The following is a 57671-nucleotide window of genomic DNA, read 5'->3' as shown; positions in this document are numbered from 1 at the left end:
TGCTGGGGGCGGCGAGGCGAACCGCCGCCCCCAGCACCATGGTTGGGGTCCTCAGCGGGCCTTGCGGCGGGATCCCGGACGGCGCTCGCTGGGCCGGTAGACCGGCTCGCCCGCGGCCGTCGCGGCGTCGCGGCGCTTGGCTCCGAAGTCTGCCAGCGCCTGGGCCAGCGCGGCCGCCGACGGCGCCGGGGCCATCACGTCGACCCGCAGGCCGTGCTCCTCGGCGGTCTTGGCGGTGGCCGGGCCGATGCAGGCGATGACCGTGACGTTGTGCGGCTTGCCGGCGATGCCGACCAGGTTCCGGACGGTCGAGGACGAGGTGAACAGCACCGCGTCGAAGCCGCCGCCCTTGATCGCCTCGCGGGTCTCGGCCGGCGGCGGCGAGGCGCGCACCGTCCGGTACGCCGTCACGTCGTCGACCTCCCAGCCGAGCTCGACCAGGCCGGCCACCAGGGTCTCGGTGGCGATGTCGGCGCGCGGCAGCAGGACCCGGTCGATCGGGTCGAAGACCGGGTCGTACGGCGGCCAGTCCTCCAGCAGCCCGGCCGCGGACTGCTCGCCGGAGGGCACCAGGTCCGGCTTCACACCGAAGTCCACCAGCGCCTGCGCGGTGGTCTCACCGACCGCCGCGACCTTGATCCCGGCGAACGCCCGGGCGTCCAGGCCGTACTCCTCGAACTTCTCCCGGACGGCACGCACCGCGTTCACCGAGGTGAAGGCGATCCACTCGTACCGGCCGGTGACCAGGCCCTTGATGGCCCGCTCCATCTGCTGCGGGGTGCGCGGCGGCTCGACCGCGATGGTCGGCACCTCCTGCGGCACCGCGCCGTACGAGCGCAGCTGCTCGGACAGGCCGTGGGCCTGCTCCTTGGTGCGCGGCACGAGGACGTTCCAGCCGAACAGCGGCTTGGTCTCGAACCACGAGTGCGAGGCCCGGTGGGCGACCTGCTCGCCCACCACGGCTATCACCGAGGTCGCCGGGTCCACCGGGGCGGACACCGGCGAGGGCAGCACCCGGGCGGCCTTGAGGTCGGCCGCGATGGTGGACAGCGTGGAGGTGAAGGTGCGCTGACGGGTGGTGGTGCCGGACAGGGTGGCGCTCAGCGCCGAGTCCGGCTTGCGGCCGTTGGAGACCAGCGCGTTCGCGGTGGCCGGCAGCTGGCCCAGGGTGGTGCGCACCACCAGGGTGGTCTCCGGCGCGCCCAGGTCGACCGGGGCACCGGACAGCAGCTGGGCGCCGTCCACGAAGCGCACGTCGGTGCCGGCCGCGCCGCGCAGCGGGACGCCCGCGTACGCCGGGACGCCGACCGACTGGGCGACGCCCGGGATCACCTCGAAGGGGATCCCGTCGCCCGCGCAGCTGAGCATCTCCTCGGCGGCGCAGCCGTCCAGGCCCGGATCGCCGTCGACGGTGCGGACCACGTGCTTGCCGGCCCGGACGGCCTCGGCGACCAGCTTGGCCAGGTCGAAGTCGCTGCCCTCGGCGACCGGGGAGTGCACCTGCACGCCGGCCGGGCAGTGGGTGCGTACGGCCGCGGCGGTCAGCGGGTCGGCGACCAGGACGTCGGCCGAGGACAGCACCTCGACCGCGCGCAGGGTCAGCAGGCCCGGGTCCCCCGGGCCCGCCCCCAGGAAGGTGCACCGTCCGGTGGGCTGGCCGGCCGGGAACAGGGCGTCGGTGGCGGCGGTGGGGCTCATCGGGCTCGCTCCCCCATCAGGGTGGCCGCGCCCGCGTCGAGCAGCCGGGCCGCGAGCGCGTGGCCGAGGGCCCGCGCCTGCTGCTCGGCGGTCTCGTCGAGGACGATCGGACCGTTGGCGGACATCTTCAGCAGGGCGGCGCCGTCGGGGTCTCCGACCACACCGTCCAGCTGCAGTTCGTTCTCCGGGCTCCAGGTGGCCAGTGCGGCCACCGGAGCCGAGCAGCCGGCCTCCAGGGTGGCCAGCAGGGCGCGTTCGGCGGCCACGGCGACCCGGGTGGGGGCGTGGTCCAGCGCGGCGAGCGCGGCGGTCAGATCGGCGTCGGCGGTGGCGCACTCGATCGCGAGCGCGCCCTGGCCGGGGGCCGGGATCATCAGCTCGGGGTCGAGGTGCTGCGAGATCTCGGCGCCGCGGCCCAGCCGGTTGAGGCCGGCCGTGGCCAGCACCACGGCGTCCAGCTCGCCACCGGTCACGTAGCCGATCCGGGTGTCCACGTTGCCGCGGATCGCGACGGTCTCCAGCTGGGCCCCGCGGGCCCGGGCCCAGGCGTTCAGCTGGGCCATCCGGCGCGGCGAGCCGGTGCCGATCCGGGCCGCGCGGCCGGCGCCGGCCAGCTTCTCGACGAGCTCGTCCAGGGTCAGGCCCTCGGCCGCGACCAGGGCGTCCCGGGCGTCCTCGCGCTCGGGGACGGCCGCCAGCGCCAGGCCCTCGGGCGCGGCGGTCGGCAGGTCCTTGAGCGAGTGCACGGCGAAGTCGATCCGGCCCTCCAGCAGGGCGTCCCGCAGCGCGGAGACGAACACGCCGGTGCCGCCGATCTGTGCGAGGGCCTCCCGGGAGGTGTCTCCGTAGGTGGTGATCTCGACCAGCTCGACGGGGCGGCCGGTGAGCCTGGTCACCTCGCGGGCGACCATGCCCGACTGGGCCATGGCGAGCGCGCTGCGCCGGGTGCCGAGCCGCAGGGCGGCGGCCGGAGCCTGCTCGGTGAGCGGTTGACCATTCATGAGGTGATCGTCCCGGTGGTACTCGTGGGATGGCTGACGGTTCATCTGACGCCCCCGCCCGGGGGCTGGGGCCGGCCGCCGACGGGCGTGCCCGACACGGCGTGCACGGCCGCCGGGTCGAGGTCGAACAGCTCACGCAGGGCGTCCGCGTAGGAGGCTCCGCCGGGCTCGGCGGCCAGCTGCTTCACCCGGACGGTCGGGGCGTGCAGCAGTTTGTCGACGACGCGCCGGACGGTCTGGGCGATCTCCGCGCGGGAGCGCTCGTCGAGGTCGGGCAGCCGGGAGTCCAGCCGGCCCAGTTCGGCGGCGACCACGTCGGAGGCCATCGCCCGCAGCGCGACCACGGTCGGCGCGATCCGGGCGGCCCGCTGGGCGGCGCCGAAGGCGGTGACCTCGTCGGCGACGATCCGGGTGACCTCGTCGACGTCGCCGGCGCCGGGGCTGGCGGCGTGCGCGTGGGAGAGGCTCTCCAGGTCGACCAGCAGGGCGCCGTCGAGCTCGTGCACGGCGTGGTCGACGTCGCGCGGCATGGCGAGGTCGAGCAGGGCGAGCGGGGTGTCGGCCGTACGTGTGGCGACCGCGGCGGCCACGTCCTCGGCCCGGACCACCACGCCGGCCGCGCCGGTGCAGGAGATCACCAGGTCGACGTCGGCCAGCGCCTCCGGCACCTTGGCGAGGTCCAGGGTGCGGGCCGCGCCCGGGCCGAGGATCTCCACCAGGCGCTCGGCGCGGGCCGGCGTCCGGTTGGCGATCAGCAGGTCGGTGACGCCGGAGCGGACCAGGGTGGCGGCGGCCAGCGAGCTCATCGAGCCTGCTCCGACCACCAGTGCGCGCTTGCCGGCGATCTCGCCCGCGCCCGCCGCGACCTGCTCCAGGCCGAAGGTGACCAGCGACTGGCCGGCCTTGTCGATGCCGGTCTCGCTGTGCGCCCGCTTGCCGACCCGCAGGGCCTGCTGGAACAGCTCGTTCAGGCCGCGCCCGGCGGTGTGCTCGTCCTGCGCCTTGGCCAGCGCGTCGCGCAGCTGGCCGAGGATCTGGCCCTCGCCGACGACCATCGAGTCCAGGCCGCAGGCCACCGAGAACAGGTGGTGGACGGCGCGGTCCTCGTAGTGGACGTACAGGTGGGAGGTCAGCTCCTCCAGGTCCACACCGCTGTGGTGGGCCAGCAGCAGCGACAGTTCGGCGACGCCGGCGTGGAACTTGTCCACGTCCGCGTACAGCTCGATCCGGTTGCAGGTGTTGAGCAGGGCGGCTTCGGCGACGGTCGAGGAGGCGGCCGCGTCGTGCAGCAGCCGGGTCGGGACCTCACCGGTCAGCGCGGCGCGCTCCAGAACGCCGACCGGTGCCGTCCGGTGGCTCAGTCCGACGACGAGAAGACTCATGCCCGCCCCCCACAGCTCTCGGTGTTCATGCGGGCATCACCGCGGACAGCTCGCCCTCGCCGCCCTTGGCGGTCTTGCCCTTGCCGGCCTGCTCGGCCTGGTCCTTGGCCACCGGCTCGGCGACGACGCGGCCCTTGCCGTTGCCGCCGGCCGCCCGGCGCAGCTTGGCCGCGGCCGCCCGGACCGGGCCGGGGGCGCGGTCCAGCACGGACTCGGTGCGGTCGGGCTCCTCCCCGGCCTTGCGCTGCTCGTGGAAGGCGAGGATCTGCAGCTCGATGGAGAGGTCCACCTTGCGCACGTCCACGCCGTCCGGAACGGTCAGCACGGTCGGGGCGAAGTTCAGGATGCTCGTGACGCCGGCCTCGACCAGCCGGTCGCAGACCTGCTGGGCGGCGCCGGGCGGGGTGGTGATCACACCGATCGAGACGTGCTGGCTCTCGACGATCGACTCCAGCTCGTCCATGTGGCGCACCGGCAGCCCGGCCGCGGTGGAACCGACCACGTTCGGGTCGGCGTCCAACAGGGCGGCGACCCGGAAGCCGCGGGAGGCGAAACCGCCGTAGTTGGCGAGGGCGTGGCCGAGGTTCCCGATGCCGACGATGACGACCGGCCAGTCCTGGGTCAGGCCGAGCTCGCGGGAGATCTGGTAGACGAGGTACTCGACGTCGTAGCCGACGCCGCGGGTGCCGTAGGAGCCGAGGTAGGAGAAGTCCTTGCGGAGCTTGGCCGAGTTCACGCCGGCCGCGGCGGCCAGCTCCTCGGAGGAGACGGTCGGCACCGAGCGCTCGGAGAGTGCGGTGAGGGCCCGCAGGTAGAGGGGGAGCCGGGCGACGGTCGCCTCCGGGATGCCCCGGGCACGCGAGGGTCGGCGCGCGGCGCCCTGGTCAGGCGTCTGCGAACTGCTCTGTGGTGATCGGCCGATTGCCACGGTGCTCCTGTGGGTGAAGCTGGGCTTTGGCAGCCAGGCTAAGCGTTTGTGAACGTGTGCACAAAGATGGTGTCCGATTTGTCCCCACACAGTGATGCGCATCACGCCGTCGAACACATAGCACCGGCCTGCGTCAGGACGAGCTCCGGGGCCGCGGAACCCGGCAGCCAGGGGCCGTACGGCGCCTCCCGGCGCAGCAGCGGGACGGGGCCCCCGGACGGGCGGGAACGGGCCCGGCCCAGCCTCGGCCAGGGAACCCGGGCGGCCTCGCGCAGCGGGCCGGCCCAGTCGTCCGGCGGACAGGACGGCTCGCCCACGCAGTGCCGCAGCAGCTCGGCGGTCACCCGGGCATCGCCGAGCGCGGTGTGCGCCGGGTACCAGCCCAGGCCGGCCGCCTCCGCGCAGGCCGCCAGCCCGTAGCCGCGGACCTCCGGCAGGTGGGCACGGGCCAGCCGCATCGTGCACAGCACCGGGACAGGGGGCAGCGGCACCCCGATCCGGGCGAACTCGCGGTCCAGGAAGGCGTGGTCGCAGCTGACGTGATGGCCGACCAGCACCCGGCCCGCCAGCAGCTCCAGCAGTCGCGGGGCGATCTCCCGGAACCGCGGGGCGCCCTCGACGTCCGCCTGGCGGATCCGGTGCACATGGGTCGGACCGACCGGGCCCAGCGGATCCAGCAGGGTGGCGAACTCCCCCTCGGGGCGGAGCCGCTCGTTCAGCAGCACCACCGCCACCTCGACCACCCGGTGCCGCCACGGGCTGCGGCCGGTCGCCTCGACGTCCACCACGGCGAAGCCCCGGCCACCGGGCAGGGCTTCGGACGTCGCGGGGGTCGGGCGGGGAAGCATGGCGGCACTCCTCGTGTGCTCAGCCCCCCACGGGCGCAAACGCGTTCGATCGTAAGCCGACCCAGGCGCCCCGCCCCAAGCCGGAACGGAGTGTCTTTGGCAACGATTCGGCGAACCGCCCCCGCCGGTCGGCGGGGGCGGTGACACTCGGACGAACGGTTCCTCAGGCGCCCAGGGCCTTGCGCAGCCGGCTCTCGTCGACCCGCCAGAAGTCGTGCTGGCGGCCGTCGACCAGGGTGACCGGGATCTGCTCCCAGTAGCGGCGGTACAGCTCCTCGTCCTGGGTGATGTCCTTCTCCTCGAAGGCCGCGCCCAGCTCCGCCGTCACCCGGACGATCACCTCCCGCGCCTCGTCGCACAGGTGGCAGCCGGGCTTGGCGACCAGGGTCACGGTACGGTCCGCCGGCTCGGGGCTCTTACGTCGCAGCAGAGGGCTCACCCCGGCATTGTGCGCCACTGTGACTCGCCCGCTCGCCTCCGGGGCGCTCCCGACCCGGCGCCGACACTCGTCGCTCCGGCGCTCGTCCCTCACTTGTCACTCCTCCCTCTCGGCACCGGCGCACCCCTTCGACTCGGGGCGGGGACTCGCCCCCTCGCCTCCGGGGCAACTTTCGGGGCGGCGCCGACACTCGTCGCTCCGGCGCTCGTCCCTCACTTGTCACTCCTCCCTCTCGGCACCGGCGCACCCCTTCGGCCCGGGGCGGGGACTCGCCCCCTCGCCTCCGGGGCAACTTCCGGGGCAGGCCGGGACGCGGCGCCCAGGGCCGGGCGGGGGACTGTTCACCGCACGGGCACTGCTCCGTCACGGCCGCTCCCCGCCCGGCTGGATATGCTCGATGACATGGCCGTGCTCCGAAGGCTCACCCAGGCGAGGCGCTCCACCACCGAGCGGAGCGCCCTGGCGGGCGAGGCCGCCGCCGCGGCCGCCGAGGCCGCGCTGCGCGCCGAACCGCTGGCCCCCCTCACGACGGACGCCCCCGGGGCGGGCGCCACCGGGCCCGGGACGGCGACCGCGGCGGGCACCGCGACCGAGGCCCCCGCCACCGGCAAGCCCGGGAAGGCTCCCAAGGCGCCGACCGAGAACCACACCCCCGACCGGGACGACCCGCGCGCCGCCGCCTTCTTCGACTGCGACAACACCATCCTGCGCGGCGCGGCGATCTTCTACCTCGGCGTCGGCCTCTACCGCCACGGCTTCCTCACCCGCCGCGACATCGCCCGCTTCGCCTGGCAGCAGGCCATGTTCCGGCTGCACGGCACCGAGGACCCGGACCACATCTCGGACGCCCGCAACACCGCCCTCGGCATCGTCGCCGGAAAGCGCACCGCAGACCTGGAGGCGATCTGCGAGGAGGTCTTCGAGCAGGTCGTCGCCGACAAGATCTGGCCCGGCACCCGCGCGCTGGTCCAGATGCACCTGGACGCGGGCCAGCGGGTCTGGCTGGTGACCGCCGCCCCACTGGAGGTCGCCCGGATCATCGCCCGGCGGCTCGGCATGACCGGCGCGCTCGGCACCGTCGCCGAGGCCCGGGACGGCCACTACACCGGACGGCTGGTCGGCGACCTGCTGCACGGCCCGGCCAAGGCCGCCGCGGTGCGCGCGCTGGCCCGGCGGGAGCGGCTGGACCTCGACCGCTGCGCCGCGTACAGCGACTCGGCCAACGACATCCCGATGCTCTCGCTGGTCGGCCACCCGTACGTGGTGAACCCGGACGGCGCGCTGCGGCGGCACGCCCGGGCGCAGGGCTGGCGGGTGCGCGACTTCCGGACCGGGCGCAAGGCGGCCCGGGTGGGGCTGCCGGCGGCGGCCGCGCTCGGAGTGGCGGCCGGCGCGACGGCCGCCGCGGTGGCGTTGCGGCGCCGTCGCGTCCGCGGCTGAGCCACGCCCGAACCGGGGCCGGAGCCGGTTCCACTCCCGCGCGGGGAACCGTTTCTGCCCCTCCCCCGCGCGGGTGATGAGGTGTCAATCGGTGGCCTGACCTGGCCCCTCGTACGAGCGAACTCCCTGTTCGCAGAAGGCCGTCCGAGCCGGTTGCACGAACTTGTTCCCCGGCGACCGGTTCTGATCGTTCGCCAAGCCGGGAAAGTCGGGGGTTGCCGGGCTTCAAGGCTGGGAAACCGCCCCCAGCACCGCCGAATTGGTCACCCTGGGCGCCCGAACGGTCACGTTGAGCCGGATGAACGATGACATCTCCGGTCAGTGTCAGCCGAATATGCACAACCAATGGATCCCAAACGACCACTTCGACCACACGGTGTAGCTGTCATTGCACAAAGCGTTATTCTCTCCTGGATGCACGTCACCCATGCATCCCCGCTCGAACGGGTGCCATGGGGAGTGCTCTCCGCGCAGGCGGAGGTGATCCGTCCACAGTTCTGCCTCTGGGAGTCCCGTGTACCCACCCGTCCGGAACGACGCGCCTGCACCCTCCCGCCCGTCGTCCGCGCCCCTGCGCCCCCGCACCGGCCTCGGCGGCCGGCCGACCGCCGAGCGGCAGATCTCCACCGGCCTGGACCTGCTGCGCACCCTGCTCCGCAGCCAGCTCGCCGCCTCGCCCCAACTCGTGCCCGCCGGTGTGCCGTTCGGCCACCAGCACGGCCCCGGCCTGGCGCTGCGCACCACCGCCGCCGGCTCCACCGGCACCGGCTCGCGCGGCCGCACCGGAACCACCGGCATCGGCCGCAGCCGCGCCCGCACCGCGCCGAGCCCCGGCTTCGAGACCGAGCACAACCCGATCATGGAGCTGGTCGAGCGGGCCCAGGCGGGCGAGAGCGAGGCCTTCGGCCGGCTCTACGACCACTACGCGGACACCGTCTACCGCTACATCTACTACCGGGTCGGCAGCCGGGCCACCGCCGAGGACCTCACCAGCGAGACCTTCCTGCGCGCGCTGCGCCGGATCGGCACCTTCACCTGGCAGGGACGGGACTTCGGCGCCTGGCTGGTCACCATCGCCCGCAACCTGGTCGCCGACCACTTCAAGTCCAGCCGGTTCCGGCTGGAGGTCACCACCGGCGAGATGCTCGACTCCAACGAGTGCGAGCGCAGCCCGGAGGAGTCGGTGCTGGAGTCGCTCTCCAACGCCGCCCTGCTGGACGCGGTGCGCCGGCTCAACCCGCAGCAGCAGGAGTGCGTGACGCTGCGCTTCCTGCAGGGGCTCTCGGTGGCCGAGACGGCCCGGATCATGGGAAAGAACGAGGGCGCCATCAAGACACTCCAGTACCGCGCCGTCCGCACCCTGGCCCGGCTCCTCCCGCCCGACGCCCGGTGAGGCGGCGGTGACCGAGGGGGTGGCAGGGCCCGGACGGGCCCTGGTCCGGCGACGGCCCGGAGGTCCGTCACCGCTCGTACCCGACCGACACGTCCGGGTGAACGGTCGGTCCGGTGATCAGCCGTGCGTAACCGACCGCCCGCACCGCTCGTTGGCCAGCGTGCAAGCCCCCACCAGGCGTACGGTCAAGCCGAATTGCGACCTGTCACCCGATGGAGTGGCTTTGGCCCGCCGGGGCAACCGTCCGGCAGGCCGGGGTGTCGACAACGACGAAGGGAGGTGTGGCCCGTGACGGCAAACGTGCTGGAGCACCGGCGGGCGAAGGCCTTCGCCGAGGCGCTGGAGGCCCACCAGGCGGAGCAACGCCGCGCGGCCAACGCCGAATCGGCCAACGCCGCTTCCACCGAAGCGGGTTCGGTCGCGATGGCCGAACTGGTCGGCCTGGCCGACGCACTGGGGGCACTGCCCGGACCGGCCCTGGACCGGGAGGTCCGGACGGTCCAACGGGCCCAGCTGATGGCGGCGTTCGAGCAGGCCTTCGCGGGCGGGCCGGGCGCCGCGGTGCCCCGCCAGCGCCGCCACCGGACCATCCGGACGGCGCCGCGCGGCCGGTGGAGCCGCCGCTTCGCGATCGGCGGGCTGGTCGCCGGGCTCGCCGTCGGCAGCCTGGCCGGGGCCGCCGCCGCGAGTTCCAGTGCCCTCCCCGGGGACACGCTCTACGGCATGAAGCGTGGCCTCGAAGGGCTCCGGCTGGATCTCGCGGACTCCGACTCGGAACGCGGCCGGCTACTGCTCGACAACGCCGCCACGCGGCTCGGCGAGGCCAACGCCCTGGTCGGCCAGCCCGGTTCGGCCACCGCGCTCAGCCCGGCCACCGTCGACCGGGTGCGCCGGGCGCTGGACGACATGCACGCCGACGCCCTCAGGGGCCGCGACCTGCTGCGCTCGGTCTACCGCAGCAACGGCTCGCTGGAGCCGATGCGTGCGCTGGCCGGCTTCGCCCACGACGAGGACGGCCGCTGGAGCGAGCTGCAGGGTCGCCTGCCGGTCCAACTGACCCAGCAGGCGCACCTGGTGGACCAGCTCTTCGACGCCATAAGCGAGGACGTCGCGCCCCTGCGCCTGGCCCAGCCCCCCGCCAAGAGCGGTGACCCGGCCGGCACCGGAGCGGGCGACGACTCGTCCTCCTCGCCCGGCGGCTCCCCGGACGGCTCCGGCACGAACGGCACCGGCGCCGCGCCCGGCTCCGGGCAGTCCCAGGGCAGCGCGGGCAACCGCCCCGGCACCGACCACGCCCCGGCCGCCACCGGCACCGGCAGCACGGCCGGCAACGGGAAGGGCGCCGGCCTGCCGAGCACCCTGCCCAGCAACGCCCCGGACGCGGTCAACGGGCTGGTCGGCGGCCTCACCAGCGGGCTCTCCGGCGCGGGCAAGCCCTCGCCGAGCACCGACGCGGCCCCGCCGCAGGTGCCGCAGCCGCCGTCCGGCCCGGCCAGCGCGCCGACGGGCGCCCAGCAGGGGGTGGACGTGCCCCCGCTGATCCCCGGTCTGCTGCCCGGGCTGCGGATCCTCGGCGGCAGCTGAGCGAGGCGGTGTGACGGTGCCCCCGGCGGAGTCCGCTCCGCCGGGGGCACCGTCACGTCGGATCAGAAGAACACCGAACGCCGCTGCACCAGCAGCTGGTACAAGGTGTGCTGGATGGTCTCGCGCACCTCGTCGGCCAGGTCGAAGACCAGCATCGGGTCGTCCGCCGCCTCCGCCGGGTAGCCGTCGGTGGCGATCGGCTCGCCGAAGCGGATCGTCCACTTGGTCGGCAGCGGCAGCATGCCGAGCGGCCCCAGCCACGGGAAGGTCGGCGTGATCGGCACGTACGGCAGGCCGAGCAGCCGGGCCAGCGTCTTGACGTTGCCGATCATCGGGTAGGTCTCCTCCGCCCCGACGATCGAGCACGGCACGATCGGCACCTTCGCCCGCAGCGCCGAGGAGACGAAGCCGCCGCGGCCGAAGCGCTGGAGCTTGTAGCGCTCGGAGAACGGCTTGCCGATGCCCTTGAAGCCCTCCGGCCAGACCCCGACCACCTCGCCGCGCTCCAGCAGCGCCTGGGCGTCCTCGTTGCAGGCCAGGGTGTGACCCGCCTTGCGGGCCACCTCGTTGACGCCCGGCAGCACGAAGACCAGGTCGGCGGCGAGCATCCGCAGATGCCGGTGGTGCGGGTGGTGGTCGTGGATGACCACCTGGGTCATCAGGGCGTCCAGCGGGAGGGTGCCGGAGTGGTTGGCGACGACCAGCGCGCCACCCTCGGCCGGGATGTTCTCGATCCCCTGGACCTCGATCCGGAAGTACTTCTCGGCCAGCGGTCGCAGCAGCGAGAGCAGCACCTCCTCGGTGAGCTCCCGGTCGAAGCCGAACTCGTCCACCTCGTAGTCGCCGGTGATCCGGCGGCGCAGGAAGGCCAGCCCCTCGGTGGCCCGGGCCTCCCAGCCCTTGCCGAACAGCCGGGTGGCCGCCGGGCCGAGCTGCCCGGACAGCGCCCCGCCGACGGCTCCGGCGAGCCGGTCGGCCAGGCCGGGGCCCTCCGGAGAACTCCAGCTGGGGGCGGACTCGATCGGGATGACCTTGGCCTCACCCGGCGCGTTCTCGGCGGCGGCACTCATCGCGGGTCAGCTCCTCGGGCGGTGGGGGCGGTTCGGTACGGCGGCGGTCACGGCGGCCGGGGCTTCCGGGCCGAGCAGGGCGGCCAGCCGGTCGGTGACGGCGGACAGCCGCTCGGGCGGCAGCAGGCCGGGGCCCTGGGCGGCGGCGAGGTCGGCGAAGGCCTCCGGCGTGGTGAACGCCGGGCGGTAGCCGAACACCTCCCGCAACCGGGCGGTGTCCACCACCCGGCCGTGGGTGAGCAGCCGCAGCTGCTCCGGTGAGACGTCCACCAGCCGGGTCTGCCGCGCCAGCGAGGCCATCCAGCTGATCGCGGGCAGCAGCAGCGGCACGGTGGGGCGGCCGAGCCGGCGGGCGCACTGGGAGAGCAGCAGCACGCCCTCCCCCGCCACGTTGAAGGTGCCGATGTTGACGGTGCCCGGCTCGGGCTCGTCGACGGCCCGGCAGAGCACCGCGACGGCGTCGTCCTCGTGGACGAACTGCAGCCTGGGGTCGTAGCCGAGCACCGTCGGCAGCACCGGCAACGCGAAGTACTCGCTGAGCGGGGTGTCCGCGCCCGGGCCGACGATGTTGGCGAAGCGCAGCACCGTGACCGCGACGTCCGGACGGCGCCGGGCGAAGCCGCGCACGTAGCCCTCGACCTCGGCCGCGTCCTTGGCGAAGCCGCCGCCGGGCGGGTCCTTCGGCTGCATCCGCTCGCTGAACACCGCCGGGTCGCGGGGCGCGGAGCCGTAGACGCCGGTGGTGGACTTCACCACCAGCCGGCGCACCCCGGAGGCCTTCTGGCAGGCGCCGAGCAGCTGCATGGTGCCGATGACGTTGGACTCCTTCACCGCGGAGCGGTTGGTGGAGCCCAGCCCGGTGGCACTGACACTGAGGTGCACCACGGTGTCCACCCGGTGCTCGGCGATCACCCGGGACACCGCCGGGCGGCGCAGGTCGAGCTGGTGGAAGGTGTACGGCGCGGCCGGGCCGTCCGGCTCCTCGACCGGCAGCCGCGGCGGCTGCACGTCCACGCCGACGACCCGGTCCACCCCCGGCCGACGACGGACCTCGGCGGCGAAGCGGGCACCGAGATGGCGTGCCACGCCGGTGACGAGCACGACCACGCCCACGGTGCTGCACCCCATTCCCTCGACCCGAGCGGCCTGCGTGCACCGTACCGCGACGCCCCGCCAGGCGGTGAAACGACACCGCCCGCCCCGGCCACTGGGGCCGGGACGGGCGGTGGAAGCGCTGGGCGCGCTGGGCGCGGCCGGGGGCGCTTACTTCTTGTTGCGACGCTGAACGCGGGTCCGCTTCAGAAGCTTGCGGTGCTTCTTCTTGGCCATACGCTTGCGACGCTTCTTGATGACAGAGCCCACGGAACAACCCTCGCTCACTGAGACTCTCGTCCGTGAGAGACGGAGTCCATACGACTGACGTGAGGGCCTAGCCTACCGTCCGCGTGGCCGGGGCTGTAAATCGCACTCCCGGCAGCCGGGAAACTCCCGGGGAATCCGGGGCGAACGGGGGCGCGTCCACGGCTGCGGACGCGCCCCCGCCCGGCCCGTCGGCTACGCGCTCTCGAGCCGCACGTACGACTCCTTGAGGTACTCGTGCACCGCCTGCTGGGGCACCCGGAAGGACCGTCCGACCCGGATGGCCGGCAGCTCTCCGCTGTGCACCAACCGGTACACCGTCATCTTGGACACCCGCATGACCGCGGCGACCTCGGCCACGGTCAGGAAGACGACTTCCTGCAGGGGGCGCTCGACGGAACTCATGACCATCACCCGACCCTTAACCCGTGTGCAAGGCACCGGCTTCCCCTCCGGTGACTCCACCGGCACACGTGTATCCCCAGAGTAGTTATGGGTGGTACCAGTGGGAAGAGGGGAGATGCAGTCCTCGTACTGTGGGAGATAGCACCGTTGCAGTACGTAGTCACTCGGCGGTTCGCACCAGTGGGCGTACGCACGGCCCGCCCGGCGCGTGGCCGGACGGCGGTTTCAGGCCAGCAGTCCGTGGTGCGGGAACACCGCGCGGCGGCCGGCGAGGATGGCCTGATCGAGTCGGTCGGCCGGATCGTAACCCGATTCGAAATCGCGCCAGGCCGGGCGGGCGCCGTCGGTCATCCGCAGCGGGGCGGGGCGGCGGGTGCGGCGGTAGACCTCGGCGCGCCAGGCCTCGGGGGTCTCGGTGGCCGGGTCGACGGGCCGGCCGGCGGCGGTGGCGACCAGGTGGGTCCAGGTGCGCGGGACGACGTCCACCACCGCGTAGCCGCCGCCCCCGGTGGCCACCCAGCGGCCGTCGGCGTACCGGTGGGCCAGCTCGTGCAGTTCCTCGGCGATCAGCCGCTGGGCGTCCACCGTCACGGCGAGGTGGGCGAGCGGGTCCTCCAAATGGGTGTCCGCGCCGTGCTGGGTGACCAGGACCTGTGGCCGGAAGGCTTCGAGCAGTTCGGGCACCAGGGCGTGGAAGGCGCGCAGCCAGCCGGCGTCGCCGGTGCCGGCCGGCAGCGGCAGGTTGGCGGCGGAGCCGGGGGCGTCCGGGCCGCCGGTCTCGCTGGGCCAGCCGGTCTGCGGGAAGAGGGTGGCCGGGTGCTCGTGCAGCGAGACGGTCAGCACCCTGGGGTCGTTCCAGAAGGCCTCCTGGACACCGTCGCCGTGGTGGACGTCCACGTCCACGTAGGCGATCCGTTCGGCACCGAGTTCGAGCAGCCGGGCGATGGCCAGGGCCGGGTCGTTGTAGACGCAGAAGCCGGAGGCCTTGCCGGGCATCGCGTGGTGCAGCCCGCCGGCGAAGTTGACGGCGTGCGGGGTGTCGCCGCGCCAGACCGCCTCGGCGGCGGCGACCGACTGACCGGCGATCAGCGCGGAGGCCGAGTGGACCGCCGGGAAGGACCAGTTGTCGTCGGTGCCGAGCCCGTGCCGGGGGTCCGACTGCTCGGGGTGCGCGGCGGCGTGCTTGACCGCCTCGACGTACTCCCGGGTGTGCACCAGATGCAGGGTGGACTCCCCGGCGGGCGGCGCGGAACGGACGGTCACCCCCGGCCCGGTGTCCAGCCCGAGGGCCTCGACCAGGCGCATGGTGAGCGCCAGCCGGGTCGGGTCCATCGGGTGGCCGGGGCCGAAGTCGTAGGCGGTGACGGCCTCGTCCCAGAAGAGGTGCAGGCCGCAGGGGGTGTCACGCTCGGCTTCGGGCATGGCCTCCACCGTAGTGGGTGGGGGCGGACGGGCGGCGGTCAGGGCTCGCCGACCCACGGCGGGAAGGCACCGCCGCCGCACCGCGGCGGGCGCCGTCCTCACCCGGTGGCGGGCGCCGCCACCGGGGCCGGGGCGAAGCGCTCGGCCAGCGGCAGCACGGCGAGCACCAGCAGCATCGGGGCGAGCAGCGCCCAGCGGTACGAGCTCGCGTCCGCGACCGCGCCGACCAACGGCGAACCGATCAGGAAGCCCACGTAGTTGAAGAGGTTGAGCCGGGCCACGGCGGCGTCCGAGTCGGCCGGGAAGAGCCGCCCGCCGGCCGCGAACACCTGCGGGATGATCGCGCAGATGCCGAAGCCGAGCACGGTGAACGAGGCGATGCCCGCCCAGGCCGCGGGAGCCACCGCGGCCAGCCCGAAGCCGAGCGCGGCCAGTGCGGCTCCGCCGCGCACTACCGCGACGGTGCCGAAGCGCTGCACCGCGCGGTCGCCCAGGGCCCGGCCCAGCAGCATCGCGACCATGTAGCCGAGGTAGGAGAGCTTGGCCAGGTCCTCGCGGCTGCCCAGAACGTCGGTGAGGTACTTGACGCTGTAGTTGGAGACCGAGGCGTCCGCGATGTACGCGCAGGCCATCGCGAGGCACAGCGGCAGCAGCGGGCGCCAGGGGATGGACCGGGCGGCGGCCTCGGCGGCCTCCCGGACGGCGTCGCCGAGTTCGGCCGGTCCGGCGGTGGGGGTCCCCCCGGCCGAAGGCTGGGGGAGGGTGCCGGTCAGCACCGCGAGCGGGGCGATCACCGCCCCGGCCGTGCCGAACAGCACCGGCAGCCCCAGGTCGTAGTGCGAGCCGAGGCCGGCGATCCCCGCGCCGAGGATGCCGCCGAGGCTGAACGCGGCGTGGAACCCGATCATGATCGAGCGGCCGTAGCGGTGCTGGAGGCCCACCCCCAGCATGTTCATGCTGGCGTCCAGCGCGCCCACCAGCAGCCCGAACGCGCCGAGCGCGAGGGCGAGTTGCCACAGCGAACCGCCCAGCCCGGCGCCCGCCAGGCTGAGGCAGACCGCCGGCTGGACCACCCGCAGCACGGCCCGGGCGCCGGTGCGCTTCACCAGTTGCTCGGAGAGGATCGAGCCCACCCCGGCCAGGATCGGCACCGCGGCCAGGAAGACCGGCAGCATCCCGTCGCTCAGCCCGTACCGGTGCTGGATCTCCGGGATGCAGGTGACCAGCAGCGCGAAGGTGGTGCCCTGGAGCAGGAAGCTGACGGCGAGCGCCGCCCGCCCGACGCGCAGGCCGGGCGCCATCGGGGACGGGACGGGCTGCACGGACGGCGCGGCGCTCATGCGGGAACCTCGCTACTGGCCGGTACGGACGACGGTGGCCGAGAGCGTAGGGGCTGCGCCGCGATTGCGGGAGGGGTCGCGCGCGATCACTTCCCGCCGGAGGCCAGCTCCCGGGAGCGGTCCCGGGCCGCCTCCAGCGCGCCCAGCAACGCCGCCCGCACCCCGTGGTTCTCCAGCTCGCGGATGGCCGCGATGGTCGTGCCGGCCGGGGAGGTGACCGCCTCACGCAGCTTCACCGGGTGCTCGCCGGAGTCGCGCAGCATCACCGAGGCACCGATCGCGGACTGCACGATCAGGTCGTGCGCCACCTGGCGGGGCAGGCCGAGCAGGATGCCCGCGTCCGTCATCGCCTCCACCAGGAAGTAGAAGTAGGCCGGGCCGGAGCCGGACAGCGCGGTGGCGGCGTCCTGCTGGGACTCCGGCAGCCGCAGCGCCTTGCCGACCGAGCTGAAGATCTCCTCGGCGCGCGCCAGGTGCTCCTCCCGGGCATGCGAGCCGCCGGAGATGACGCTCATCCCCTCGTCCACCAGCACCGGCGTGTTGGGCATCACCCGGACCACCGGGGTGCCGGCCGCCAGCCGCTCCTCGAACCAGGCAGTAGGGACGCCGGCCGCCGCCGAGATCACCAGCCGGTCCGGGCTGATGTGCGGGGCCAGCTCCTCCAGCAGGGTGCCCATGTCCTGCGGCTTGACCGCGAGGATCAGGGTGTCGGCCAGCTTGGCGGCCTCGGCGTTGGAGACAGCCACCACGCCGTAGCGGTCGGTGAGTTCGGCCGCGCGCTCGGGCCGACGGGCGGTCACCAGGACGTCCGACGGGGCCTTGCCGGCCCGCAGCAGACCGGAGAGCAGGGCCTCGCCGATCTTGCCGGTGCCCAGGAAGGCGATCTTCTGTCCGTGTGCTGCGCTGCTGCCCATGGTCCGCTCCTAGCCTCGGTACTGCGGCCATCCTCGCACCGCTCGGCGGCGCCCGGCGGGACCGTCCGGTCCGTGGTCGGCGGGCTCGGGGAGGCCGTCGTACGGCTGGCTGTGCGGCGGCGGGCGGGGCCGCTGCCCGGCAGCCGCCAAGGCCGTTGCCCCTAGGGTGAAAACTCGGGGGTTTCCCCTATGGCCTCCACGCCCGGGCAGGCGCACCGTGGAGCCATGGCACACGACGGAATGTCCCGACGAGAGAACCGGCAACTCGCCGTCGCCTCCGCGACGGTGGGCCCGTGGCGGACGGCCGCGGGAGTCGGTGCGGTGGTGGGGGCGACGGCCCTGGGGATCGAGGCGATCTCCGGCGACTGGTCGCTGAGCATGCTGGCCGAACCGGCCGGCTGGGGCCTGTTCTTCTTCTTCCTGGTCGGCTGGGCGGGCAACCAGCTGCGCGGGGACGGCGGCGACCGTCGGCTGAAGCGGTGGGCGCGGGAACACCCGTGGCAGTCGGCGCTCCCGGCAGCCGGCGGGCTGCTGGTGCTGAACACGGTGGCCCAGATGCTCCTCGGCGACGAGGGCCTGTTCGGCGCGCTCCTCGTGTCGCTCATCCCGGCCGCCGTACTGATGTCGGTCGCCGGGGTGGTACACGGGGTGAAGCAGGCCCGCAGCAAGGGCTGACGGCGCATTTCCGGACAAGCGGCGGTGAACCACCCGGCCCCGCACACCGGTTCACCACAAGGTGTGCCCCCGATCAACGGATCGTCACACCCCGTCGGCATACTGGCGCGATGCCAATCGCCGAAGATCCGGAACCGCGCCCCTCGCAGGGCGGTGAGCCGGGCGGGTCCGACCCGTCCGGAGCGGGCGGGAAGGACCCGTTCGCAGACCTCGTGCTGGACGAGGAGTTCGTGCGCTCCGCCACCGTCAAGGAGCAGTCCGGCCGCACCCGGATGCTGGCCGCCCGCTGGAAGCACACCCCGCCGGTCGACCCGGGCGGCCGCCGCTCGGTCAACGACGGTCCGGCGACGCCCAAACGCCGGTTCGGGCGCAGGCCGGAGCTGCGGGTGGTCGACCCCTGGGGCAACCCGCGCCCGGCCAGGCGCCGGGGCGGTTGGTGGCGCACCCCGCTGGTGGTGCTGCTGGTCGTGGCGGGACTGCTCGCCTCGCTGAACGTCAACGCGGTCAGCAACTGGGTCTCCGGCCTGCGCTCCTCGAAGGCCGACGCGCCCGTCCCCGTGGTCGCCCCGGAGACGGCCCGGCCGACAACGGCTCCGCCGGACACTCCGGACGACCAGCCGACCGTCGACCACCCCTGGAAGGCCTCCCCGGCCGCGGGCTGGCCGACCGGCACGGAGGCGATGGTCCTGCCCGAGGCCAAGGCCACCGGGGTGTTCTCGGCCGACGAGGTCGCCGCCCAGCTCCAGCAGGTCAAGGACTACCTGGCGGCCGCCAACCTCGACCCCAAGGTGATCGCGGGTGCCCGTCCGGACGCCGCGCTGGCGATGCTCGACCACGAGGACCGCAAGGACGCGGCCGACGCCCTCGACCACCCGGGCAAGGACCACGACCCGCTGAGCTGGTTCTCCCGCTTCGACCCGCGCGAGGCGGTCCTGGTCGGCGACGCGGTCAAGGTCCAGGGCCGGCTCAGCTACGAGGGGGACGGTGACGGCGGCGTGCTGATCCACACCGACTTCACCTTCGTCTACCCGTTGCAGCCCGGCCCCGACGCCCGGAAGCTGGCCGAGGACCGCCCGGCCCCGTCCGCCACCCCGTCGGCGCCGCAGGGCGGCTCCGCCCGACCGGTGGGCCTGGTCGAGCCGGCCGCCGCCAGCTCCGGTGACACCTGGACGACCCGGACGATCGTGCGCAGGGTCGGTGACTACCGCTTCTACGATCCGGACCGGCACCAGGTCGACGCGAAGAAGATCGTCCTGGGGAAGGCCATGTCCGACGTGGGCAACAACGCCTGCTCCGTGTACGACGGCTTCGTGCATCCGCAGTTCCGCCAGTTCGCCCGGCCCCACCCCGAGCAGACCGGCCCGACCACGGATCCGTACGACCGCAGCCACGACCTGGCGCCGAGCGGCCAGTGCGGCACGACCAGCCGCGAGTGAGAATCAGCGCTTGCGCTTCGCGCCGGGTCGGCCGCTGCGGCCGGTCCGGCGCTTGCCGTACCGCTCGACGGCCCGCTCGTGGGCGGCCCGCTTGACGCCCTCGCCGGGGGCCTCGACCAGGCTGCGGGCGAAGTAGGCGGCCAGGCTGCCGGCCCCGCCGATCAGCCAGACGGCGCCGAGCGACCGGTCCTCGGCCATCCAGCCGGTCAGCTGGTCCTTGCCCTCGGTGAGCACCTTCCAGGTGCGCCGGACGGACATCATCGAGCAGACCGCGATCGCGGCGGTCAGCAGCCCGTTCAGGAAGCCGCCGTTGTCGGAGAGCGCGACGCCCTCGACGCCGAAGCGCAGCACCAGCGCGGCGGCCGCGGTGGCGACCAGGGCGCCGATCGAGACGCCGACCCGGCGCGGCCAGTAGCCGTTGTCCCGGTTGACCCAGGTGGTGCCGAAGAAACGGATCGGCTCCGGCTCGGGGGCACCGGCGGGCTTGGGGGCGGGGGTGGGGGGCTGCTCGCTCACGACGTCGATTATCACCCGAGCGACAGTTGTGACACTGCGCCCGGAGGGCGACGACGGAGGAGCCGTCCCGGACGCCGGGGCGGCTCCTCCTGATGGTGATCGGGCTCAGCCGAGCTTGCTGACGTCCCGGACGGCGCCCTTGTCGGCCGAGGTGGCCATCGCCGCGTAGGCCCGCAGCGCCTGGCTGACCTGGCGGTCGCGGTTCTTCGGCCGGTAGCCGTGCCCGGCCTCCAGGGCGCGGCGGCGCTCGGCGAGGACCTCGGCCGGCACCTCCAGGGAGATCGTCCGCCCCGGGATGTCGATGGCGATGGTGTCGCCGTCCTCGACCAGGGCGATGGTGCCGCCGGAGGCGGCCTCCGGGGAGGCGTGGCCGATGGACAGGCCCGAGGTGCCGCCGGAGAAGCGGCCGTCGGTGATCAGCGCGCAGGCCTTGCCGAGGCCGCGGCCCTTGAGGAAGGAGGTCGGGTAGAGCATCTCCTGCATGCCCGGGCCGCCCTTGGGGCCCTCGTAGCGGATGACGACGACGTCGCCCTCCTTGATCCGCTTGGCGAGGATCGCCTCGACCGCGTCCTCCTGGGACTCGCAGACCACCGCCGGGCCGCTGAAGGTCCAGATCGACTCGTCGACGCCGGCGGTCTTCACGATGCAGCCGTCCTCGGCGAGGTTGCCGTACAGCACGGCCAGGCCGCCCTCGACCGAGTAGGCGTGCTCGACGCTGCGGATGCAGCCCCTGGCAGCGTCGGTGTCCAGCGACTCCCAGCGCTCGGACTGCGAGAAGGCCTCGGCGGAGCGCTTGCAGCCGGGGGCGGCGTGCCACAGCTCGACGGCCTCGGCGGAGGGGGAGCCGCCGCGCACGTCCCAGGTCTTGAGCCACTCGGCGAGCGAGTCGGAGTGGACGGTGTGGACGTCCTCGTTGAGCAGGCCGCCCCGGTACAGCTCGCCGAGGATGGCCGGGATGCCGCCGGCCCGGTGCACGTCCTCCATGTAGTACGAGCCGTTGGGCGCGACCTTGGAGAGGCAGGGCACCTTGCGGGAGATCGCGTCGATGGCCCGCATGTCGAAGTCCAGCTCGGCCTCCTGGGCGGCGGCGAGCAGGTGGAGGATGGTGTTGGTCGAGCCGCCCATGGCGATGTCCAGGGCCATGGCGTTCTCGAAGGCGGCGCGGTTCGCGATCGCGCGCGGCAGCACCGAGTCGTCGTCCTGGCCGTAGTGGCGGTTGGCGATCTCGACGACCGTCCGCCCGGCCTTCTCGTACAGGGCCCGGCGGGCGGTGTGGGTGGCGAGCACCGAGCCGTTGCCGGGCAGCGAGAGGCCGATCGCCTCGGTGAGGCAGTTCATCGAGTTGGCGGTGAACATGCCGGAGCAGGAGCCGCAGGTGGGGCAGGCGTTCTCCTCGATGATCGCGATGTCCTCGTCGGAGACGTTCTCGTTGACCGCCTGGGAGATCGCGTCGATCAGGTCCAGCTTGCGCACGGTGCCGTCGACCAGGGTGGCCTTGCCGGCCTCCATCGGGCCGCCGGAGACGAAGACGGTCGGGATGTTGAGGCGCAGCGCGGCCATCAGCATGCCGGGGGTGATCTTGTCGCAGTTGGAGATGCAGATCAGCGCGTCGGCGCAGTGCGCGTTGACCATGTACTCGACCGAGTCGGCGATCAGGTCGCGCGAGGGCAGCGAGTAGAGCATGCCGGCGTGGCCCATCGCGATGCCGTCGTCCACGGCGATGGTGTTGAACTCGCGCGGGATGCCGCCCGCCTGCTTGATCGCCTCGGAGACGATCCGGCCGACCGGCTGGAGGTGGGTGTGGCCGGGGACGAACTCGGTGAAGGAGTTGGCGACCGCGATGATCGGCTTGCCGAAGTCCTCGCGGGCTACGCCGGCGGCCCGGAGAAGCGCCCGGGCGCCTGCCATGTTGCGACCGTGGGTGACCGTACGGGACCTCAGCTCGGGCACTGTGCTCCACTCCTTCGGGGCTGTCGCCGGCACCCCGCCGGTGAGGAGGGTGCGGGGGCCGTGTGGCTTACGAGCCTACGCCCGCCGTCCGGCCGGCGGACGGTCCGTCCGCGATGCGGGCAGTCCGCGGGGCCGGCGGGTCAGCCCCGCCTGACGGCGACGGTGACGTCCAGGGTGAAGGGCTCGACCACCACGCCGTCCGGGAATTCGGCGAGCATGGCCTCCCGTTCGGCGGCCAGCACGGGCGCGCGCTCCTCGGAGCCGAGCGAGGCCAGGTAGGAGCGGGAGGTGAGGTCGGTGAGCACGTGCTCGACGGTGATCCGCCGCTCCCAGTGCAGCACCGCCCGTTCGACGGCGAGGCCGGCCGGGGCGAAGTGGCTGGTGTGGGCGCTGATGCCGCCGTAGCCGCGGTAGCGGTCGGGGAGGGCGGCGGCCATCCGCTCGGCCCGGGCCCGGACCCACGGCACGGTCTCGTCCTGCACGTTCCACCAGGTGGCGACGGCCCCGCCCGGCCGCAGCACCCGGATCGCCTCGGGGACGGACCGCTCGGGGCGGGTCCAGTGGAAGGCCTGGGCGTAGGTGACCAGGTCGGCGGACCCGTCGTGGAACGGCAGGTCGTCGCCGCCGCCGCGGACCAGCGGCAGGGTGGGCGAGGAGAGCAGGAACTGGGCGGCCATGCCGTCGCTGGGCTCGACCGCGACGACGTCCGCGCCCCGGGCGGCCAGCAGCCGGGTGGCGATGCCGGTACCCGCGCCGACGTCCAGGACCCTGGCTCCCTTGAGGCTCCGGCCCCAGAGCCGCTCCACCGTGTCGAGCAGCTCGTCGGGGTAGCGCGGCCGACCCCGGTCGTACTCGGCGGCGACCGCGCCGAAGCTGACCGCGAGCTCTCCGTGGTTCGGACTCCGCGTCATCTCTCTCCCGCCGTACGGCAGTTCGCATTCGCGCCCCCGATGGGCCCGGCGTTCAGCGTACGCGCGAGGGGGTGGCCAGGTGCAAGCGGGTGAAGGCCAGGGCCTCGGCCAGATCGGCCTCGCGTTCGGCGGGGGACGCGGCGCGGCGGGTGTTGACCTCCAGCACCACGTGGCCGTCGAAGCCGGTGCGGGCGAGGTGCTCCAGGAACTCGGCGCAGGGCTGCTTGCCCCGGCCCGGGATCAGGTGCTCGTCCTTGCCGGAGCCGCTGCCGTCGGCCAGGTGGACGTGGGCGAGCCGGTCGCCCATCCGCTCGGCCATGGCGAAGGCGTCGATCCGGGAGGTGGCGACGTGCGAGAGGTCGATGGTGAAGTGCCGGTAGTCCTCGTCGGTGACGTCCCAGCCGGGCGAGTAGGCCAGCACCTCGCGGTCGCGGTAGCGCCACGGGTACATGTTCTCGACGGCGAAGCGGACGTCGGTCTCGCCCGCCATCCGGCTGATGCCCTCGACGAACTCCCGGGCGTACTGCCGCTGCCAGCGGAACGGCGGGTGGACGACCACGGCGCTCGCGCCGAGCTTCTCGGCGGCCGCCCGGGCCCGGACCAGCTTGGTCCACGGGTCCGTGGTCCACACCCGCTGGGTGATCAGCAGGCAGGGCGCGTGCACGGCCAGGATCGGCAGCTGGTGGGCGTCGGAGAGCCGGCGCAGAGCCTCCAGGTCCTGGCTGACCGGGTCGTTCCAGACCATCACCTCGACCCCGTCGTAGCCGAGCTTGGCGGCCAGCTCGAAGGCGACGGCGGTGCTCGCCGGGTACACCGAGGCGGTGGACAGCACCACCTTGGTGTCCGGGATGTGCAGGGCCGGGTGCTGGGGCAGCACCAGCCGGTCGGTGGTGCGCAGCAGCGGCGGACGGGCGGCGTCGCGCTTGGCGGCCGTGACCGAGCGGACGGACTGGACGGCGGCCTTGGCGGCGCCGGCGGCCCGGGCGGTACGGGTCTCCTTGGGCGGCTGGCGGGGGTGCTCGGGCTTCTTCGCGGTCGTCGCGGCGGACTTGCGCGCGGACCTGCCGGCGGTGGGGGCCGCCGCCTTCTTGACGGCCTTCTTGGCGGTGCGCTGGGCCGCCTTCACAGCCTTCACGGCCTTGGTGGCCTTGGTGGCTTTGGTGGTGGCCTTGGTGTCCCGTTCCGCGGTGGCGTCGTTGCCCGCCTTGCCGAGCGCCCCCTTGCCGAGCGCCGCCTTGCCGAGGCGACCGCGCGGGCCCACCGACCGCGGCTGCCCGTCCGCTCCGGGAGCGCGGCCCTCCTGCGTTCCGTCCTCGCCCGCTGGTTGCACCACGGGAGACAGCGTAAGCGGAGCACGCGCCGAACGGGACGGGACGCCCGGCGGAGTGACCATCGGCACGCCGGGCGGCCGCGCCACGAGGGGAGGCGGCGCCTACGGGGGTGAGCCGCGCCTACGGGGTGAGCGCGGGCCGGCGCTCGGTGGAGCTGCTGTCCATGGAGTCCAGCTGGCGCAGGATGATGCCCTCGCGCAGCGCCCAGGGGCAGACGTCCAGTTCCTCCAGGCCGAACAGGTCCATCGCGGCGTCGGCGACCAGCGCCCCGGCCAGCAGCTGCTTGGCCCGGCCCTCCGAGACGCCGGGGATCTGCGCGCGCTCGGCGACGGTCATCGTGGACAGTCGCGGCAGCCAGGCGGACAGCCCGCTGCGGGTGAGCCGGCGGTCGGCGTACGGGCCGGCGTCGGCGGGGGCGGCGCCGGTCATCCGGGCCAGCTGCCTGAAGGTCTTGGAGGTGGCGACGGCGTGCTGCGGCGGCCCGAGCCGGGAGATCTCGCCGACCACGTGGGCGATCTCGGCCCGGATGTGCCGTCTCAGCTCGCGCAGCCCGTCCGGGTCGGCGACGTCCCCGGGCAGCCAGCGGGCGGTCAGCCGCCCGGCGCCCAGCGGCAGCGAGCAGGCGACGTCCGGCTGCTCGTCCAGGCCGCAGGCGATCTCCAGCGAGCCTCCGCCGATGTCCAGGTTGAGCAGTCGGCCCGAGGACCAGCCGAACCAGCGGCGGACGGCCAGGAAGGTGAGCCGGGCCTCGTCCTGCCCGGAGAGCACCCGCAGTTCGACCCCGGTCTCGTCGGCGACCCGGCGCAGCACCTGCTCGCCGTTGGCGGCCTCGCGCACGGCGGAGGTGGCGAACGGCAGGATGTCGACCACGCCCTTGTCCTCGGCGACCCGCAGCGAGGAGGCGACATGCCCGATCAGCCGCTCGACCCCGGCCTCGCCTATCGCGCCGGACTCGTCGAGCAGCTCGGCCAGGCGCAGCTCGGCCTTGTGCGAGTAGGCGGCGAGCGGGGCGGCACCCGGATGGGCGTCCACCACGAGGAAGTGGACGGTGTTGGAACCTACGTCGAGCACACCGAGTCGCATAACTCTCCACGCTACGCGATTCGGGCGGCGAGGAGATCGGTTGTGACGGTATTCGCGCTGGTCTCGGTCGTCCCCGTGCGTTCCCGACCGTTCCGGGTGCGATCCGCGGCCGTCGCCCGCTGACCGTCGTTCAGTGGCCGCGGGGCCCGGTCCGGCGCTCGGTGCGGCAGTTGGCGTCGACCCAGCGGCGGGCCGGCCCCGGGGTGTCGGTGATCAGGCCGTCGGCGTCCCGGGCGGTCATCAGCTGCCAGGCCTCCTCACCGTCCAGCGTCCAGACGTAGACCTCGCGCCCGGCCTTGCGCTCGGCGGCGATCCGGGCCGCGGTGGCCAGTCCGGTGTCCAGGGCGATCCCGTTCAGCTTCAGGCCCTTCGGGTCCTCGGCGATCCCGCCGCTCTGGATCAGCACCACCGGCAGGGCGGGCGCCACGGCGTGGGCCTGGCGCAGGTGGTCGACCGAGAAGGAGTAGAGGACGACGTGCGCCTTGCTGCCGGCCGCGATCCGGGCGATCCGGGCGACGTCCTCGGGGCGCTGCCACTTGATCTCCATCAGCAGCGTGGCGCTGCTGCCGGAGAGCCGCTCGAGCAGTTCCTCCAGGGTCGGGACGGACTGGGCCGGGCCCGGGCCGACGGTCACCCGCAGGGCGGCGACCTGGGCCGCGGTCAGGTCGGCGACGGCACCCTTGCCGTTGGTGGTGCGGTCCACGGTCGGGTCGTGCATCAGCACCGGGACGCCGTCCCGGGTGGTCTGGACGTCGGTCTCCAGCCAGTCGGCGCCCTGGTCGAGGGCGGTCTCGAAGGAGGCCATGGTGTTCTCGGGGGCGTTGAACGGCGCTCCCCGGTGGCCGATCACCACCGGGGACGCGCACACCGCCGGTGCGACGGCCGAACGGGCCTGCAGCGCGGGGCCGCCGCCCGCGGCACAACCGGCGGCCAGGACCGCGAGCGCGGCGAGGGCGGCCGTGCGGGCGGCGCGGGGCGGGGCGGTCACGGCTCGGTGCTCCAGCTGCTGCTTCGGTGGCTCGGGTCGCTCAGGTCGCTCGGGCGGCTCGGGTCGCTCGGGTCCTGGGCTCGCGTGGTTCGTGGTCATCTGACCGTTCTGACAGCGCCGCGGCGGTTTCCGGTTCCCGGGGCCGCCGCGGCCGAGGTCGGATCAGAGCAGACCGTCCCACAACTGTTCCACGATGACAGCCCACCAGTTCTCCGGATCGCCGTAGACCGTACCGTCCAACTCCGCCAGCCCCCGCTGCAGGGCGTCCACCGCCGCGCCCGCGGCCGCCGGGTCCAGCCCGCGCAGGGTGGGCCACCAGCCGGCGAACAGCTCCAGGCAGCGGACGAAGGCGCGCAGGTCGGCGTTGCAGTGGCGGGCCGTCCCGTAGTCCGGGTCGACTGCCCGGACGGCGCCCGGCCCGGTGTCCAGGGTGATCAGCGCCCAGCCGTCCGTGCCCAGCACCAGCTGCCCGGCGAGGGCCGACCGCTCCCGTTCGGCCACCCGGGTGCCGCGGCCGAGCGCCGCAAGGTGCGGGGCGAGCGGCGGCAGGACGGTGCCCGGGCGGGAGCCGTCCGCGATCGCCTCCGCCCCCGGGTGGTGCAGCGCGAAGAAACCGTCCACCGCCTTCGGCACGCCGACGGACAGCAGCAGCGCGGCCGCGTCCCCGGGCAGTTCCGCGCGCGCCGTGTCCGCCGGACCGAAGCGCTGCACGCCCGCCGTGCCGAAGCGCCGGACCAGCCGCTCCGCCAGGGCGGCGTCCGACTCCCCCGGCAGCGGCGGCACCGCGCGGGGGAACGGCACCCGGTTACGGCCCGGACCGTCCGGCGGGGCGGGCAACTGCCGTACGGCAGCCGCCCGGTGGTCCGAGCGCGGCCCGTAGGGAAGCTCGAACTCCAGCCGCGCGTGAGGCAGTTCGGCGGCCAGCGCGTACGACCAGTAGCCGCCGGGCAGCGCGCTCAGCCGCAGGTCGGTCCGCACCGCCAGCACGTCCTCGGCCGGGATGCCCTGCTCGCGCAGCCACCACCAGCCGCGCAGCGCCGGGTGCGGCAGCCCCGCGGCGGAACGCAGCGCCAGCGCGTGGGTCGCGCCCGTGCCGTCCCGGTACGTCAGCTCGGCCCGGGCGCCCCGGCCGGTGACCGGCGGCCCGGTCGGGTCGTAGCCGCCCGCGCCCACGAAGTCCCGGTAGAGACCGACCACTTCGTCCACCGGTACCGAGGGCCACACCGTGAACCGCCCGCTCTCCCGGTCCACCACCGCACACGCGGCCCCCACCTCCCCCGGCGCCCGCCGCTCCCCGGTGCGCGGGTCGACCTCCACCCGCGGCGGCTCCGCCCAGACCACCCACCCGAGCTCGAACTCGTGCGCACACACCCGGCGCACCGCCCCGGCCCCCTGCGGCAGATCCCCGTTGATCCACCGGTGCCCCGCCTCCACCGCCTGCGCGCGCGAGATCATTCGCCCACCCCCGTCAACACCCACTCCGACCCCAACATCATCCAGCCCCCGCGGTCAGTTCGAACCGGTCACCGCGATGTCGCACTTCGCGGCACCGCTCCGCGCGATCCGCGCAGGCCTCGGCGACCTCCTGTTCCGTGAACTCGGCCGCCCGCCGCATGCCGAGCGGGGCGGACCGGATCTCGTAGCCGATCAGCTGGCTCGCGCCGTCATCAGGTCCAGGGGGCGGCCCTCCGGGGAGAGGGCGATGGCCCAGAGGCCCTGGGTGGCCGGGTGGAGGGGGCTGGGGCTGTGGCGGGCGAGTTGGTGGTCGAGGTAGGTGACGGTGTCCCGGTGGTTGACGGCGTTCCAGGCGTGGGGGCGGCCGTAGGCGTCGAGGGTGAGGAGGACGGCCTGGGCCCCGTGGCCGGCCCGGCGGAGTTCGCCGGCGAGGCGGGTGAAGGCCTGGCCGCCGTCACCGAGGTCGCGGAAGGGGGCGCCGAGTTCGCGTTCCGCACGGTCGCGGCCGCCGCGTTCGCCGGCGTCGCCCTCGGTGGGGATGCGCGGGGCCGCGCAGGTGGGGCGGCCGGTGTAGGTGTCGACGGCGGAGAGCGCGATCTCCAGGCTGTTGTTGGCCCGGCCTGGTTCGCGGTAGCCGCCCGCGTTGACGGCTTCCGGCCAACCGCCGGCCGCCGGGTCGGGGTGGCGGACGGGCAGGCCGTCCTCGTCGCGCGGCACCCGGCGTTCGAGTTCGGCCTGGTGCTCGGGGTCGACCGAGCCGAGACCGCCGGGCAGCCCGTACGGGCGACTGTCGGCGATGGTGCGCAGCCGGAGTTCCGGACCTTCGGCGAGCGGGCCGCGCCGGGCCCGCAGGGCGAGCTGGAGGGCCATGGCGTGGGCAGTGGCGACCGGGACGGCGCCCCAGGCGAGGGCCGGGTCGGCGAGGGCGGCGGCGGTGTCCCGGCGGCGGCCGTCGGCGGGGTGCGGCTCGGGTCGGCCGATGACGGGGGTGGTGCCGACGATCGGCGGCTCGACCGGGGCCGGGGCCGGGGTGGCCGGGCCGGGGGCGACGCCCGCCGGGGTGCGCGGCGCGCCCGGTCGGAGCTCGCTGCCGGGCTGGGGCCCGCCGGCCACGGGAGCGCCGACGACCGGGGAGGCGGCGCCGGGCGCGCCCGTGGCAGTACCGCTGCCGCCGCCGATGCCGCTGCCGAAGGGCGCGGCCACGTGCGCCGGGGAGCCGCCACCGACCGCCAGGGGGCCGGGTCCGACGGCGCCCACGGTGCCGGTCCCCGGATATCCGCCCGAGTACGCCGGTGTCCCGAACTGCCCGGACACGCCGACCACTCCGACCGGCCGGACGACCGGCGAGGCATCCGCGGCCGGGGTGTACCCGGGCCCGTACGAGGGACCGCCGCCGGACGGCGGCGCGGCGGGCGCGGGCGGCGCGCTCACCGAGTCGGTCCGTACGGTCACCGGCACGCTGCCGCCCCCGCCGCCCCCGTGGTGGCTGGGCGCCTGGAGCGGGTAGTCCCCGTCGGACCAGCTCGCCGTCACCGGACCGCCGCCCTGGTGCGCGGTCACCCGTACCGACGGCCCGTCGTCCCGCGCGGGCGGCGACCAGTCGGTGGCGGCCGTCACGGCCCGGTGCGAGCCGCTGTACGGGGCGTCCGAGGTCGTGGCCGGCGCGGCGGCGACCACCGGATCGGCCGCCGGGGCCGCGGACGGAGCGGCGGAGGAGAGCGTGGACGGAACCGCCGAGGGGTCCAGGGCGGAATCCACGGCGGGGAGCGAGGCGGGGACGACGGACGGGGCCGCCGTCGGGTCCACCGGCGGCACCACGGCCGACGCCGTCACCGCACCCGGCACCTTGGGATCGACCGCGGCCTCGCGCGGGTCGGTGAGGTCGGCGAGCGACAGCCCGTGCAGTTCCTTGCCCTGCTGGTCGGTGAGCACCGGCTGCCCGTGCTCGTCCAGCCGGACGGCCAGGTCGGCCACCCCGACCACCGGCCTGCCGTCCGGCCCGGCGACGACGAGCAGCCCGGCGGCGTCGGCCACCGGGGTGCCGTCGGAGCGCAGGATGACCGGCTTGCCGTCGGGGCCGAGAACGGGCTGTCCGTGCTCGTCGAGCTTGACGCCGAGCCCGGGCACGCCGACCAGGGGCTTGCCGTCCTGCCCGGAGAGGACGACCAGTCCGGTGCCGTCCCTGCCGAGCACGCCGGGCTCGCCGAGGGCGGCGGGCAGTCCGGCGGAGAGCGGGTCGAAGCCGCCCTTGGTGCGGTAGGAGGCGGTGGTGACGCCGGTGCCGGACGCGGTGCCGAGCCGCAGCAGGGCGACGGCGGCCGGCTCCTTGAGCGCGGCGGCCAGGGCGTCCTTCATGCCGCGGCCGAGTTCGGCGAGCAGGCCGGCGATCTTCAGCGCGGCGGTCTCCGCCGCGACGGCCTCGACCCCTGCGGCGACCTGGGTGGTGGCGGCGTTCTTCACCCCGCCCGCGAAGCCGGCGACGGACTTCTCCAGCCCGCCGAAGACCCCGGTCTGCCCGGTCTGCCCGGCGTTCGCGGCGACCACTGCCGCGGTCTGCTGGACCTCGGCGGCCTGCTCCCGGGTCTGCTTGAGCTCGGCGGCCAGGTTCTGCAGGGTGGCGATGATCTCGGCCTTGCAGCCGTCGACGGCCCGGGCGGCGGCGTCGAAGGCGGTGGCGACCAGCCCGACGGCGGTGTGCGCGTCCTGGAGGTGGCCCTTGCCGCCGTCGCTGTACGTCCGCCAGTACGCCGTGAAGGCGTCGACGGCGTGGCCGGAGTTGTCGGCGGCCACCCGCTGGACGGACTCCCCGCCGCGGCGGGTGATCCGGTCGGCCTCGGCGGCGAACTCCCGCCAGTGCGCGGCCGCTTTGCGCAGGGCCTCCTCGTCGGCCTGCGGCCACGGGTGGCCGGTCCTGGCCAGGAGCGGGACCAGTTCCTCGGGCAGTTTCCGGGACACGCGCTTCTCCCCCTTCGAGCCGGGCCGTTCAGACCGACATGTCCTGGGGGACGGCCGGTGCCGCCCCCGGGGTTGCCCCGGTGCCCGAATACACCGCCGGGCGGGCGACTGACCCCGGCGTGCCGGCCGTGGGGGCCGGCGTCCCGCCGAAGCCGTCCGCCGTCGAGGTGTCGGTGTCCGTGGTCCGTTCCGCCATCGTGTGCAGTCCGGCGCCGACCTGCCCGACCTGTCCGGCCAACGCCCGGAGCCCGCCGAGGAGTTCACCGTGCGCCGGGCCGTACACGGCGGCGAGGGCGCTGCCCGGCTGGTCCGCGCCCCAGGGCGCGCCGAGCGCGGCGAGGCCCTGCTCCAGGGTGCTCACGGCCTTGCCGAGTTCACGCCCGAGCTTCTCGAACTCCCGCCCCTCGCCGTGCAGTTCCCACGGTTTGAGGACGAACCCGCCGCTCCCGCCGTCGGCCGCCCCGGTGCTGCCGCCTGCCATCCCCGTACCTCCCCGTAGCGGACTGGCCGCCATCCTAGGCACCCGCCCGGCCCGGCCCGCACGGACAGCCGGACCTCTTCACCCCGCCTTCACTCCGCCCGAAGCCCACCCGGCGCCACCCCCGCACCGCCCACGACCGCGCCAACCGGCCCGTACGCCCCCGCGAAGCTCTACCCTTGCCGGGTGGCACCAGCAGAAACGTCCAAGAAGAAGGCCAAGGCGAAGCCCGTGGCCTCCCCCGCCCCCGTCGACCTCGCGATGCCGACCCTGCGCCGCGAGATCCCGCGCGACGAGGTCCCGCTCGACTTCCCCCGTGCCTGGGTCGAGTTCGCCGACCCCGCCGACGACGAGCAGGTCTTCCGCTGCGACCTCACCTGGCTGACCTCCCGCTGGTCCTGCGTCTTCGGCCAGGGCTGCCACGGCATCCGCGAGGGCCGCGGCGAGTCGGACGGCTGCTGCACGCTGGGCGCCCACTACTCGGACGAGGACGACGAGAAGCGCGTCCTGGGCCACGCGGCGCGGCTGACCCCCGAGCTGTGGGAGAACTTCGCCGAGGGCACCGACGCCAAGGGCCGGATCAGGTCCGACGGCGGCGTCACCATGCTGGACGAGGACGGCGACCGCCAGACCCGCCGGGTCAACGGCGCCTGCATCTTCGTGAACAGCCCCGGCTTCGCGGGCGGCGCCGGCTGCGCCCTGCACGCGCTCGCCCTCAAGGAGGGCCGGGAGCCGCTGGAGACCAAGCCGGACGTCTGCTGGCAGCTGCCGATCCGCCGCACCTACGACTGGATCGACCGCCCCGACGACACCCGCTACCTCCAGGTCTCGATCGGCGAGTACGACCGCCGCGGCTGGGGCCCGGGCGGCCACGACCTGCACTGGTGGTGCACCGGTGCCCCGGCCGCCCACCAGGGCGCCGAGCCGGTGTACGTCAGCTACCGCCCCGAGCTCACCGAGCTGATGGGCAGGAAGGCGTACGAGGTGCTGGCCCGGCTGTGCGAGGAGCGGATCGCCACCAAGGGTGACCGGAAGGTGGCCCCGCACCCGGCGGACCCCGCCGGGAAGAAGAAGTAGCGGTCCACTCGTCGGTACCGGCCCACCTGCCGGTACCGGCCTCCTTGTCGGCCTACTTGTCGATGTCCCCGACCACGAAGAACATCGACCCGAGGATCGCCACCATGTCCGCCACCAGCGTGCCCGGCAGCAGTTCGGTCAGCGCCTGGATGTTGTTGAAGGACGCCGAGCGCAGCTTGAGCCGCCACGGCGTCTTGTCGCCGCGCGAGACCAGGTAGTAGCCGTTGATCCCGAGCGGGTTCTCGGTCCACGCGTAGGTGCTCCCCTCGGGTGCCTTGAGCACCTTGGGCAGCCTCTGGTTGACCGGGCCGGGCGGCAGGGTGGCGAGCTTGTCGAGGCAGGCGTCGGCGAGGTCCAGCGCGTTGAGGGTCTGCTCCAGCAGGCACTCGAAGCGGGCCAGGCAGTCGCCCTCCTCGCGGGTGACCACGGTGAGCACCTGTCGCAGCTCCTCGGAGCCGTACGCGAGGTAGGGCTCGTCGCGGCGCAGGTCGAGGTCGAGGCCGCTGGCCCGGGCGATCGGGCCGCTGACCCCGTACGCCTCGGCCTGGGCCCTGGTGAGGACGCCGACGCCGGCGGTGCGGGCGCGGAAGATCTCGTTGCCGAGGACGAGGTCCTCGAAGACGGGCATCTGCGAGCGGACCGTGGCGACGGCGGTGCGGACCCGGCCGAGCCAGCCGGCCGGGAGGTCCTCCTTGAGGCCGCCGACCCGGTTGAACATGTAGTGCATCCGCCCGCCGGAGGCCTCCTCCAGCACGTGCTGGAGGTCCTCGCGGCCGGTGAAGGCGTGGAAGATCGGGGTGATCCCGCCCAGTTCGAGCGGGTAGGAGCCGAGGAACATCAGGTGGTTGAGCACCCGGTTGAGCTCGGCGAGCAGGGTGCGGATCCACACCGCCCGCTCGGGTACCTCCATGCCGAGCATCCGCTCGACGCCGAGCACGACGCCGAGCTCGTTGGAGAAGGCGGAGAGCCAGTCGTGCCGGTTGGCCAGCATGATGATCTGCCGGTAGTCGCGGGCCTCGAACAGCTTCTCCGCGCCCCGGTGCATGTAGCCGATCACCGGCTCGGCGGTGACGATCCGCTCGCCGTCGAGCAGCAGGCGCAGCCGCAGCACTCCGTGGGTGGCCGGGTGCTGCGGGCCGATGTTGAGCACCATGTCGGTGGTGCCCGCCTCGCCGGTGAAGTTCTCGGCTCCCGCCCCGATGCCGACCGTGGTCTCCCTCATGACCCCAGAGTGTGCCATCCCGGCAGCGCACCGAGACTCTGAGCCCTCTCGAAAACGTCAAGGGGCGGCATGCGGACGGCCTGCAGGACCCACCCGAAGCCGCCCAGCCCCGCCGGGTCGGTGAGCTCGGCCCCCTCCCCCGCGCCGCCCAGCGCCCGCAGGTACGCCGCGGGGTCGGTGGAGGCGAGCGTTAGCGGCGGGCGCCCGCCGCTGACCCCGAGCGCGCGCAGGGCCTCGCGCTGGGTCGTCCACAGGCTGTGGAGACCGGGCACGGCGATCGCGTCCAGCGCGACGTGGGCGGTCACGTCGCAGGACCCGTCCGGCACCGGGGGCACCTCCCGGCCGTCCCGGAAACCGGTGAAGGTCCCGCACGGGGGCCGCCGCCCCGCCGTGTGCCCGTAGTCGACGGCGACGGCGAGTCCGCGCTCCAGCCCGGCCACGGCCCGCGCCCAGGCGGCGTCCCGGGGCCCGCCGAACTCCACCACCTCCCCGGGCTCCGCGACCGGCCACCAGCGCTCGGCCCAGGCCGCGTCCGCCGCCGAGACCGGCTCGCCGAGGCGCTCCTCGCCGGTCGCCGTGTCCACCTCCCGGTAGCGCAGCACCCCGTCCCCGTCCACCTCCCCGACGTCCAGCGGCACGTTGTCCAGCCACTCGTTGGCGAACAGCAGCCCGGTCACCCCGCGCGGCGGCTCCGCCGTCCACAGGGCTGTGGACGGAAGGCCGTCGGGCCGCCGGGCGAGTTCCACGCCGTACGGGCGCAGCCTGGCGAGCACCTCGCGGGGCAGTTCGGCCAGCACGCCGGTCAGCAGTTCCCCCCGCCCGGCCCCGATGTCGACCAGGGCCAGCTCCTCCGGACGGCCGAGGGCCTCGTCAACCTCCAGCAGCAGCCGGGCCACCGCACGGGCGAACCTGGGCGAGGCGTGCACGGAGGTGCGGAAGTGCCCGGCCGGGCCCTCCGGCCTGCGGTAGAAACCGCCGTCCGGGTCGTACAGGGCCCGTTCCATGGCGGGCGCCCACCGCATCCACGTCATGGGGCGGACGCTACCGGGCATCCGGGGCCCCCTCCCAACCGGAGCCGGGGCGTCTCCGACCTACGGAGTAGGACGGATCGCCCTACCGGCGGACCTGGGCACCTCGCCCGACTGCCTAGGCTGGAGAGGTGCATCGACTCAACGCCTGGCTCCGCCGTCACCCCATGGTGGTCGACGCCGCCTGGGCGTCGATCGTGCTCTTCCTCGGCCTGCTGCCGGACGGCAGCCTCCCCGACACCGGCTGGCGACACGACTCCGTGATCCTGGTCGCGGTGCTGCTGCCGCTGCTGATGGTCTTCCGCCGACGCTTCCCCGACGTCACCGTGGCCGCGGCCGCCGGCGTCGCCGTCGGCCAGGTGGCCGCCGACGTCGACCCGGGCGGCTCCTCCATCGCCTACCTGGTCTTCGCCTACACCGGCGCCGCCTTCGGCCAGAAGTGGACCTCCCGGCTCGCGCTGCTCGCGGGGCTCGCCGCCGGGCCGCTGGTGTTCTGGCGGATGCACCTGGTGAAGACCTCCACGGACCACACCGGGATCTACGTCTCCCGCCCGTACGGCCTGGGCGAGGCGGTGCTGATCACCCTCCTGATGAGCACCCCGTTCATCCTCTGCTGGGCCTGGGGCCGGCTGACCCGGGTGCGCCGCGCCTACCTGACCGAGCTGGAGGACCGCGCGGCCCGGCTGGAGCGCGAGCGGGACGCCCAGTCCAAGGTGGCGGTCGCGGCCGAACGGGCCCGGATCGCCCGCGAGCTGCACGACGTGGTGGCGCACAACGTCTCGGTGATGATCGTCCAGGCCGACGGCGCCGCCTACGTGCTGGACAACTCCCCGGCGCAGGCCAAGGAGGCGCTCGGCACGATCGCCTCGACCGGACGGCAGGCCCTGGTCGAGATGCGCCGCCTGCTGGGCGTGCTGCGCACCGCCGACACCGCCGAGGAGTACGTCCCGCAGCCGGGCGTCGAGGAGCTGCCGGACCTCCTGGAGCAGGTCCGCACGGCCGGACTGGCGGTGGACTACGCGACCTCCGGGCACCCGCGCGAGCTGCCGCGCGGCGTCGAGCTGACGGTCTACCGGATCGTCCAGGAGGCGCTGACCAACGTCCGCAAGCACGGCGGCCCCGACGCCCACGCCCGGGTCGCGGTCGACTTCGGCGAACGCGAGCTGGCCGTCCTGGTGGAGGACGACGGCCGCGGCAGCACCGACGAGCAACTGACCGCCGGCGGTGCGGACGGTCTGGGCCACGGCCTGATCGGCATGCGCGAGCGGGTCGGCATGGTCAGCGGCAGCCTCGACGTGGGGCCCCGCCCCGGTGGCGGCTTCCGGATCCGCGCCGTCCTCCCGCTCAAGGCGGCGCACTAACCCCCCGTCCCCTGTTAGGAGCCACCTTGACCATCCGCGTGATGCTCGTCGACGACCAGGAGCTGCTGCGCACCGGCTTCCGGATGATCCTCCAGTCTCAGGGGGACATCGAGATCGCCGCCGAGGCGGGCGACGGCGCCCGGGCCCTGGAGCTGCTGCGGCACACGCCGGTGGACGTGATCCTGATGGACGTCCGGATGCCGCGCCTGGACGGGGTGCAGGCGACCCGCCGGATCTGCCTGGCCGAGGACGGCAGCCCGCTGCCGAACGCCCCCCACGTGCTCATCCTCACCACCTTCGACCTGGACGAGTACGCCTTCGCCGCGCTGAAGGCCGGGGCCAGCGGCTTCCTGCTCAAGGACGTCCCGCCGACCGAGCTGGTGGCCGCGATCCGCGCGGTGCACGGCGGGGACGCCGTGGTCGCCCCGACCACCACCCGCCGGATGATCGACCGCTTCGCCGAGGTGCTGCCCACCCCGCATAGCGCGCCCGGCTCGGACGTCCTCGGCCCGCTGACCGAGCGCGAGCGGGAGGTGTTCCTGCTGGTGGCCCAGGGGCTGTCGAACGGTGAGATCGCGGCCCGGCTGGTGCTCTCCGAGGCCACCGTGAAGACCCACGTCGGCCGGATCCTGGCCAAGCTGGGGCTGCGCGACCGGGTCCAGGCCGTGGTGCTGGCGTACGAGGCCGGACTGATCCGGGCCGGGGCGGCGGACTGACGCGCCCGTACACTGGGGCGGTACGTCCGGTACCCGCGCGTGGACCGGAACGGTCATTCAGGACAAGGGTGGACATGGGCTCCTCCGACTTCGCCGACTTCGGTGAGTTCGCCCCGCTCGGCGACCAGGCTTTCGGTGATCCCAGCGACCCCGGCAACCGTCCGGCCCGGCTCGCGGTCGGTGTGATCGGCACCGGCCGGGTCGGTCCGGCGCTGGGCGCCGCGCTGCAGCTCGCCGGGCACACCGTGGTCGCCGCCTCCGGGGTGTCCGCCGCCTCCCGGCGCCGCGCCGACGCGCTGCTGCCGGGCGTGCGGATCGTCACCCCGCCGCAGGTCATGGCCGCCGCCGACCTGGTCCTGCTGACCGTTCCGGACGACGCGCTGGCCGACCTGGTGTCCGGGCTGGCCGCCACCGGCGCCGTCCGTCCCGGCCAGCTGCTGGTGCACACCTCCGGCGCGCACGGCGTCGGCATCCTGGAGCCCGCCACCCGGGCCGGGGCGCTGCCGCTGGCCCTGCACCCGGCGATGACCTTCACCGGCACCTCCGTCGACCTGGCCCGGCTGGCCGGCTGCCCGTTCGGCGTGACCGCCCCCGAGGAGCTGCGACCGGTCGCCGAGGCCCTGGTGGTGGAGATGGGCGGCGAGCCCGAGTGGGTGCCCGAGGAGGTCCGCCCGCTCTACCACACCGCCCTCGCCCACGGCGCGAACCACCTGGTCACCCTGGTCGCCCAGGCCGTCGAGCTGCTGCGCACCGCCGGCGTCGCCGAACCCGGCCGGATGCTCGGCCCGCTGCTCGGCGCCGCCCTGGACAACAGCCTGCGCTCCGGCGACGCGGCCCTCACCGGCCCGGTCGCCCGGGGCGACGCGGGCACCGTACGGCGCCACCTGGCGCAGCTCAGTACGGTGTCCCCGGACATCCCGGCGGCCTACCGTGCGATGGCCCGCGCCACCGCGCAGCGGGCGCTCGCCAACGGAACGATCGACGACGCGTCGGCGGCGGCGCTGCTGGACGTACTGAACGAGGAGAGCGGTAATGGCACGCGGTAAGCAGCCGAGCAGGCCCCAGCGGGCGCCGAAGGTCCACCGGGCCGTCGTCACCCAGACCGTGGACGACTTCGAGGCCGCGTTCTGGCCGGACGAGAGCCCGGTGGACAACGCCGTGGTGATGACCATGGGCGCGCTGCACGAGGGCCACGCCGCGCTGATCCGCGCCGCCCGCAAGCAGGTGGGCCGGGAGGGCCGGGTCGCGGTGACGGTCTTCGTCAACCCGCTGCAGTTCGGCCCGTCCGAGGACCTGGACCGCTACCCGCGCACCCTCGACGCCGACGTGAGGCTGGCCGAGGAGAACGGCGCCGACGTGGTCTTCGCGCCCTCCGTCGAGGAGGTCTACCCGAACGGCGAGCCGCAGGTGCGCCTGACGGCCGGCCCGATGGGCGACCGCTTCGAGGGCGCCACCCGACCCGGCCACTTCGACGGCGTGCTGACCGTCGTGGCCAAGCTGCTGCACATCACCGACCCGGACTTCGCCTTCTTCGGCGAGAAGGACGCCCAGCAGCTGGCGGTCATCCAGCGGATGGTCGCCGACCTGGACTTCGACGTCGAGGTCGTCGGCGTGCCGACCGTCCGCGAGGAGGACGGCCTGGCGCTGTCCTCGCGCAACCGTTACCTCTCCGAGGAGGAGCGCAGCCACGCCCTCGCCCTGTCCCGGGCCCTGTTCGCCGGCCGGGACGTCGCCGCCCAGGGCCCGAAGGCCGTGCGCGAGGCCGCCGCGGCCGTCCTGGACGGCGCCGAGGGCGTCACCCTTGACTACCTCGCCCTGATCGACCCGCACGACTTCTCCGAGGCGGCGGACGACTTCCAGGGCGAGGCGGTGCTGGCCGTCGCCGCGAAGGTGGGCTCGACCCGCCTGATCGACAACGTCCGCATCATCGTTCGCTGAGAACCCGCTGCGTCCCGGCAGCAAGAAGCCCTTCAGGCATGCACTCACAGGAGGCGTGACCCGCAATGCTCCGCACCATGCTCAAGTCCAAGATCCACCGGGCCACCGTGACCCAGGCCGACCTGCACTACGTCGGCTCGGTCACGGTGGACGAGGACCTGCTTGACGCCGCCGACCTGCTCCCCGGCGAGCTGGTCCACATCGTCGACATCAACAACGGCGCCCGGCTGGAGACCTACACCATCGCCGGCCCGCGCGGCACCGGCGTGATCGGCATCAACGGCGCCGCCGCCCGCCTGGTCCACCCGGGCGACCTGGTCATACTCATCGCCTACGGGCAGATGGACACGGCCGAGGCCAAGGGCTACGAGCCGAAGGTCGTCTTCGTGGACGAGCACAACCGGATCACCGGTCTCGGCGGGGACCCTGCCGAGGCCCAGGAGGGCACCGGACTGCTCCGCGGTGACCAGGCGTACCGTGGCGAGGACGGCGCGGCCACCGCGGCCACGCGCTGAAGGAGCCACTGAGCCATGTCCGTTACCCACCGCCTCACCGCCCCGGCCCCCGGTTGGACCGCCGCCACCGACGTGGTCGTGGTCGGCTCCGGGGTCGCCGGTCTCACTGTCGCCCTCAACGTCCGCAAGGCCGGCCTGCGGGCCATGGTGGTCACCAAGGCGGTGCTGGACGAGGGCTCGACCCGCTGGGCCCAGGGCGGCATCGCGGCCGCCCTGGGCGAGGGGGACACCCCCGAGCAGCACCTGGACGACACCCTGGTGGCCGGCGCCGGGATCTGCGACGAGGAAGCCGTCCGCACCCTGGTCACCGAGGGCCCGGACGCCGTCCGCCGGCTGATCGCCACCGGCGCCCTGTTCGACCGGGGCGAGGACGGCGAGATCCTGCTGACCCGCGAGGGCGGCCACCACCGCCGCCGGATCGCCCACGCGGGCGGGGACGCGACCGGCGCCGAGATATCGCGCGCCCTGGTCGCCGCCGTCCGCACCGACCCGGGGATCGAGCTGATCGAGCACGCGCTCGTCCTCGACCTGCTGACCGACACCGAGGGCCACGCCGCCGGGCTGACCCTGCACGTGATGGGCGAGGGCCAGCGCGACGGCGTCGGCGCCGTACGGGCCCGCGCGGTGGTGCTCGCCACCGGCGGCATGGGCCAGGTGTTCTCCGCCACCACCAACCCGGCGGTCTCCACCGGCGACGGCGTGGCACTGGCACTGCGGGCCGGCGCCGCCGTCACCGACCTGGAGTTCGTCCAGTTCCACCCGACCCCGCTGTGGGTCGGCCCGGACGCCGAGGGCCAGCTGCCGCTGATCTCCGAGGCCGTGCGCGGCGAGGGCGCCCACCTGGTGGACGCCGACGGCGTCCGCTTCATGGTCGGACAGCACGAGCTGGCCGAGCTGGCCCCGCGCGACATCGTCGCCAAGGCGATCACCCGGCGCATGCAGGAGCAGGGCGCCGACCACATGTTCCTGGACGGGCGGCACTTCGGTGCCGAGATGTGGGAGCACCGCTTCCCGACCATCCTCGCCACCTGCCGCGCGCACGGCATCGACCCGGTCACCGCGCCGATCCCGATCGCCCCGGCCGCGCACTACGCCTCCGGCGGCGTCCGCACCGACCCGCGGGGCCGCACCAGCGTCCCCGGCCTGTACGCCTGCGGCGAGGTCGCCTGCACCGGGGTGCACGGCGCCAACCGGCTGGCCTCCAACTCGCTGCTGGAGGGCCTGGTCTTCGCCGAGCGGATCGCCGCCGACCTGGCAGGCCGGCACGCGGCCGGCGAGCTGCCCGAGCGCACGGTGGACGTCGCCGCCGCCCGGGCCGCGCGGCCGGTGCCGCTGCCGCCGTCCGAGGCGCGGGCCGAGATCCAGCGGCTGATGTCGCGCGGCGCGGGCGTGCTGCGCTCGGCCGCCTCGATGGCCGACGCCGCGGCCGGGCTCGCCCTGATCGCCGAGCAGGCCCACTCGCACGTGGCCGAGGAGAAGCCGGCCGACCCCCGGGTGGAGACCTGGGAGGCCGCCAACCTGCTGCTGGTCGCCACCGCCCTGGTCGCGGCCGCCGCGCAGCGCGAGGAGACCCGCGGCTGCCACTGGCGCGAGGACTTCCCCGAGCGCGACGACGCCCACTGGCGGCGCCACCTGATCACCACCCTCGCCGCCTCCGGCGACCCCGTCAGCACCCCTGAGGAGCAGTAGAACCATGACCCACGCCCACGAGGAACTCCCCCTGGCCGACCAGGGCGGCTGCGGCGACGGCTGCGCCTGCGGGGACGGCGAGGAGTACGAGACCGGCCTGGACCCGCAGCTCGCCGAGCTGCTGGAGCGGGCCGGGCTGGACCCGATCGAGGTCGAGGACATCGCCACCCTGGCGCTGGCCGAGGACCTGGCCGGCGGCGAGGACGTCACCTCAGTGGCGACCGTGCCCGCCGACGCCGTCGCGACCGCCGACTTCACCGCCCGCCAGGCCGGCGTGGTGGCCGGTCTGCGGGTCGCCGAAGCCGTCGTCTCGCTGGTCTGCGAGGAGGAGTTCGAGGTCGAGCGGCACGTCGAGGACGGCGACCGGGTGGAGGCCGGCCAGGTGCTGCTGTCCGTCCGCTCCCGCACCCGCGACCTGCTGACCGCCGAGCGCAGCGCCCTCAACCTGCTCTGCCACCTGTCCGGCATCGCCACCGCGACCCGGGCCTGGGCGGACGCCCTGGAGGGCACCGGCGCGGTCGTCCGGGACACCCGCAAGACCACCCCGGGCCTGCGCGCGCTGCAGAAGTTCGCGGTGCGCTGCGGCGGCGGCGCGAACCACCGGATGGCGCTCTCGGACGCCGCCCTGGTGAAGGACAACCACGTGGTGGCGGCCGGCGGCGTGGCCGAGGCCTTCCGGGCCGTCCGGGCCGCGTACCCGGAGCTGCCGGTCGAGGTCGAGGTGGACACCCTGGAGCAGATCCCGCCGGTGCTTGACGCCGGGGCGGACCTGATCCTGCTGGACAACTTCACCGTCGAGCAGCTGAAGGAGGCCGTCGAGCTGGTGGCCGGCCGGGCGAAGCTGGAGGCCTCCGGCGGACTCACCCTGGCCAGCGCGCGCGAGGTCGCCCAGACTGGTGTCGACTACCTGGCCGTGGGCGCGCTGACCCACTCCTCGCCGATCCTGGACATCGGCCTGGACCTGCGCGCCTGACCGTCAGGTCGCGAGCAGTCCCCGCCCCGTCCCGACTCGCAGAAAGCGTCCCCGTGCTCCTCACCATCGACGTCGGCAACACCCAGACCACGCTCGGCCTGTTCGACGGCGAGGAAGTGGTGGAACACTGGCGGATCTCCACCGATCCGCGCCGCACGGCCGACGAACTGGCGGTGCTGCTGCAGGGGTTGATGGGCAACCACACCGCGGCCCGGGACGCCGCGGTGGAGGGGCTGGCGATCTGCTCCTCCGTCCCCGCCGTGCTCCACGAGCTCCGCGAGGTGACCCGCCGCTACTACGGCGACGTCCCCGCGGTGATCGTGGAGCCCGGCGTGAAGACCGGGGTGCACGTCCTGATGGACAACCCCAAGGAGGTCGGCGCCGACCGGATCGTCAACGCGCTGGCTGCCAACCACCTGTACGGCGGCCCGTGCATCGTGGTCGACTTCGGCACCGCGACCACCTTCGACGCCGTGAACGCCCGCGGCGACTACGTCGGCGGCGCGATCGCCCCCGGCATCGAGATCTCGGTCGAGGCGCTCGGCGTCCGCGGCGCCCAGCTGCGCAAGATCGAGCTGGCCCGCCCGCGCAACGTGATCGGCAAGAACACCGTCGAGGGCATGCAGTCCGGCATCCTCTACGGCTTCGCCGGACAGGTCGACGGCCTGGTCGAGCGGATGGCCCGGGAGCTGGCCAAGGACCCGGACGACGTCCAGGTGATCGCCACCGGCGGCCTCGCGCCCCTGGTCCTCGGCGAGGCCACCACGATCGACGTCCACGAGCCCTGGCTGACGCTGATCGGCCTGCGCCTGGTGTACGAGCGCAACCGGCCCAGCTGACCGGCGAGGGCCTGTCCGGCGGATCCCGCGCGCCCGGCGGGGTCCGCCGGACAGGCCCTGTTCCGTCGGGCCGATCGTGCGGAATTCCGCGCGACGTTACCGACAAATCGGATATTCCTCACGTAGTGTCAGCCCATGCCTACGCCACACGGATCGCGCGGCGGCATGGCCTTCAGCGCCGACGAAGTCCGCGTGCTGCGCCGAGCCCTCGCCCAAGCCCTCCACCCCGCCGTCCCCGCCCACCTCCAGGGGCCCGACCGGACGGCGTTCGCCGGTCCGGGCGCCGAACTGTGGGCGGAGGACGTCCAGGACGCGCTGCGCCTGACCGAGGCGATCGACGAGGCCGTCCAGGAGGGCGGCCGACTGCGCGCCTTCCTGCTGGCCGACCTCGGCCGCTACCGCTCCGCCCTGCCCGGCAGCGCCCCCGGCTACCTGGAGCGGCTGGAGGAGGCCGTCACCGACGGCTACCTGCCCGGCCCCGAGGACCTCACCGCACTGCGCGGGCTGACCCGCCAGCCCTGCGGCCACGGCGAACGGGCCCGCCGCTCCCGGCTGGCCGGGCGCTGCCACGCGCTGGCCGAGGCCGCCGTGCGCGAACGGCTCGCGCTCACCGCCGGGCCCCCGCGCCACCTGGTGGCCGTACCGAACCCCGCCGCACCCCCGAGCAGTCACCCCACCCCTGTAGGAGGACGGACCACGATGAGCAGCACCGACTCCCGGGACTCCCGCCCGGAGCAGCCCGCCGCCACGCCGACCCCGCCCCGCCCGCACCGGATGCCCACCCCGGCCGACCTCTTCGGCCACCGCACCAAGCCCCCGTCCCGCCCCGCCGAGCCCGCCGAGGACACCCCGGACGAGATCGAACTCCGCACCGGCACCGGCTGACCCCCACCGGTAGCACCCCGTGAGGGGGGAGGCCGTCACGGCGGCCTCCCCCCTCGCGTCATCCCGACGCGGAGCACGGTGTACGGCTGGCTACCCTTGTGGGGTGAGCGATCAGAGCGTGATTCCCGCGACCGACGACCTTCCCGAGCAGATGCGCGTCCGGCGCGAGAAGCTGGACCGGCTCCGGGCGGCCGGCGTCGACCCGTACCCGGTCGGCTTCCCCCGCACCAGCACCATCGCGGACCTGCGTGCCAAGCACCCGGACCTCGAGCCCGACACCGCGACCGGTGAGCGCGCCGGCATCACCGGCCGGGTGATCCTGTCCCGCACCGGCGGCAAGCTCTGCTTCGCCACCCTGCGCGACGGCACCGGCGACCTCCAGGTGATGCTCTCCCTGGACAAGCTGGGCGCCGAGCGGCTGGCGGCCTGGAAGTCCGACATCGACCTCGGCGACCAGGTCGGCGTCGAGGGCGAGGTGATCACCTCCAAGCGCGGCGAGCTGTCGGTGATGGTGGACCGCTGGGAACTCACCGCCAAGTGCCTGCGCCCGCTGCCGGACAAGCACAAGGGCCTGACCGACCCGGAGGCCCGGGTCCGCCAGCGCTACGTCGACCTGATCGTGAACCCCGAGGCCCGCGAGATCCTGCACCTGCGCAGCAAGGTGGTCCGCTCGATCCGCCGCACCTACGAGGACCGCGGCTACATCGAGGTCGAGACCCCGATGCTGCAGCCGGTGCACGGCGGCGCCAACGCCCGTCCGTTCAGGACGCACATCAACGCGTACGACATCGACCTCTACATGCGCATCGCCCCCGAGCTGTACCTCAAGCGGCTGGTGGTCGGCGGCGCCGAGAAGGTCTTCGAGATCAACCGCAACTTCCGCAACGAGGGCGCGGACTCCACCCACAACCCGGAGTTCACCTCGCTGGAGTCGTACGAGGCCTACGGCGACTACAACACCCAGGCCGAGCTGATCCGCGAGACGATCGTCAACGCCGCCCGGGACGCCCTGGGCACCACCGTGATCAAGGGCCTGGACCCGCACGGCGTGGAGCACGAGATCGACCTGGCCGAGCCGTGGGAGGAGGTCAGCGTCTACCCGGGCATCTCCGCCCACCTGGGCGTCGAGGTCACCCCGGAGACCTCCGTCGAGGAGCTGCGCAAGCTGGCCGCCGACCACGGCATCCCGTTCGAGAAGAACTGGGGCCACGGTCAGATCGTGCTGGAGATGGTCGAGCGCCTGCTGGAGGAGAACGCCGTCCGGCCGACCTTCATCAAGGACTACCCGACCGAGGTCTCCCCGCTGACCCGCCAGCACCGCTCGGTCCCCGGCGTGGCCGAGAAGTGGGACCTGGTGATCTTCGGCACCGAGATCGGCACCGCCTACTCCGAGCTGGTCGACCCGGTCGAGCAGCGCGCCCGCCTCACCGCCCAGTCCCTGCTGGCCGCCGGCGGCGACGTCGAGGCGATGCAGCTGGACGAGGACTTCCTGCGCGCCCTGGAGTACGCGATGCCCCCGACCGGCGGCCTCGGCCTCGGCGTGGACCGCCTGATCATGCTGCTGACCGGCAAGAACATCCGGGAGACCGTGCTCTTCCCGCTGGTGAAGCCGGAGCCGAAGGCTTCCGCCGCGACGGCGGAGAAGAGCGAGGAGGAGTGACCTGATGGACTACGTCAGCGCGATCGTTCCGCCGCTGGTCATGGCGATCGGCTTCGGATTCCTGGTGCGGGCGATCATCCGCAGCCAGGGCGGGGCCCAGAAGGCCAAGGAAGACGTCGACTGATCGACTGACGCCGTCGGCCGCTCCGGAACGACCCGTGCGCCGCCATTCCCGATTCCCGGGGGTGGCGGCGCGCCGGTTTGGCGCACTTCACAAGCTTTGCCCCATTCACTCCCTATCCTGGCCGCACTATGGTCCGGCAACTCGGCGAACTTGAGAACGCCATCATGACCCGGGTGTGGCGGTGGAACCGACCGGTGACGGTTCGCGAGGTTCTCCTGGATCTGCAGTCGGAACGCGAAATCGCGTACACGACGGTGATGACCGTCCTGGACAAGCTGCACAGAAAGGGCTGGCTGCGCCGCGAGCGGGCGGGCCGGGCCTATCGATATGAACCGGTCTCCTCACGCGAGGCGTACACGGCGGCCCTGATGAACGACGCCTGGGCCACCAGTGACAATCCGGCCGCGGCCCTGGTGCACTTCTTCGGCCTGATGTCCCCCGAGCAACGCGAGGCACTGCGGGACGCGTTGCGGGTGGCGGCACTGTTCCCGTCCGATCCGCCCGGCCCGGAATCCGCCGAGGACGGCCCGGATACCGGCGGTCCGGATACCGGCGGCGCGGATACCGGGGAGACCGCGCCGGGCGCGACGCGATAACGTCCCGCCATGGAGGTCACCATCCGCCGCGCGCGGACCACGGACGTACGGACCGTACGCGGGCTCATCGACGCCTACTCGCGCGACGGCATTCTGCTCGACAAGCCCACGGTCACGCTGTTCGAATCCGTCCAGGAGTTCTGGGTCGCGGAACGCGACGACAACGGCGCGGTAGTGGCCTGCGGCGCCCTGCACGTGATGTGGGAGGACCTCGCCGAGGTCCGCACGCTCGCGGTCGATCCGGCCTGCCGGGGCTTCGGGATCGGGCACCTGCTGTTGGAGAAGCTGGTGCAGACCGCGCGCTGGCTGGGCGTCCGTCGGATTTTCTGCTTGACGTTCGAGGTGCCGTTCTTCGCGAAACACGGTTTCGTCGAGATCGGCGAGGTTCAGGAAACCGATGATGGTACGACAGACCCGGCGGCGGTCGCCACGGATGTCTATGAAGAACTCCTCCGCTCGTACGATGAAGGTGTCGCCGAGTTCCTTGACCTGGAGCGGGTGAAGCCCAACACACTGGGCAACTCGCGCATGCTGCTGCACCTCTGAGCGGGTCCGGACCGGTCAAGGGTTTGTGTTTTCCGGTGAAAGGCGCTTTCCTTTCCTTAGGCAATGGGTCGTTTAGCGGAAAGGGAAGCCCGTGGCACAGAGGGTGCAGGTCATTCTTGAAGACGATCTCGATGGCGGTTCGGCGGACGAGACGGTGACGTTCGCGCTCGACGGCGTTGCCTACGAGATCGACCTGAAGAGCGCCAACGCGGACAAGCTGCGCGGTCTGCTGGCGCCGTACGTGGAGAAGGGGCGCAAGCAGAGCGGCCGGCTGGCCGGCGCCCGCCGTCCGGGCCGCGGCACCGCGGCGCGCCCGTCCGGCAGCGCTCCCGACACCGCGAAGATCCGCGCGTGGGCCAAGGAGCAGGGCATGGACGTCAACGACCGCGGCCGGGTGCCGAGCACCGTCCGCGAGGCCTACGACAAGGCCAACGCGTCCTGAACCCGGCGCCACCGGCCCGCCGGAGCGGATGCGGAGCCCCGGCGGCCGCGTAGGGCACCGACGACACACGCGCGGGGCGCGGAGGGAACCCCTCCGCGCCCCGCGGCGCGCACCCCGGGAGCGCGGCGCCACCGGCACCGGGGCCCGCGCCGGAACGACCCGTCCGGGGCGGCGGGCTCGGGCGGCGGAACAATGACGAGCTGTGCAACGCTGTAGGAGCGAAGCGGTAACGCGCACACCCCAGGGACGGCGTACGACCGACCCGGCTGCCGTTGAACCACCGCCACCGCGGCCCGACTTCTCGCCAGGCGAACACCGCCACCGCGGAAACTGCGCGAGAAGCGCCCCGATACCGGGTATGAATGCAGGTGGACGGGTTCTTCGACCCGTCCAGGGGCAGCATGTACGACCGGCCGAAGAGGGTCCGGCTCCGCCCCGGCGGCTCTTGTTCGCCGATGGCGTAGCGGTTTCCGGTGCATCCGGCCCACCTGTGGGAACACCGATTCCCAGCATCAGGTTGGGATTGGTGTCGGCTGGTCGCGCAGCATCTCGCTCCTCTACCGGGGAGTGAATCCGTGGGCCGCGCCGCTGAGCGGGACTAGCATGCGGAAGGACAGGGCGGGGACGGACCCCGAACTGCCCGACCGCTCTGAGGAGCGATAAACGATGTTCGAGAGGTTCACCGACCGCGCGCGGCGGGTTGTCGTCCTGGCTCAGGAAGAAGCCCGGATGCTCAACCACAACTACATCGGCACCGAGCACATCCTCCTGGGTCTGATCCACGAGGGCGAGGGCGTCGCCGCCAAGGCCCTGGAGAGCCTCGGGATTTCTCTTGAGGCCGTACGCCAGCAGGTCGAGGAGATCATCGGCCAGGGCCAGCAGGCCCCGTCCGGTCACATTCCCTTCACTCCCCGGGCGAAGAAGGTCCTGGAGCTGTCGCTCCGGGAGGCCCTGCAGCTCGGCCACAACTACATCGGCACCGAGCACATCCTGCTCGGCCTGATCCGCGAGGGCGAGGGCGTCGCCGCCCAGGTCCTGGTCAAGCTGGGTGCCGACCTCAACCGGGTGCGCCAGCAGGTCATCCAGCTGCTCTCCGGCTACCAGGCCAGCGGCGGCAAGGAGTCCGCCACGGCCGGCGGGCCCGCCGAGGGCACCCCGTCGACCTCGCTGGTCCTGGACCAGTTCGGGCGCAACCTGACCCAGGCCGCCCGCGAGGCCAAGCTCGACCCGGTCATCGGGCGCGAGAAGGAGATCGAGCGGGTCATGCAGGTGCTGTCCCGCCGCACCAAGAACAACCCGGTCCTGATCGGTGAGCCCGGCGTCGGCAAGACCGCCGTGGTCGAGGGCCTGGCACAGGCGATCGTCAAGGGCGAGGTCCCGGAGACGCTCAAGGACAAGCAGCTCTACACGCTGGACCTGGGCGCCCTGGTGGCCGGCTCGCGCTACCGCGGTGACTTCGAGGAGCGCCTGAAGAAGGTGCTCAAGGAGATCCGCACCCGCGGCGACATCATCCTGTTCATCGACGAGCTGCACACCCTGGTCGGCGCGGGCGCCGCCGAGGGCGCCATCGACGCCGCCAGCATCCTCAAGCCGATGCTGGCCCGCGGCGAGCTGCAGACCATCGGTGCCACCACCCTGGACGAGTACCGCAAGCACCTGGAGAAGGACGCCGCGCTGGAGCGCCGCTTCCAGCCGATCCAGGTCGCGGAGCCCTCGCTGCCGCACACCATCGAGATCCTCAAGGGTCTGCGCGACCGCTACGAGGCCCACCACCGGGTCTCCATCACGGACGCCGCCCTGGTCGCCGCCGCCACCCTGGCCGACCGGTACATCTCGGACCGCTTCCTCCCGGACAAGGCGATCGACCTGATCGACGAGGCCGGCTCCCGGATGCGCATCCGCCGGATGACCGCGCCGCCGGACCTGCGCGAGTTCGACGAGAAGATCGCCGACGTGCGCCGCGAGAAGGAGAGCGCGATCGACGCGCAGGACTTCGAGAAGGCCGCGTCCCTGCGCGACGACGAGAAGCAGCTCCTGCAGGCCAAGGCCAAGCGCGAGAAGGAGTGGAAGGCCGGCGACATGGACGTCGTCGCGGAGGTCAACGAGGAGCTCATCGCCGAGGTCCTGGCCACCGCCACCGGCATCCCGGTCTTCAAGCTGACCGAGGAGGAGACCTCCCGGCTGCTGCGCATGGAGGACGAGCTGCACAAGCGCGTCATCGGCCAGAAGGACGCCATCAAGGCGCTCTCCCAGGCCATCCGGCGCACCCGTGCGGGCCTCAAGGACCCGAAGCGTCCCGGCGGTTCGTTCATCTTCGCCGGCCCGTCCGGCGTCGGTAAGACCGAGCTGTCCAAGACGCTCGCCGAGTTCCTCTTCGGCGACGAGGACGCGCTGATCGCGCTCGACATGTCCGAGTTCTCCGAGAAGCACACCGTCTCCCGGCTGTTCGGCTCCCCGCCCGGGTACGTGGGCTACGAGGAGGGCGGCCAGCTGACCGAGAAGGTCCGCCGCAAGCCGTTCTCGGTCGTCCTCTTCGACGAGGTCGAGAAGGCCCACCCGGACATCTTCAACTCGCTGCTGCAGATCCTGGAGGACGGTCGACTGACCGACTCCCAGGGCCGCGTGGTCGACTTCAAGAACACCGTCATCATCATGACGACCAACCTCGGCACTCGGGACATCTCCAAGGGCTTCAACCTGGGCTTCGCGGCCACGGGTGACACCCAGACCGGGTACGAGCGGATGAAGGCGAAGGTCGGCGAGGAGCTCAAGCAGCACTTCCGCCCCGAGTTCCTGAACCGCGTCGACGACATCGTGGTGTTCCACCAGCTGTCCGAGGACGACATCATCCAGATCGTCGACCTGATGATCGCCAAGGTGGACGAGCGGCTCAAGGACAAGGACATGGGCCTGGAGCTCAGCGTCGAGGCCAAGAAGCTGCTGGCCAAGCGCGGCTACGACCCCATCCTGGGTGCCCGTCCGCTGCGCCGCACCATCCAGCGCGAGATCGAGGACCACCTCTCCGAGAAGATCCTCTTCGGTGAGCTGCGGGCCGGCCACATCGTGGTCGTCGACGTGGAGGGCGAGGGCAAGGACGCCAAGTTCACCTTCCGCGGCGAGGAGAAGTCGGCCGTCGCGGACACCCCGGCCGCGGTCGCTTCGTCCGGCCCGGACCTGACGAAGTAAAGGCAACTTTTAACAGACAACTTCACAGCCACCGAGCCCCCGGCGTTCGCGCCGGGGGCTCGGTGCGTTCCGCCTCCCCCCGCACGCCCCGGACCTGGGGTTTTCCAACCGTCCGTCAACTGACGGAAAATCGGCGAGCATAGCGCCGTGGCCATGTCAGGGTCAAGGTCTATCTTTTCCAGCCCCACTTCGGTCAAATGACGTCCACCTGTCTTTCATATTGGTTTACCGGGCCTTGGCCAAGAGTCGGCTCGGTCGGGGAGGGCGTCACAACGTTGAAGACCACCAGGAGAGCCGCAGCGGTCACCACCGCGGCGGCGGTCATCGTCACGCTCGGCGCGGGGCTGTTCCCCAGCAGCGCCGTGGCAGCCGGCTCCGCACCGGTTCCGAAGGACCCGGCCGACGCGGTCCAGGGCGTCAACACCGAGCACAACATCCCGGGCCCGCTGACCGCCAAGGTCGACGCCGAGAAGAAGGCTGCCACCGAGCAGCTGCTCAACGGCACCGCCCAGGTCGAGCAGCACAACGGCAGCACCAGTGTGAAGCTCGGCAAGGACAAGTACGTCGAGCTCGCCCGTGAGCGCACGGACAAGATCTTCACGATCCTGGTCGACTTCGGCGACCAGGTCGACAACACCACCAAGACCGCCGACGGCAAGGTCAAGTACGGCGGCGAGGCCGGCCCCAAGCACAACGAGATCGAGGCGCCGGACCGCGCCACGAACAACTCGACCGCCTGGCAGGCCGACTACAACCAGCAGCACTACCAGGACCTGTACTTCTCCAAGGACAAGCCCTCGCTGAAGACCTTCTACGAGAAGCAGTCCTCGGGCCGCTACTCGGTCGACGGCGTGGTCTCGGACTGGGTCAGGGTGCCGTGGAACGAGGCCCGGTACGGCTCCGACTACTGCGGCTCCAACGTCTGCGCCAGCGCCCAGGACCTGATCCGCGACGCCGTCGACATCTGGTACAAGGACCAGCTGGCGAAGGGTCAGACCGAGGCGCAGATCAAGGCGACGCTGGCCCAGTACGACCAGTGGGACCGCTACGGCTCGCACCACGACGGGAACTTCAACCAGCCCGACGGGTACATCGACCACTTCCAGATCGTGCACGCCGGTGAGGACAAGTCGGCCGGCGGCGGCAAGCAGGGCAGCAAGGCCCTGTGGGCCCACCGCTCCTACGTCTACGGCAACCTGACGGGCCAGGCCGGCCCCGACGGCAACAAGCTCGGCGGCGTCCAGGTCGGCAACACCGGCCTCTGGATCGGCGACTACACGATGCAGCCGGAGAACGGCGGCCTCGGCGTCTTCGCCCACGAGTACGGCCACGACCTCGGTCTGCCGGACCTCTACGACACCGCCGGCAAGGGCATCGACAACTCGGTCGGCTTCTGGTCGCTGATGTCCTCCGGTTCCTGGCTCGGCGAGGGCAAGGACAGCATCGGCGACATGCCGAACGACCTCGACGCCTGGAGCAAGTACCAGCTCGGCTGGCTGAAGGTCGACCGCGCCAAGGCCGGCACCGAGTCGACGCACCACATCGGCCCGGTGGAGTACAACTCCAACCTGCCGCAGGCGCTCATCGTCGACCTGCCGAAGAAGAGCATCACCACCGACATCAACAAGCCCTTCGCGGGCGGCAGCGAGTGGTGGAGCGGCAGCGCCGACAACCTGAACGTCACGCTGACCCGGGACATCGACCTGACCGGCAAGACCAAGGCCGGCATCAACGCCAAGGCCTGGTACGAGCTGGAGCCGGACTTCGACTACGCCTTCGGCGAGGTCTCCACCGACGGTGGCAAGACCTGGACCGTCGTGGACGGCACCTGGAACGGCGCCGCCCTGCCCAAGGAGAACGGCCGTCCGGCCCTCAGCGGCCTCACCGCCGCCTGGGGTGACCTGTCGTTCAACCTGGACGCCTACGCGGGCAAGAAGATCCAGTTCCGCTACCACAACACCACCGACGGCGGCCTGCACTACCGCGGCTTCGCGGTGGACAACGTCGCGGTGGTCGCCGACGGCGCCACCCTGTTCAGCGACGACGTGGAGCACGGCGACAACGGCTGGACCGCCGCCGGCTTCACCCGCTTCGGCGGCTCGTACACCAAGGACTACGCGCAGTACTACATCGCGGAGAACAAGCAGTACGTGTCGTTCGACCAGACGCTGAAGACCGGCCCGTACAACTTCGGTTCGGCCGCCAAGCCCAACTGGGTCGAGCACTACTCGTACCAGCCCGGCCTGCTGATCTGGTACTGGGACGAGTCGCAGACCGACAACAACGTCAGCGCCCACCCGGGCCACGGCCTCGTCCTGCCGGTCGACTCGCACCCGGCTCCGATGAAGTGGTCGGACGGCACCCTGATGCGTCCTCGCATGCAGGGCTTCGACTCCACCTTCGGTTCGCGCCGCGTCCCGGCGCTGACCCTGCACAAGGCTGACGTCGAGACGGTCATCCCGAAGTCCAAGGGCGTCGACGAGTTCAACGACCTGAAGTCCTGGTGGTCGAAGGACGACCAGTACGCCGGTGTCGACGTGCCGAAGACCGGCACCAGCATCGAGGTCGAGAACGAGTCCGCGAACTACCTGGAGACCTGGATCCGGGTCCGCCCGGTCGACAACTGATCGTCCTGACGGTCAGGTCGTGATCGCGCGGCACTGAAGTCTCCACGTCCGGCCCGCCCCCGCCACCGCGCGGGGGCGGGCCGGACGCTTTTCCGCGCCCTCGCCGGGTGGCGCTGGTCACAGGGGTTCGGCGTGGTACGACCGGCCCTAGTAGCACGGCCCGACGGGACCGCGGTACGGATCGGGCCGGGCTCGGTTGATCGGATCTCATGATCATTGCTCCGTCGGCCGGAATTCCAGGACCCGCGATGACTACACGCCGTAGTACATCGCCGCTTTTGGGGCTGCGTCAGGTGACCGTTAAACCTGAGTGGTCCCCCGCTCCGCGAAAGCACCCCGATCGGGCGCTTCGCGCTGCCCCCCGTACGACCGTGAGGTACGACAGGCGATGTCCACCGTCCCGCCCATGGGGCCGGCCCTGCGCCGGCTCGCCGTCCGTGCGACGGCCCAGGCGGCCGCCTGGCAGCCCCGGATCGGCCACGCCGTCCGCAGCCGCGCCGTAGCGCCGCTGCGCCTGCTCGCCACGCCCCGGCACGCCACCCTGCCGGGCAGCCGGCAGCGGGTCGAGCGCGACCACGCGGTGGTCTCCGTGGGAGCGGCCGCGCTGATGGCGGGCGTCGTGCTGGCGGCCGCCCCGGGCAGTGCCTCGGCGCAGACCGTCCGGCCGACCACGCCGGGCAGTTCCGCCTTCACCGCCCCGCGGGCCAAGGTGCCCGACCCGGGCCTGGTGCAGGTGGCCGGACCCAGCCCGTACAAGCTGCCGGACGGCGCCCCCTCGGCGCAGGCGTTCGTGGCCGTGGCGCCCAACCTGCTGCCGCCCGGAGCGGAGCCCGCCGAGCCCGCGCCCGCCGCGGCGCCCGCCCCGGAACCGGAGCCCGCGCCCGCCGCCCCGCCCGAGCCCGGCTGGTCGGCGCCGGTGCCCGACGCACCGACCAGCAACCCCTTCGGGGTGCACGACTCCGAGTACGCCGCCGGGTACCACACCGGGGTGGACTTCGCGGTCTCCCCGGGCACGCCGGTGCTGGCGGTCGGCGACGCGACCGTGGTGTCGGCCGCCTGGGACGGCGCGTACGGCAAGGAGGTCGTGCTGCGGCTCGCCGACGGGCACTTCGCGCAGTACGCCCATCTCTCCACGCTGTCGGTCTCGGCGGGCCGACGGGTGTCGGCGGGCGAGCGGGTCGGGCTGTCCGGGAACACCGGCAACTCGACCGGGCCGCACCTGCACTTCGAGATCCGCACCAGCAACCGCTACGGCGCGGTGGTCGACCCGATCGCCTACCTCTCCGGACACGGCGTCACGGCGTTCTAGCGGATACGGCGTTCCAGGGGGCGCGGCGTCTCAGCCGCCGACGCGGGCGGGGTGGCTGATCCGGCCGCCGATCTCCAGCGCGACCGTCCGGGCGGCCTCCAGGGCCTCGTCCAGGTCGGCCACCGGCACCTTCTCGCCCCACACGTTCTCGGCGGGGACGGGGTCCTTGCCGTCGTGCTGGAGCAGGAACATCGACGAGTGGACGGTGAACAGCGTCATCGCGGCGCGCAGCCGGTCCTGGAAGCTCGCCTCCGGCCCGTGCACCAGCTGCATCATGGTGATGATCCGCTCCTTGAAGGCCAGCCCGGCCGGGGATTCCCGCAGCGCCGGCTGGTTCTCGTGGAAGAAGCGCAGCAGCGGGGCCCGCTCGGCCATCCCGTCCGCGAAGCGGCGGATCAGCTCGTCGCGCGTGTCCGGGCTCCACTCCTGCTCCCGGCCCCACGCGATGGTCTCGTCGATCGGCGCGGCCATCCGCTCGACGATGCCCAGGACGATGTCGTCCTTGGTCTTGAAGTGGTAGTAGAGCGCGGCCTTGGTGACGCCCAGGCGGTCGGCGATCTCGCGCAGTGAGGTCTGCTCGTAGCCGTGCTCCGAGAAGAGCTCCAGCGACACCTCGATGATGCGAGCCCGGGTGTCGCTGCGGGGGCTGTGCGGAGTGCCCATGGCCTGCCTCATGACTGCGTCGGTGACTGCTGCGGACCCCAGGGTGGGCGTCCGCCCCGGGCTCATTCTCCCTGCCCAGGGGGCCGGTATTAAAACTGGCTTGACGACCGGCTAGGAAACAGCTTACCGTGCCGACGATCGATAAACTAGCCGGGCGACAAGTAAGTGAGCCGCCACCCGGCGCGACGCTCGTCCGAACCACCTCCGGGAGACCCCACCCCATGTCACAGCCCAAGACCGCCGGCCCGGTACCGGAGGACAAGACGGCCGAGGAGGAACAGCCGCGGTCACCCCGCGAGATCCGCCTCGTGATGGTCGGCTTGGTCGTCACGATGCTGCTGGCCATGCTCGACAACCTGATCGTCGGCACCGCGATGCCGACCATCGTCGGTGACCTCGGCGGCGCCGAGCACCTGTCCTGGGTGGTCACCGCCTACACCCTGGCCACCGCCGCCTCCACCCCGATCTGGGGCAAGCTCGGCGACCTGTACGGCCGCAAGGGCACCTTCCTGACCTCGATCGTGATCTTCCTGGTGGGTTCGGCGCTGTCCGGCCTGTCGCAGAACATGAACGAGCTGATCGGCTTCCGCGCCGTGCAGGGCCTCGGCGCCGGCGGTCTGATGGTCGGCGTCATGTCGATCATGGGCGCGCTCGTCCCGCCGCGTGACCGCGGCAAGTACCAGGGCATGTTCGCCGCCGTGATGGCCCTGGCCACCATCGGCGGCCCGCTGGTCGGCGGCTTCATCACCGACCACCTGAGCTGGCACTGGACCTTCTACATCAACCTGCCGCTCGGCGTGATCGCGCTCGCCGTGGTCATCGCCACCCTGAAGCTGCCGAAGGTCCGTAACACCGCCCGGATCGACTACCCGGGCGCCGTGCTCCTCACCGTCGGCATCACCTCGCTCGTGCTGATCACCACCTGGGGCGGCCAGCAGTACGCCTGGGGCTCCAAGGAGATCCTCGGCCTCGCCGCGCTCGCCGTCGCCTCGCTGATCGGCTTCTGCTACGTCGAGCAGCGCGCCCAGGAGCCGATGCTGCCGCTGAGCCTGTTCAGGAACCTGAACTTCACCCTGGTCTCGATCATCGGCTTCATCGTCGGCTTCGTGATGTTCGGCTCGACCGTCTTCCTCCCGCTCTACCAGCAGATAGTCCAGGGCGCCTCGGCGACCAACTCCGGCCTGCTGCTGATGCCGATGATGTTCGGCATGCTGGTCGTCTCGCTGGTGGTCGGCCAGGCCGTCACCAAGACCGGCAAGTACCGGATCTTCCCGATCATCGGCACCGTCGTGATGACCGGCGGCCTGATCCTGCTCTCCACCATGGGCGTCGGGACCAGCAGCTTCACCTCGGCCTGCTGGATGATCGTGCTCGGCGCCGGCATGGGCTTCCTGATGCAGATCACCATGCTGGTGGCGCAGAACAGCGTGGAGCTCAAGGACATGGGCGTGGCCAGCTCCACCGCCACCCTGTTCCGCACCATCGGCGGTTCGTTCGGCGTCGCGCTGTTCGGCGCGCTGTTCAACAACCGGGTGAAGGACACCATGGGCCAGCTGCTGGCCGGGAAGCCGCTGCCCCCGGGCGGCGCGAAGGACCCCGGCCAGACCAGCCCGGCCGAACTGCGCAAGATGCCCGACTACATCCAGGACGCCTACCACCACGCGGTGTCCAACGGCATGCACACCGTCTTCCTGTGGGGCGCCGGAGTGGCCGTGATCGCCATCGCCGCCGCGGTGTTCCTGCGCGAGGTGCCGCTGCGCGGCACCGGCAAGGGCGAGAAGCCGGCCGAGGCCTCGCTGGAGGCCGCGGCCGTCTGACGGTCCCCTCGCACGACAGCGCCCCCGGCAGGCTCGAAACCTGCCGGGGGCGCCGTCGTGTTGTCGTCGTCCCGCCTACTGGGGGAGCCGGTAGACGCCCTGCTCGACCGGCTCGACCAGGCCGTCGGCGACCAGGCCGTCCAGCGCCCGGGCGCGCTGCACCGCGTCCGGCCAGACGGCGTCCAGCCGGGCCTGCGGCACCGTGCCGTGCGCCTCGCGCAGCACCGCGAGCAGCTTGCCGCGGACCTGACGGTCCGTGCCCTCGTAGGTCTGGCCGCGCCGGGCCGGGCCCTCGTACGGCGGGCGGCCGGCCCGCTGCCAGGCGCAGGCGGTGAACAGCGGGCAGTCCCCGCACTCCGGGCCGCGGGCGGTGCAGACCAGCGCGCCCAGCTCCATCACGCCGACCGCCCAGGTGGCCGCCGTCGCGGCGTCGTCGGGAAGCAGCGCGGTCGCGGTGCGGCGCTCGGCGGCGGTGGTGGCGATCGCCGGGTACTCGACGCCGGTCACCGCCCGGGCGAAGACCCGGCGCACGTTGGTGTCCAGCACCACGTGCCGCTGGCGGAAGGCGAAGGAGGCGACCGCGGCGGCGGTGTACTCCCCCACTCCGGGCAGCGAGAGCAGGGTGGCGTGGTCATCGGGGACCCCGCCGCCGTGCTCCTCGGTGATCGCCACGGCGGCCGCGTGCAGCCGCAGGGCGCGGCGCGGGTAGCCCAGCCGGCCCCACATCCGGACCGCCTCGCCGGGTGCCTCGGCGGCGAGGTCGGCGGGGGTGGGCCAGCGGGTGAGCCAGGCCCGCCAGACGGGCAGCACCCGCTTCACCGGGGTCTGCTGGAGCATGAACTCGCTCACCATGACCGCCCAGGGCGTCGCGTCCGGGGTACGCCAGGGCAGGTCGCGCTTGCTGGCCTCGTACCAGTCGATGACGGTCGAGTGCAGCAGCGGCAGCGGCAGCGGCAGCGAGGGGGCTTCGGTGGCGGTGATGGCAGTCATGGCCCTTCGATCCTCCCACGGCGGTGGACGCAACCGAACTGGAGCACTGCGTTCCGATTCGGTCGAAATGCGCGGTACGTCCCGGTTCGGGAGCTCCCTCGGACGGATCAAATTACGGATCATGTGAAAGAAGGGACGTCGGTGCGGTGTTGGTGAGTCAATCGCCACACACAGTCTCGTAGAGTTTGATCGTGCCCTCTCTGCGTCAACCCGTGGGACCGCTGCCGGCCTCGATCTACTGGCGTCGGCGCGCCGTCGTGCTCGTCGCCGTCGCGGCGGTAGTCGCCCTGATCGCCTGGCTGATGACCGATCAGGGCGGAGGTGACGGCGGCTCACCGGGCAAGGCCGCACAGGCCGCACCGCCCCAGTCCGAGAGCCAGACGCCCGCTCAGACGATCACGCCCGGCGCCTCGCCGAGCGGCCCCGCGGCGCACCCCGCCACCGGCGGCACCGGCGGCGGGCAGTCG

The 57671-nt window shown here is 73.2% G+C and carries 48 protein-coding genes and 2 pseudogenes; 24 read left to right on the top strand and 26 right to left on the bottom strand.

Annotated elements, in window-relative coordinates; genetic code table 11:
* Positions 1–51: 51 nt before the first annotated feature.
* The 6 genes from HS99_RS19405 to HS99_RS19380 all read right to left on the bottom strand — a co-directional run bounded on the left by HS99_RS19405 (position 52) and on the right by HS99_RS19380 (position 6296).
* Positions 52–1698, bottom strand: coding sequence for a bifunctional uroporphyrinogen-III C-methyltransferase/uroporphyrinogen-III synthase (locus HS99_RS19405; RefSeq protein ID WP_030284299.1), 1647 nt, complete (start codon positions 1696–1698; stop codon positions 52–54).
* A complete protein-coding gene (gene hemC / locus HS99_RS19400; RefSeq protein ID WP_030284301.1) occupies positions 1695–2699 on the bottom strand; it encodes a hydroxymethylbilane synthase in 1005 nt (334 codons plus the stop codon). Before hemC ends, HS99_RS19405 begins: the two co-directional genes overlap by 4 nt.
* 41 nt (positions 2700–2740) lie before the next feature.
* Entirely contained in the window at positions 2741–4081 is a 1341-nt protein-coding gene (locus HS99_RS19395; RefSeq protein ID WP_046386053.1) for a glutamyl-tRNA reductase, read from the bottom strand.
* A gap of 25 nt (positions 4082–4106) precedes the next feature.
* Positions 4107–5009: a redox-sensing transcriptional repressor Rex gene (locus HS99_RS19390; protein WP_030284305.1), complete on the bottom strand. Its 903-nt coding sequence runs from the start codon at positions 5007–5009 to the stop codon at positions 4107–4109.
* A gap of 101 nt (positions 5010–5110) precedes the next feature.
* A complete protein-coding gene (locus tag HS99_RS19385; protein ID WP_046386054.1) occupies positions 5111–5857 on the bottom strand; it encodes a 3'-5' exonuclease in 747 nt (248 codons plus the stop codon).
* Positions 5858–6020: 163 nt separating this feature from the next.
* Positions 6021–6296: a glutaredoxin family protein gene (locus HS99_RS19380; protein ID WP_030284308.1), complete on the bottom strand. Its 276-nt coding sequence runs from the start codon at positions 6294–6296 to the stop codon at positions 6021–6023.
* Between the two features lie 402 nt (positions 6297–6698).
* Between HS99_RS19380 and HS99_RS19375 the strand changes: the two genes are divergently transcribed.
* The 3 genes from HS99_RS19375 to HS99_RS19365 all read left to right on the top strand — a co-directional run bounded on the left by HS99_RS19375 (position 6699) and on the right by HS99_RS19365 (position 10713).
* The gene (locus HS99_RS19375; RefSeq protein WP_030551605.1) at positions 6699–7736 is read left to right on the top strand and encodes an HAD family hydrolase; all 1038 of its coding nucleotides are present in this window, start codon (positions 6699–6701) and stop codon (positions 7734–7736) included.
* A gap of 571 nt (positions 7737–8307) precedes the next feature.
* The gene (locus tag HS99_RS19370) at positions 8308–9129 is read left to right on the top strand and encodes an ECF subfamily RNA polymerase sigma factor, BldN family (RefSeq protein ID WP_046386058.1); all 822 of its coding nucleotides are present in this window, start codon (positions 8308–8310) and stop codon (positions 9127–9129) included.
* A 288-nt stretch (positions 9130–9417) separates the two neighbouring features.
* On the top strand, positions 9418–10713 hold the full coding sequence (locus HS99_RS19365) for a DUF5667 domain-containing protein (protein WP_030284315.1): 1296 nt from the start codon (positions 9418–9420) through the stop codon (positions 10711–10713).
* A 62-nt stretch (positions 10714–10775) separates the two neighbouring features.
* Here the strand turns inward: HS99_RS19365 and HS99_RS19360 are convergent, their stop codons facing one another.
* The 7 genes from HS99_RS19360 to proC form a co-directional block, all read right to left on the bottom strand.
* Positions 10776–11783, bottom strand: coding sequence for a lysophospholipid acyltransferase family protein (locus HS99_RS19360; protein WP_030551607.1), 1008 nt, complete (start codon positions 11781–11783; stop codon positions 10776–10778).
* 6 nt (positions 11784–11789) lie between these two features.
* On the bottom strand, positions 11790–12896 hold the full coding sequence (locus HS99_RS19355; protein ID WP_030551610.1) for an NAD-dependent epimerase/dehydratase family protein: 1107 nt from the start codon (positions 12894–12896) through the stop codon (positions 11790–11792).
* A gap of 150 nt (positions 12897–13046) precedes the next feature.
* The gene (locus tag HS99_RS41405; RefSeq protein ID WP_003948845.1) at positions 13047–13145 is read right to left on the bottom strand and encodes a 30S ribosomal protein bS22; all 99 of its coding nucleotides are present in this window, start codon (positions 13143–13145) and stop codon (positions 13047–13049) included.
* 192 nt (positions 13146–13337) lie between these two features.
* Positions 13338–13547, bottom strand: a complete 210-nt coding sequence (locus HS99_RS19350; RefSeq protein ID WP_045699258.1) for a helix-turn-helix domain-containing protein — start codon at positions 13545–13547, stop codon at positions 13338–13340.
* 225 nt (positions 13548–13772) lie between these two features.
* The gene (locus HS99_RS19345; protein ID WP_046386055.1) at positions 13773–14969 is read right to left on the bottom strand and encodes an acetoin utilization protein AcuC; all 1197 of its coding nucleotides are present in this window, start codon (positions 14967–14969) and stop codon (positions 13773–13775) included.
* 98 nt (positions 14970–15067) lie between these two features.
* Positions 15068–16309, bottom strand: coding sequence for an MFS transporter (locus HS99_RS19340; RefSeq protein ID WP_050366721.1), 1242 nt, complete (start codon positions 16307–16309; stop codon positions 15068–15070).
* 86 nt (positions 16310–16395) lie between these two features.
* Positions 16396–17223, bottom strand: a complete 828-nt coding sequence (gene proC / locus HS99_RS19335; protein WP_030284325.1) for a pyrroline-5-carboxylate reductase — start codon at positions 17221–17223, stop codon at positions 16396–16398.
* 225 nt (positions 17224–17448) lie between these two features.
* Between proC and HS99_RS19330 the strand changes: the two genes are divergently transcribed.
* Positions 17449–17898: a hypothetical protein gene (locus HS99_RS19330; protein WP_141763765.1), complete on the top strand. Its 450-nt coding sequence runs from the start codon at positions 17449–17451 to the stop codon at positions 17896–17898.
* Positions 17899–18008: 110 nt separating this feature from the next.
* Positions 18009–19334, top strand: coding sequence for an SCO2583/SCO2584 N-terminal domain-containing protein (locus HS99_RS19325; protein ID WP_072655039.1), 1326 nt, complete (start codon positions 18009–18011; stop codon positions 19332–19334).
* A gap of 3 nt (positions 19335–19337) precedes the next feature.
* Here the strand turns inward: HS99_RS19325 and HS99_RS19320 are convergent, their stop codons facing one another.
* From HS99_RS19320 to HS99_RS19280, 9 genes are all read right to left on the bottom strand, one after another.
* A complete protein-coding gene (locus tag HS99_RS19320; protein ID WP_030551616.1) occupies positions 19338–19850 on the bottom strand; it encodes a hypothetical protein in 513 nt (170 codons plus the stop codon).
* A 105-nt stretch (positions 19851–19955) separates the two neighbouring features.
* Positions 19956–21800 carry a dihydroxy-acid dehydratase gene (gene ilvD / locus HS99_RS19315; protein WP_030284333.1) on the bottom strand — a complete coding sequence of 615 codons (1845 nt, stop codon included), beginning with the start codon at positions 21798–21800 and terminating at the stop codon, positions 19956–19958.
* A 140-nt stretch (positions 21801–21940) separates the two neighbouring features.
* A complete protein-coding gene (locus HS99_RS19310; protein WP_030551618.1) occupies positions 21941–22711 on the bottom strand; it encodes a class I SAM-dependent methyltransferase in 771 nt (256 codons plus the stop codon).
* 52 nt (positions 22712–22763) lie between these two features.
* Positions 22764–23567 (bottom strand): sugar phosphate isomerase/epimerase family protein, encoded by an 804-nt coding sequence (locus HS99_RS19305; protein WP_030284337.1) that lies wholly within the window; start codon positions 23565–23567, stop codon positions 22764–22766.
* A 595-nt stretch (positions 23568–24162) separates the two neighbouring features.
* A complete protein-coding gene (locus HS99_RS19300) occupies positions 24163–25125 on the bottom strand; it encodes a Ppx/GppA family phosphatase (RefSeq protein ID WP_030284339.1) in 963 nt (320 codons plus the stop codon).
* A gap of 130 nt (positions 25126–25255) precedes the next feature.
* Complete coding sequence (locus tag HS99_RS19295; RefSeq protein ID WP_050366720.1) at positions 25256–26113, bottom strand: glycerophosphodiester phosphodiesterase; 858 nt, start codon at positions 26111–26113, stop codon at positions 25256–25258.
* A gap of 162 nt (positions 26114–26275) precedes the next feature.
* A complete protein-coding gene (locus HS99_RS19290; protein ID WP_030284343.1) occupies positions 26276–27568 on the bottom strand; it encodes an SUKH-4 family immunity protein in 1293 nt (430 codons plus the stop codon).
* A gap of 192 nt (positions 27569–27760) precedes the next feature.
* Positions 27761–30523 carry a toxin glutamine deamidase domain-containing protein gene (locus tag HS99_RS19285; RefSeq protein ID WP_051835498.1) on the bottom strand — a complete coding sequence of 921 codons (2763 nt, stop codon included), beginning with the start codon at positions 30521–30523 and terminating at the stop codon, positions 27761–27763.
* Between the two features lie 28 nt (positions 30524–30551).
* Complete coding sequence (locus tag HS99_RS19280; protein ID WP_030284347.1) at positions 30552–31004, bottom strand: hypothetical protein; 453 nt, start codon at positions 31002–31004, stop codon at positions 30552–30554.
* A 258-nt stretch (positions 31005–31262) separates the two neighbouring features.
* Here HS99_RS19280 and HS99_RS19275 point away from each other — a divergent pair, with 258 nt between their 5' ends.
* The gene (locus tag HS99_RS19275; protein ID WP_030284349.1) at positions 31263–32078 is read left to right on the top strand and encodes a DUF3109 family protein; all 816 of its coding nucleotides are present in this window, start codon (positions 31263–31265) and stop codon (positions 32076–32078) included.
* A gap of 52 nt (positions 32079–32130) precedes the next feature.
* Here the strand turns inward: HS99_RS19275 and HS99_RS19270 are convergent, their stop codons facing one another.
* Together HS99_RS19270 and HS99_RS19265 are read right to left on the bottom strand one after the other, a co-directional pair.
* On the bottom strand, positions 32131–33300 hold the full coding sequence (locus HS99_RS19270; RefSeq protein WP_030284351.1) for an NADH-quinone oxidoreductase subunit D: 1170 nt from the start codon (positions 33298–33300) through the stop codon (positions 32131–32133).
* Positions 33297–34331, bottom strand: coding sequence for an SAM-dependent methyltransferase (locus tag HS99_RS19265; RefSeq protein WP_030551624.1), 1035 nt, complete (start codon positions 34329–34331; stop codon positions 33297–33299). The genes HS99_RS19270 and HS99_RS19265 overlap by 4 nt, the downstream gene beginning before the upstream one ends.
* Positions 34332–34459: 128 nt before the next feature.
* Here HS99_RS19265 and HS99_RS19260 point away from each other — a divergent pair, with 128 nt between their 5' ends.
* The 16 genes and pseudogenes from HS99_RS19260 to HS99_RS19185 all read left to right on the top strand — a co-directional run bounded on the left by HS99_RS19260 (position 34460) and on the right by HS99_RS19185 (position 53734).
* The gene (locus HS99_RS19260; RefSeq protein ID WP_030284355.1) at positions 34460–35689 is read left to right on the top strand and encodes a sensor histidine kinase; all 1230 of its coding nucleotides are present in this window, start codon (positions 34460–34462) and stop codon (positions 35687–35689) included.
* A 26-nt stretch (positions 35690–35715) separates the two neighbouring features.
* Positions 35716–36405 (top strand): response regulator, encoded by a 690-nt coding sequence (locus HS99_RS19255; RefSeq protein WP_030551626.1) that lies wholly within the window; start codon positions 35716–35718, stop codon positions 36403–36405.
* 74 nt (positions 36406–36479) lie between these two features.
* On the top strand, positions 36480–37451 hold the full coding sequence (locus HS99_RS19250) for a Rossmann-like and DUF2520 domain-containing protein (RefSeq protein ID WP_072655032.1): 972 nt from the start codon (positions 36480–36482) through the stop codon (positions 37449–37451).
* Positions 37438–38343 carry a pantoate--beta-alanine ligase gene (panC, locus tag HS99_RS19245; protein ID WP_030284361.1) on the top strand — a complete coding sequence of 302 codons (906 nt, stop codon included), beginning with the start codon at positions 37438–37440 and terminating at the stop codon, positions 38341–38343. Before HS99_RS19250 ends, panC begins: the two co-directional genes overlap by 14 nt.
* Before the next feature lie 65 nt (positions 38344–38408).
* Positions 38409–38858, top strand: a complete 450-nt coding sequence (gene panD, locus HS99_RS19240; protein WP_030284363.1) for an aspartate 1-decarboxylase — start codon at positions 38409–38411, stop codon at positions 38856–38858.
* Positions 38859–38873: 15 nt separating this feature from the next.
* On the top strand, positions 38874–40547 hold the full coding sequence (locus HS99_RS19235) for an L-aspartate oxidase (protein WP_037829609.1): 1674 nt from the start codon (positions 38874–38876) through the stop codon (positions 40545–40547).
* Between the two features lie 4 nt (positions 40548–40551).
* Entirely contained in the window at positions 40552–41520 is a 969-nt protein-coding gene (nadC, locus tag HS99_RS19230; RefSeq protein ID WP_030284367.1) for a carboxylating nicotinate-nucleotide diphosphorylase, read from the top strand.
* Positions 41521–41573: 53 nt separating this feature from the next.
* Entirely contained in the window at positions 41574–42359 is a 786-nt protein-coding gene (locus HS99_RS19225) for a type III pantothenate kinase (RefSeq protein WP_030284369.1), read from the top strand.
* Between the two features lie 135 nt (positions 42360–42494).
* On the top strand, positions 42495–43244 hold the full coding sequence (locus tag HS99_RS19220) for a hypothetical protein (protein WP_063737895.1): 750 nt from the start codon (positions 42495–42497) through the stop codon (positions 43242–43244).
* Positions 43245–43362: 118 nt separating this feature from the next.
* Positions 43363–44904: pseudogene (gene lysX / locus HS99_RS19215) on the top strand (bifunctional lysylphosphatidylglycerol synthetase/lysine--tRNA ligase LysX); the annotation flags it as partial.
* A gap of 252 nt (positions 44905–45156) precedes the next feature.
* Positions 45157–45624, top strand: coding sequence for a BlaI/MecI/CopY family transcriptional regulator (locus HS99_RS19210; protein WP_030284378.1), 468 nt, complete (start codon positions 45157–45159; stop codon positions 45622–45624).
* A gap of 9 nt (positions 45625–45633) precedes the next feature.
* The gene (locus HS99_RS19205) at positions 45634–46170 is read left to right on the top strand and encodes an amino-acid N-acetyltransferase (protein WP_030284380.1); all 537 of its coding nucleotides are present in this window, start codon (positions 45634–45636) and stop codon (positions 46168–46170) included.
* Positions 46171–46261: 91 nt separating this feature from the next.
* Positions 46262–46612: a histone-like nucleoid-structuring protein Lsr2 gene (locus HS99_RS19200; protein ID WP_030284382.1), complete on the top strand. Its 351-nt coding sequence runs from the start codon at positions 46262–46264 to the stop codon at positions 46610–46612.
* Positions 46613–47278: 666 nt separating this feature from the next.
* On the top strand, positions 47279–49798 hold the full coding sequence (locus tag HS99_RS19195) for an ATP-dependent Clp protease ATP-binding subunit (protein ID WP_030284384.1): 2520 nt from the start codon (positions 47279–47281) through the stop codon (positions 49796–49798).
* A gap of 275 nt (positions 49799–50073) precedes the next feature.
* A complete protein-coding gene (locus HS99_RS19190; protein WP_037829611.1) occupies positions 50074–52425 on the top strand; it encodes an immune inhibitor A domain-containing protein in 2352 nt (783 codons plus the stop codon).
* 388 nt (positions 52426–52813) lie between these two features.
* A complete protein-coding gene (locus HS99_RS19185) occupies positions 52814–53734 on the top strand; it encodes a M23 family metallopeptidase (protein WP_050366717.1) in 921 nt (306 codons plus the stop codon).
* Positions 53735–53764: 30 nt separating this feature from the next.
* Here the strand turns inward: HS99_RS19185 and HS99_RS19180 are convergent, their stop codons facing one another.
* Positions 53765–54397 (bottom strand): TetR/AcrR family transcriptional regulator, encoded by a 633-nt coding sequence (locus HS99_RS19180; RefSeq protein ID WP_050366716.1) that lies wholly within the window; start codon positions 54395–54397, stop codon positions 53765–53767.
* A 221-nt stretch (positions 54398–54618) separates the two neighbouring features.
* Here HS99_RS19180 and HS99_RS19175 point away from each other — a divergent pair, with 221 nt between their 5' ends.
* Positions 54619–56214, top strand: coding sequence for an MDR family MFS transporter (locus HS99_RS19175; RefSeq protein WP_030284392.1), 1596 nt, complete (start codon positions 54619–54621; stop codon positions 56212–56214).
* A 75-nt stretch (positions 56215–56289) separates the two neighbouring features.
* Here HS99_RS19175 and HS99_RS19170 read toward each other — a convergent pair whose 3' ends face one another.
* Positions 56290–57204, bottom strand: coding sequence for an HhH-GPD family protein (locus HS99_RS19170; protein WP_030551631.1), 915 nt, complete (start codon positions 57202–57204; stop codon positions 56290–56292).
* Between the two features lie 191 nt (positions 57205–57395).
* Between HS99_RS19170 and HS99_RS19165 the strand changes: the two are divergent.
* A pseudogene (locus tag HS99_RS19165) lies at positions 57396–57671 on the top strand (hypothetical protein); the annotation flags it as partial.

It is taken from the genome of Kitasatospora aureofaciens, assembly GCF_001188955.3.
GTDB lineage: Bacteria > Actinomycetota > Actinomycetes > Streptomycetales > Streptomycetaceae > Kitasatospora > Kitasatospora aureofaciens.
The sequence above is the reverse complement of the archived record's forward strand: the minus strand, read 5'-3'. Positions and strand labels throughout refer to the sequence as shown.

What these genes read in the sequence shown, in the direction of transcription:
- HS99_RS19405 (WP_030284299.1), bottom strand. Translation starts at nt 1,698, where the DNA reads ATGAGCCCCACCGCCGCCACCGACGCCCTGTTCCCGGCCGGCCAGCCC.
- hemC (WP_030284301.1), bottom strand. Translation starts at nt 2,699, where the DNA reads ATGAATGGTCAACCGCTCACCGAGCAGGCTCCGGCCGCCGCCCTGCGG.
- HS99_RS19395 (WP_046386053.1), bottom strand. Translation starts at nt 4,081, where the DNA reads ATGAGTCTTCTCGTCGTCGGACTGAGCCACCGGACGGCACCGGTCGGC.
- HS99_RS19385 (WP_046386054.1), bottom strand. Translation starts at nt 5,857, where the DNA reads ATGCTTCCCCGCCCGACCCCCGCGACGTCCGAAGCCCTGCCCGGTGGC.
- HS99_RS19375 (WP_030551605.1), top strand. Translation starts at nt 6,699, where the DNA reads ATGGCCGTGCTCCGAAGGCTCACCCAGGCGAGGCGCTCCACCACCGAG.
- HS99_RS19360 (WP_030551607.1), bottom strand. Translation starts at nt 11,783, where the DNA reads ATGAGTGCCGCCGCCGAGAACGCGCCGGGTGAGGCCAAGGTCATCCCG.
- HS99_RS19350 (WP_045699258.1), bottom strand. Translation starts at nt 13,547, where the DNA reads ATGAGTTCCGTCGAGCGCCCCCTGCAGGAAGTCGTCTTCCTGACCGTG.
- HS99_RS19345 (WP_046386055.1), bottom strand. Translation starts at nt 14,969, where the DNA reads ATGCCCGAAGCCGAGCGTGACACCCCCTGCGGCCTGCACCTCTTCTGG.
- HS99_RS19340 (WP_050366721.1), bottom strand. Translation starts at nt 16,309, where the DNA reads ATGAGCGCCGCGCCGTCCGTGCAGCCCGTCCCGTCCCCGATGGCGCCC.
- proC (WP_030284325.1), bottom strand. Translation starts at nt 17,223, where the DNA reads ATGGGCAGCAGCGCAGCACACGGACAGAAGATCGCCTTCCTGGGCACC.
- HS99_RS19330 (WP_141763765.1), top strand. Translation starts at nt 17,449, where the DNA reads ATGGCACACGACGGAATGTCCCGACGAGAGAACCGGCAACTCGCCGTC.
- HS99_RS19325 (WP_072655039.1), top strand. Translation starts at nt 18,009, where the DNA reads ATGCCAATCGCCGAAGATCCGGAACCGCGCCCCTCGCAGGGCGGTGAG.
- HS99_RS19310 (WP_030551618.1), bottom strand. Translation starts at nt 22,711, where the DNA reads ATGACGCGGAGTCCGAACCACGGAGAGCTCGCGGTCAGCTTCGGCGCG.
- HS99_RS19300 (WP_030284339.1), bottom strand. Translation starts at nt 25,125, where the DNA reads ATGCGACTCGGTGTGCTCGACGTAGGTTCCAACACCGTCCACTTCCTC.
- HS99_RS19290 (WP_030284343.1), bottom strand. Translation starts at nt 27,568, where the DNA reads ATGATCTCGCGCGCGCAGGCGGTGGAGGCGGGGCACCGGTGGATCAAC.
- HS99_RS19280 (WP_030284347.1), bottom strand. Translation starts at nt 31,004, where the DNA reads ATGGCAGGCGGCAGCACCGGGGCGGCCGACGGCGGGAGCGGCGGGTTC.
- HS99_RS19275 (WP_030284349.1), top strand. Translation starts at nt 31,263, where the DNA reads ATGCCGACCCTGCGCCGCGAGATCCCGCGCGACGAGGTCCCGCTCGAC.
- HS99_RS19270 (WP_030284351.1), bottom strand. Translation starts at nt 33,300, where the DNA reads ATGAGGGAGACCACGGTCGGCATCGGGGCGGGAGCCGAGAACTTCACC.
- HS99_RS19265 (WP_030551624.1), bottom strand. Translation starts at nt 34,331, where the DNA reads ATGACGTGGATGCGGTGGGCGCCCGCCATGGAACGGGCCCTGTACGAC.
- HS99_RS19250 (WP_072655032.1), top strand. Translation starts at nt 36,480, where the DNA reads ATGGGCTCCTCCGACTTCGCCGACTTCGGTGAGTTCGCCCCGCTCGGC.
- panC (WP_030284361.1), top strand. Translation starts at nt 37,438, where the DNA reads ATGGCACGCGGTAAGCAGCCGAGCAGGCCCCAGCGGGCGCCGAAGGTC.
- panD (WP_030284363.1), top strand. Translation starts at nt 38,409, where the DNA reads ATGCTCCGCACCATGCTCAAGTCCAAGATCCACCGGGCCACCGTGACC.
- HS99_RS19235 (WP_037829609.1), top strand. Translation starts at nt 38,874, where the DNA reads ATGTCCGTTACCCACCGCCTCACCGCCCCGGCCCCCGGTTGGACCGCC.
- nadC (WP_030284367.1), top strand. Translation starts at nt 40,552, where the DNA reads ATGACCCACGCCCACGAGGAACTCCCCCTGGCCGACCAGGGCGGCTGC.
- HS99_RS19220 (WP_063737895.1), top strand. Translation starts at nt 42,495, where the DNA reads ATGCCTACGCCACACGGATCGCGCGGCGGCATGGCCTTCAGCGCCGAC.
- HS99_RS19210 (WP_030284378.1), top strand. Translation starts at nt 45,157, where the DNA reads ATGGTCCGGCAACTCGGCGAACTTGAGAACGCCATCATGACCCGGGTG.
- HS99_RS19205 (WP_030284380.1), top strand. Translation starts at nt 45,634, where the DNA reads ATGGAGGTCACCATCCGCCGCGCGCGGACCACGGACGTACGGACCGTA.
- HS99_RS19195 (WP_030284384.1), top strand. Translation starts at nt 47,279, where the DNA reads ATGTTCGAGAGGTTCACCGACCGCGCGCGGCGGGTTGTCGTCCTGGCT.
- HS99_RS19185 (WP_050366717.1), top strand. Translation starts at nt 52,814, where the DNA reads ATGTCCACCGTCCCGCCCATGGGGCCGGCCCTGCGCCGGCTCGCCGTC.
- HS99_RS19180 (WP_050366716.1), bottom strand. Translation starts at nt 54,397, where the DNA reads ATGGGCACTCCGCACAGCCCCCGCAGCGACACCCGGGCTCGCATCATC.
- HS99_RS19175 (WP_030284392.1), top strand. Translation starts at nt 54,619, where the DNA reads ATGTCACAGCCCAAGACCGCCGGCCCGGTACCGGAGGACAAGACGGCC.
- HS99_RS19170 (WP_030551631.1), bottom strand. Translation starts at nt 57,204, where the DNA reads ATGACTGCCATCACCGCCACCGAAGCCCCCTCGCTGCCGCTGCCGCTG.